This is a genomic window from Salmonella sp. SAL00653 (assembly GCF_046552515.1).
GTDB lineage: Bacteria > Pseudomonadota > Gammaproteobacteria > Enterobacterales > Enterobacteriaceae > Salmonella > Salmonella enterica.
In genome coordinates this window covers 1-57,671 of sequence record NZ_JBGDTY010000013.1, presented here as the reverse complement: position 1 = coordinate 57,671, position 57,671 = coordinate 1, and the positions used below count along the sequence as shown (strand labels likewise).

Here is a 57,671-nt window from a genome sequence, read left to right as displayed (position 1 = left end):
CGCTTCGGGATAACATTTACCGCTCATGGGCTCCTCTCTTTAAGTCATCTTAAATGACTCAGCGGTGCCTGTTAAACCTGTGGCGATTCCCTCCTCCGTTTTATCCAGACGAAATTATCCTGATAATGCGCTGTAGCGGCTGAATGACTTAATATCACATCAACCTAAACACTGAATAGTTTCTCAATTACCTGATTTTTCATTGTTATCTATTAGATACTGCAAGCATTTTATCTTTATACCCTTTCTCTCCCATACGTCCTGTTTATTCATAACCCCTCCCATTATTATATTTCAGCAGTAAAATATCCGTATACATTCTTATACCATGTGCTCATATTACTCCACATAATCGTGCTACTCACATTTAGAGATCACGTAATCGATCTGCTGACGAAGGAATCTCTATGCGTAAAGTCCGTCTTACTGAGCATCAGAACATCGCCGTAATTAAGTTGGTCGAAGCTGGGCGAGCGGTTAAAAATATCTGCCAGGAGGCGGATATTTCTGAAGTGACTGACTATATCTATGGACATTGGGTTTCACCACATCCTGTTTCTCACTAATGTGCTCCGGGAAAGAGTTTTCATCAGATGAGCGATTGAAAAGAGAAGCCAGAAGCTGAAGTTGCTTCGACCAATAAGTCTGTCACTTGCTCAGACTGTCACGATCAGAATTAAGTCAGATCAACTTATTGGCAAGGTATGACTCCCGGCGTTAAGTTACAAAATTTTCTCATGGCATTAGCATTACACCCTCTTAAAGTTTACATGCGTCTCTATAAAATAGTCTTAAATTTGTATATAAGAAGTTGATGAGAGCACAAATATCACCATTAAGTCATTGAATAACAATGCAATAAAAGAAAAAATCTTAAATTAGCTTTTAATAATAAGAATTCATTACAGGTTTACAGGAATTACTTTTATATTTCATCACATCACCCCGATAGTGACAAAGGCAGCAGACAGATGGTATTGAGAACCGTTATTTATCACTCTCATGATTTAGCAAATAGTGCTGTTTTAAGATTTTTTATGATACTGGAGATACTGTATAAAAATCTCAATGGGTGAAATACAAATCCGAAATGATGTATTACGACTGTCGGATCTGTCATGGTTCCTTAAAGCTGTATTTTAGGTCTTTCCAGGAGTTTATAACACTGACAATAATTCGCGACTTTTGACAGCCGTAGCACGGTATATTATCTGGATTGACACATTTATTTACCAATGAAATATTAATAGAAACATCGACGGGAGTCGTTCAGGATGATGAGAAAGCCTTCACAAATTGTCCATTGCATTAGTTGCGATTTATCCTGTCAATTATTTCCTGACAGCGCAGTACGGGTGCAATACTGCCATAATGCGGCATTTTCCATCTGGCCAGATGGTAATGCTTTCCTGAAAAAAGGGTTTATTGAAAAGTTATTGCTTGATAGACACAACCATTTATCCAGCGGTTTTATCTTTGTTGATTTTTCTTTCCCGAATCTTCGACGATTTACCGATTTGCAATGGGCTGACAGTCTGGCAGACAGTGGCATGCATATTGTCCTGATTTCTGACAGAAGTTTAACTCCGCTGGCCAATTACTGGACTTTGAAAAGCAATAAAATACAAGGAATTATTTATTCCGATGACGATGATATTGTGCAACAGCAAAAGATGCACCGCTTGTTTACCGGTCGGCTCGCCAACAGTAAACGTGGACGAACGCTTAACTATACGGAATTTATATTACTGAAGCGCTTTGTATCAGGAATAAGTATTCAGCAGATTGTAAATATTGACAATATTGATATTAAGAAACTTTATGTGCATAAGCTGCGGCTTGAAAATAAGCTAGGGCATAGCATTCACAAAATAATATCAAATATTTTATAGATCCGTTTCCATTTTTATTATTTCCATATTATTACGATGTGGAAGACGCTTTACGCCATAATGCAGGAGGCAGAATGCCAACTCCCCAAAATTACTCATTCATCGCCATAGCGGTATCAGCAGCGTTAGCCTCTATGGTATTTCCCTCCCAGGCGGCCTGGGTTGACGTTGATAGTCTGCCATCCAGTGGGCTGGTCAGCCAGTTGCCGCCGGAATTACAGGCTATTATTCCCGCTCAGGCCAGTACCGGTTTCACCAAAGTCGGTACTATGCCCAACTACGTTTATCAGTGGAACACCGGCACCATCCCGGTTTATGGCAATGGCCTCACGCTTAATGGGCCGGGTGCGGAGGCGTTTGAACACACTGTCACGGTTATTCAAAACAGCGGGACGGGAAGTCCGGGCGTGATTTTTGGCAACGACCTGACCATTCGGACGCAGTCGGCGAATGCCGCGAATAATGGTAGAGACGTCGATGGCATCCGTACTCACGGCGCGAATACTCCGGATAACCCGGTATTTATTATTACCGGTGACCGTACCCGCATCTACGTGGATGGTCAGGATGGTGACGGTATTAACGCCGGATATAACTCACTGGGCCAGGGTTGGACCGGATCGGCCAATATTTACGTCGGCGACGATCTGTATATCAAAACGACCGGTAGCCAGGGACGTGGAATTACAGCTAACGCCATGCGGGATGCGTCACGTGCCAAAAATACGATTGTCGTCGGCAATCGTGCACATATTGTTACTACCGGCGACAGTTCGGAGGGGCTGCGTACCGGACAAAGTGGTTCGTTGATTCGTCTGGGTGACGATGCAACCATCGAAACCTCCGGCGCATCCTCAACGGGGATTTACGCAGCATCCTCCTCCAGAACCGAGCTTGGCAACAACGCTACTATTACGGTGAACGGTGCCAGCGCACACGCGGTATATGCAACTAACGCTACCGTTAATTTGGGAGAGAATGCCACTATTAGCGTTAACAGCGCCAGTAAGGCTGCATCCTATAGTAAAGCCCCTGCCGGTTTATACGCCCTCTCCCGAGGCGCCATTAATCTGGCAGGCGGTGCGGCTATTACTATGGCGGGCGATAACAGTAGCGAAAGTTACGCCATCAGCACGGAAACTGGCGGCATTGTTGACGGTTCTTCAGGAGGACGTTTCGTCATCGACGGTGATATTCGTGCTGCTGGCGCCACCGCTGCCAGCGGTACGCTACCGCAGCAGAACAGTACGATTAAGCTCAATATGACGGACAACTCGCGATGGGACGGGGCGTCGTACATCACCAGCGCTACGGCGGGCACAGGCGTTATCTCTGTACAAATGAGCGATGCGACCTGGAATATGACCAGCAGCTCAACGCTCACTGACCTGACGCTGAATAGTGGCGCAACCATTAACTTCAGCCATGAAGATGGCGAACCATGGCAAACGCTCACCATCAATGAAGATTATGTAGGCAACGGCGGTAAGCTGGTCTTTAATACTGTGCTCAACGATGATGATTCCGAAACGGACAGGCTGCAGGTTCTCGGCAATACTTCAGGCAACACATTTGTTGCAGTAAATAATATTGGAGGAGCCGGGGCGCAAACCATTGAAGGTATTGAAATTGTTAACGTTGCTGGCAATTCGAACGGTACTTTCGAAAAAGCAAGCCGTATTGTTGCCGGAGCCTATGACTACAACGTGGTGCAGAAAGGTAAAAACTGGTATCTGACCAGCTACATTGAGCCGGACGAACCGATTATTCCCGATCCGGTGGACCCTGATCCAGTAGACCCTGAGCCAGTAGACCCGGTCATCCCTGATCCGGTCATTCCTGACATAGGACAATCTGACACACCGCCGATAACAGAACATCAGTTCCGTCCGGAAGTGGGCAGCTATCTTGCCAACAACTATGCGGCAAATACGCTGTTCATGACGCGTCTCCATGACCGTCTGGGTGAAACCCAGTACACCGACATGCTGACGGGTGAGAAGAAGGTCACCAGCCTGTGGATGCGTAACGTCGGCGCCCATACTCGCTTCAACGATGGCAGCGGGCAGCTAAAAACCCGCATCAACAGCTATGTGTTACAACTGGGAGGCGATCTGGCACAGTGGAGCACTGACGGTCTTGACCGTTGGCATATTGGTGCAATGGCAGGTTATGCCAACAGCCAGAACCGCACGCAGTCGTCCGTGAGTGACTATCATTCCCGTGGTCAAGTCACCGGTTACAGCGTCGGCCTTTACGGCACCTGGTATGCTAACAATATCGATCGGTCTGGGGCTTATGTGGATACCTGGATGCTGTACAACTGGTTTGATAACAAGGACATGGGTCAGGATCAGGCCGCTGAGAAATATAAATCCAAAGGAATTACCGCCTCGGTTGAAGCCGGTTACAGCTTCAGGTTAGGTGAAAGCGCGCATCAAAGCTACTGGTTGCAGCCCAAAGCGCAGGTGGTATGGATGGGCGTGCAGGCTGACGACAATCGCGAAGCCAATGGTACCCTCGTCAAGGATGATACCGCCGGTAATCTGCTAACCCGCATGGGCGTAAAAGCCTATATTAACGGCCACAATGCTATTGATAACGATAAATCTCGAGAGTTCCAGCCGTTCGTGGAGGCGAACTGGATCCATAATACGCAGCCTGCCAGCGTGAAGATGAACGATGTCAGCAGCGATATGCGTGGTACGAAGAATATTGGAGAGCTGAAAGTGGGTATTGAAGGACAAATTACCCCGCGCCTGAACGTATGGGGTAACGTGGCGCAACAGGTGGGTGACACAGGTTATAGTGATACCCGAGGAATGTTGGGGATGAAATACAGTTTCTGATTCAGGTAACAACAGAGCCGCTGATCTTCAGCGGCTTTTACCCGGAAGCGCTTTCATTTGGCTGATACGTTCCATGAACGGCTCCCAAAACAGCTTAATGTGTACAGAAAAATATCGGGCGTTTCCCGATAGTGAACATAAAACCACGATGGCCCTGAGTCAGGATGGTGTAACTGATACTTTTCCCTGGATAGACATAAAAATCGGGTAAAACCGTCTCGATAACCGCATCGGACAGTGTTTCGTCACGCGTGACTTTGTTGATATCCGTCGATATAAAATGGGTGCTGTCTTTATTTTCACTCCATACATAGGAAACATCACGGCGGATCACGCCGCTCATTTTATTATCGACGTAATATGTTCCGCTGATGGAAACCACCCCAGTGCGTTTTTTCAGCGAATACATAAAGTCCAGCGTCAGGTTAGCCTGAGTATTGTTATAAAACACAATCACAGGCGCCGTACATTTCTCTGGATCCCGGTTCTTTTCCGTATACAAATGAAAAAGATGCCCAAGCCCTACTCCCAGAAACAGTAGAGTCAGGCAGGCTAACATCAGTGCCTTTTTACCCATGTGTCACCCCGCGGAAAAAAAGCGTCACGCAACCTGTATCACCGCGCGTTTTATAAGGTTGCTGACAAATCAATGCCGTAACCGCTGGGGTGCGACTGCTGGAAGGGAAATAGACCCATGGGTATTTCTGACAATCCATACCGGTTTTTAGAATCATTGACTTATAGCTTGCAAAGCGGCTGCCGCTTTCGATATCTTCATTCCGCGAGAAAAAATGACAGCCCTGAGTTGTTTCAACCAGCGTGTAGCGATCGTAAAAATCCTTATCGGGAACGGTTTGCCAGCTGATAGTGCCAAGCAAAATACCGACAGCAAATGTCCCGGTCATCCAAAGTACAGGTACATAATGTTTAAACCAACGCCCTGACATACGCGGTGGCGTCTCACCCTTTTTTTCTATTGCCTGAGCGAAGTCTTTGCGGATGGTCATGATGCTCACACCAGGCTCAATCTGAAAGCCTCTACGCGGAACCGTGATTATCAGCGTATCTTCATTTTCGCCAACGGTACGTAATCCGCGGCGAATAATGGAGATATTCTGATAAAGCGTATTTGCCGACACCACCATGCCGTCTTCTTCCCACACTTTTTGAAAGAATGTTTGTTGTGAGACGACGGAGGGGGCGTTTTCCAGCAGAAGGCGCAAGCAGCGGCTGGCGGGCGTTGTCAGAATAATGTTGAGATCTGGCCTCGATAATGACGCCAGGCGATTCATTTCTGGATTAAATTCAATATTATCGTTAATTATCCATAACATCGCATTGTTACCATGCCAAAACATAACGTAGTTGGAGAGGGTTAATAGACACCACTGAGTATAGTCTGATGCTGTGGCTGCGTAGCAGGACATGGATTGTCCCCTGCACATACCGATCATATAGAAGAGCGAGAGGCATAAGACATTAACAGGTAAGCGTAGACACCGCTTTTCTCATTATAGCAGACTCAGGAGTGAAAGTACGTTTGGTTTTCTTGTTCGTTAAGTCTCCTGTTTTGTATTGAGGTGAGAATATCACCTTTAATCAGGTGGCCAAATTTACTGTGCCGCTACGCTTTAATATCTCATATATAAATCATGAGAAAATATATCCTGAAAATCTATATCATATGAAAGACAGGGTTTTATTGAACGTGTTCTCTATAATGGCTTGTAATATCCAAAAAAGCAGCACTCGTTATGTAGAGATAGTTTCCAATTTATTAAGAGTTACAGTAGCCATACTTAATAACAACACGATTCCCACTTAATATTTAAGCTGTGCTTTATGTTATTTAAATATAAATAAGTTAACTCTTAATTGATATATTTCAAACTTATACTAAATAAGTTTGAAACTATCTATCAGAAACAATTTGTAGGGATATAGCCTGTTTTTTCAATCAATAATCCTCTCCGACATGTAAAATAGAAACATTTATTCATAATATGAATATTGTTGTGGTAACAGATTCGCGTGAAAGTAAATCGACTGAAGGTGATGCCGATGAATATTCCTTCAGAAAGAACTCACCAGGGTAATCCAGGATCGGCAACGGATTACTGTCATCAGCTTAAAAACGGAAATCGCCCCGGCGATTAATGACTTTAACACTGATAGTGATTATCAGTGAAAGGCAACAACAAGGAATGAATTATGTCTACACCCGCGAATTTTAACGGTCAACGCCCTGCCATTGATGCTAACGACGCAGTAATGCTGCTGATTGACCACCAAAGTGGCCTGTTTCAGACCGTCGGCGACATGCCGATGCCGGAATTACGCGCGCGCGCCGCGGCGCTGGCTAAAATCGCTACCTTATGCAATATGCCGGTCATTACTACCGCATCCGTACCACAGGGACCAAATGGTCCGCTGATTCCGGAAATCCATGCGAATGCACCCCACGCGCAATATGTCGCGCGTAAAGGGGAAATTAATGCCTGGGATAATGCCGATTTTGTACAAGCGGTAAAAGCGGCAGGCCGTAAAACGCTGATCGTCGCCGGTACTATTACCAGTGTCTGCATGGCTTTTCCAGCCATCAGCGCCGTCGCGGAAGGGTACAAGGTATTTGCGGTAATTGATGCCTCCGGCACGTACAGTAAAATGGCGCAGGAAATTACGATGGCCCGCGTGGTGCAGGCGGGCGTAGTACCAATGGATACCGCGGCGGTAGCCTCTGAGCTGCAACGTACCTGGAATAGGGAAGATGCCGCAGAATGGGCGGATGTATATACCAAAATATTCCCGGCCTATCAGCTACTGATTGAAAGTTATACCAAAGCGCAGGAAGTAGTAAAAAATAATGAACTACTGGATTCTCAACGCGCATAAATAACGCCCTGAAGCGGCTAAATAGCCCCATTTAATGGGGCTATTTTACTTGCCATTTTGGACCTGGGCAGTGCTCGCCAAAACGCGTTAGCGTTTTGAACGCCGCTTGCGGCGGCCCGAAGGGCGAGCGTAGCGAGTCAAACCTCACGTACTACGTGTACGCTCCGGTTTTTGCGCGCTGTCCGTGTCCAAACTGGCTGCGCCAATAACGCCTGGTGGGATAGGCTCTTAATCAAATACGCCATTAATAATCGCCGTGACCACCGCGGTACTGAGCGCGATCAGCACCAGATTATCCCCAACGATTCTCCACTCATAGCCCGGATAATAAGGTAATTGTCCCAGCATAGACGCCGGCACCGTTTTTTTAGCGATTCCCGGTGGCAGCGGTTTTCCTCTCGCCAGATTTTTCGCAATCCCCGGAGGTAAAGACTGATAACCCGTCAGCCCTAAATTCACTGCCAGTTGCCTAGCGACAGCGTAGCTAATGTCCGACTCGACGTGATCCGGTTTACCGCCATTTTTACGGTGTTCCGTTCTTTGCCCGGCATTTCCTTTATGCCCGTTACCGTTATTACCTTGATTAGCCGCGTTATTACTATGTCCGCCGCCATTGCCATTTCCCGGATTCGCCAGCACGGGCGTAGCGCTCAGGGAAAACGTAATCAACGTCGCCAGGACGGCGGTTAAACCACGACGATTGTTCATGATATTGCCCTTCTGATGTGGGATACCATGAAAATAGCGCCCCGCCATAAAAAGAACAACTACATCGATTCTTATTTTAAGCGAGGCTCGCCAACAGCAGCTTATCGTATCCAGATAGTCAGTAAAATCAGGATGATTGCTATCAGGACAACCTGATAAAAAATTTTGTCCAACCCTCTTTTTTGCATGGCGTCACCTCGTTAGAAAACGATTTGCCAGAGGGCTAAACACAACACCAACAGGCTAATCAGTAAAAATATCAGCGCGATGATTTTATCGGGTGAGCGATTCATCTGGGCGATCCTCAAACATCATTAAAACCACTGGCCAAAGCGTTTGATATAAAAGCGCTTCATGCCTTGCGCCACCAGACAGTAGCTCAATAATGTCGCCACCAACCATGGGAAGTAGCTCAGTGGCAGCGGCTCCAGTCCAACCATCGCGCCCAGAGGTGAGAATGGAATATAAATGCCTATCGCCATAATCAAGCCGGTCGTCAATAATACCGGCAACGTCGCCCGACTTTGGATAAACGGTATTTTCTGCGTCCTTAGCATATGCACGACCAGTGTCTGCGAGAGCAGACCCTCAATAAACCAGCCGGACTGAAAGAGCGCCTGCGCCTCTACGTTATTAGCTGCAAAGACGTACCACATCAACGCAAAGGTTGTGATATCGAAAATAGAAGACGTTGGGCCAATCCATAGCATAAAACGGCCAATATTTTTCGCGTCCCATTTCCGCGGCTTACGCAGGAACTCTTTATCCATTTTGTCCCACGGCAACGACAACTGCGAAATATCGTACATCAAATTCTGGATCAACAGATGAATCGCCAGCATCGGCAGAAACGGAATAAACGCGCTGGCTACCAGTACCGAAAAAACATTGCCGAAATTAGAGCTGGCGGTCATATTCAGGTATTTAATGATATTGCCAAAGGTTTCCCGCCCTTTGATAACGCCTTCCTCAAGCACCATGAGATCTTTTTCCAGCAGAATAATATCTGATGACTCTTTAGCAATATCGGCGGCGCTATCGACGGAAATTCCCACATCCGCATCACGAAGCGCGGGCGCGTCGTTGATCCCATCTCCAAGAAAACCAACGGTATGACCATTTTTCTGTAGCGCTTGCAAAATACGCGTTTTTTGTAACGGCGTCAGCCGGGCGAATACTGCGCGTTTCTCCACCTCAGGCGCCAGTTCGGCATCTGACATCGCCTCAACCTGGGTTCCGGTCAGGATATCGTGCGTATCAATACCCACTTCCAGACAGATACGCGCCGTCACAACCGGATTATCGCCGGTGAGGACTTTGACCGCCACGCCGTTATCCCGCAACGCGGCAATAGCTTTTCCGGCGCTTTCTTTCGGCGGATCGAGAAAAGTGAGCATCCCTTCGATGGTAAGTTCGGTCTCATCCTCCACACTTAATGTCGGATTGTTCCCGGAACCATCCAGCTTACGTGTCGCTATCAGCAATACACGGAATCCCTGCGCATTGTAATCTTCGGTTTTCGCCAGCAGTAGCTCGCGGCGTGTTTCCGTCAGCGCCACCACACGATCGCCTTCGCGAAGATGGGTGGCTACCATCATCATCTCTTCAACGGCGCCTTTGCAGATCAGGCATCTGTCTCCATGCTGCGCATCCTCCACCAGGACCGATACCCGGCGACGTACAAAGTCGAATGGCAGTTCATCGCGTTTAATGAAGCGCGCTTTTGTCGATGGTGCGATTCGACCCTCGCCAAAACGCAGTATGGCGCGATCCATCACATTCCGGGCGCCGCTCTGGCTGCTACTATTCAGCCAGGCCAGCATCAATACCCGGCCGCTTTTTACACCGCTCACATCCAGATGATGCTCCAGAAAAATATTGTCCTGGGTTAAGGTACCGGTTTTATCTGTACACAGCACATCCATCGCGCCGAAGTTTTGAATAGCGTTCAGGCGTTTGACGATCACTTTGCGCCGCGACATCGCAATCGCGCCTTTTGCCAGGTTGGAACTGACAATCATGGGCAACATTTCCGGCGTCAACCCCACCGCAACTGCCAGCGCGAACAGCGAAGCCTCTACCCAGTCTCCCTTACTGAAACCATTGATCAGCAGGACAACCGGCACCATGATCAGCATAAAGCGTATCAACAGCCAGCTCACGCTGTTGACTCCGCGATCGAAAGCCGTCTGGGTACGCGTACCCACAATGGATTTCGCCAGCGAGCCGAACCAGGTACGGCTTCCCGTCGCGACCACGACCGCTTGCGCTCTGCCGCTGGTTACATTGGTTCCCATCAGACAGATATTGCCCAAATCTAGCAGGCTTTTATCTTTATCAGGCAATTGCTCGCTGTCTTTACCTGCCACATCAGCCATAACATCGTATTTTTCTACGGGTAATGATTCACCACTAAGAATTGACTGACTGATAAAGAGATCGCGCGACGCCAGCAGTCGAACGTCGGCGGGCACCAGATCGCCTGCGGCCAGAAAAACCACATCGCCCGGCACCAGTTCTTCAATGGGAATCTCTTCCTGCACCGCGCCTATATTGCCCGGCCCACGACGCAACACCGTGGCGGTGGTGCGAACCATCTTTTTCAGCGCCTGTGCTGCTCTGTTAGTGCGAAACTCCTGCCAGAAACGCAATAACCCGCTCAAACTGACCATCGTCAGAATAATCAGCACGCCAGTGAGATCGGTCTCTTCGCCACGGCGTAACGGGAGCCAGTAATCCGTGATGAAACTGACCCCTGCCAGTGCCATCAGAACGTAAATAAACGGGTTATTGAATGCCTGCAGAAGCTGAACCAGCACCGGAGGAACTTGCTCATGCGCCACTTCATTGCGCCCATACACTTTCAACCGTTCGCTGGCCTCTTCTATCGTGAGGCCCTGACGATGGCTGTTCAGCCGCGCCAGTGTCTCCTCCGGGCTATGAAAAGCTTCCGCTTCGATCGGAAATACTTTTTTATGCTGCTTATCATTTTCTGACGCCGGGCGATTGAGTTTCCGGTTTTCAATGTTCATGTCAGTCATGATGAATCCCCAAAATTAAGGTGTAGTGTTTCCTGCATATCACGCCCGGGGAATAGCAAACTCACGATTTCAAGGTGAATGCCCCGGGAGAATTATCTATGCATAAAAAAGGTTATTGCTTACTCACTATTTTGAGTGGGTTTTATTTTATCGACTCGGGAATATCCATCATTCCCTCCTTATACGCCTGGCGTAATGTTGCAATTGAATAAAAAACTATTATTGACTATCAATGCTCCAGTGAATTGCGGTGATATTATCGTTATCACCTATTCTGGATATAATCAGTTCTCGCGTTTTACGATAATCAGCATGACCCACGAGCTCGGCACGAATTTCTTTATAGCCCTGTTCCTGAGCGGGGACCGAACCTAACCCTTGTAAACAGATCGCGGCCTCTTTTACGATATTCAGTAACCACTGACGAACCTCGCTCTCATCTTCTTTATTACAGGTTACTTTCAGGATATAACGTTTTTCTCCCTCGGCGGATACCGGGAGTTGATTTATACGCTGCGCCGCTTCACGCAGTAAAATATTGGCGCAAAGAATAATGATCGTCGCCGCCAGCGCATTTTTGAACTGCCCTAAGCCGCATAACACGCCGATGCCCGCCGAACACCATAGCGTTGCCGCAGTGTTCAGCCCGCGCACATTCATCCCTTCGCGCATGATGACGCCCGCCCCCAGAAAGCCAATCCCAGAGACAATCTGCGCCGCAATTCGCCCGGGGCTGTCTGGCGATGTCGTCATGGAGCTCAGAATAAAAACGGCGGCGCCTGTCGCCACCAGCGCATTAGTGCGTAATCCCGCCATACGTTGACGCCATTGTCTTTCCGCGCCAATCAGCGCGCCCAACAGCATAGCGGCCAGTAAATTTAAAATATAAGGAAACATTAACATACGTTCCTCCATTTTTTCTGGAAGAATAAGTACGTGCTATATTTAGCACACGACAAATTTCTGCCCTGAGGCAATTAGCGTCGTGTTAACGGCGGAGGAAATAAAGCGTGTTTAAACATGAACATGACGATTACCTCGCGACAATGCACGTGTTGTAACATTATTGGGATGACAATCGTCACAAGGGGAGATTGCTGCCCACCGGTTCGGCAAGCAGCGCAGGAATAGCGTGCGTTAACTTGCCAGATGATTTACGTAAAAGTGACTGTCCAACATATTACTCCTGCATGAATTTGCGCTTATTATAGTCAGCCAATATGTTCCGTAAAGTGCAAAGGCGGGTTTAGTGACGTTCTGTTTAAGTTTGTTTGATATTTTTTCTTATGACAAAAAAATGACAATATTATGTCGATAACAAGCTCGTCTGAAATCATTAAACAATAAATTCCTGCTTAATACCGGCGATAGCTCTGTTATGATGCTTGCACGTAAAAAAATAAAACAACATGACGAGGAAAAAATGGGTTCCACCAGAAAAGGGATGCTAAACGTCCTGATTGCCGCCGTATTGTGGGGGAGTTCAGGCGTTTGCGCGCAGTACATCATGGAGCAAAGCCGTATGTCGTCACAGTTCCTGACGATGATACGTTTGTTATTCGCCGGGCTGATACTGGTGACATTCTCCTTTATGCACGGCGATAAGATATTTTCAATTCTTAAAAACCGCAAAGATGCCCTGAGTCTGCTGATTTTCTCCGTGGTGGGCGCGCTCACCGTTCAGCTAACCTTCCTGCTCACGATTGAAAAATCCAATGCCGCCACCGCGACAGTGCTGCAATTTTTATCGCCGACCATTATTGTAGCATGGTTTGCATTAGCGCGAAGAACACGACCAGGCATTCTGGTCTTAACCGCCATTCTTACATCGCTTATCGGCACCTTTTTACTGGTGACTCACGGCAATCCAACATCGCTGTCGATCTCTTCAGGCGCGCTGTTCTGGGGTATCGCCTCCGCATTTGCCGCCGCCTTTTATACGACCTGGCCTTCCAGGCTAATCGCCCAATACGGCACGCTGCCAGTGGTCGGCTGGAGTATGTCCTTTGGCGGCCTTATTCTGCTGCCCTTCTACGCTAAAGAAGGAACGCACTTTGCGGTGAGCGGCAGCCTGATTCTGGCCTTTTTCTACCTGGTGGTGATCGGTACGTCGCTGACGTTCAGCCTGTATTTGAAAGGCGCGCAACTGATTGGTGGCCCCAAAGCCAGCATTTTAAGCTGCGCGGAACCGTTAAGCAGCGCCCTGCTGTCGCTGCTGCTGTTGGGGATTAGTTTTACCTTGCCGGACTGGCTGGGCACGCTGCTCATTCTCTCGTCAGTGATTCTGATCTCCCTCGATTCCCGTCGACGCGCGCGGGCCGCTTAACGCCGTTGATAATCACGATGACCGGGCGGAAGAGGGAAAAGTTTAATGGCGCTTTGCCTTAATCTCTTCGTCAGAAAGCCCGGTAATCATCAGCACCATCTCTCGATTGATCCCCTGTTCCAGCATCGTATGCGCAATACGCAAGGCTTCCTCCTGCTTACCTTGATGTATACCTTGTTGCACGCCTTCACGCTTACCTTTTCTGCGCCCCGATTCACGTATTCTGTCTACGATCGTCATTAATCTCTCCTTGTGTTGGGGAACACGACGCGCCACCTCGCGGATAAACTTGCCAAAACGAGGCGTGCTGCCATGCTGTATTAGCAAATAATTAAACAGCGCTTTTAGCTGACTGTCATTAGCGTTTCCCGTAATCAGAAGTACCGCTAAACGCTCGACCAATCCCATCAGGTCGCGCTGACGTATATGCTTTTGTACCAGTTCCAGCATCGCGATACGTCGATGCTGCATAATCTCGTTATCCGGCACCACCGTAATGTCTACCAGTGGAAATGCCGTCGCATAAAGCTGACGCGCCAGTGCAGGATCGTCAAACTCATCCAGCCAGCAAAGCGAAAAGGGATACGGGCTTTTCGCGCCATGGTAAAACAGCATGGGAATCACCAGCGGTAACGTTTTATGGCCAGCATCCAGATGGCGCTGCATCGCGGCAGTGGCGTAACGCATTAACCGGAACGCCATATGCGCGTCCGGCGTACTCTGGTGCTCGATAACGACATAGATATAACCATCGCCTTCACACGTTTTTAGCGACCAAAGGACGTCGGAATAAAACGCGCGTAAATTTTTCTCGATAAAACTGTCCGGCGCCAGTTTCAACGTCGTCAGATCGCAACGTATTCTTAGCGAATGGGGAAGATGAATATTGAGAAAATCCCGTGCGGTATCCGGATGGCGTAAAAACGTTTTGAATACCGCATCATGAGGCGTGGACGTGGGGCTTTTTTTCATGGCGATCCGTCACCTGAGGAATAAGATGACGCCACTGTACTCGCCAAAAATACAGACAGCATTCAGGAAAATTTAACCCTGCGAGGGGGCTCGAAAGAGAATCACTGACGTCTGCAATACGTACATTTTTGCCCAGCCTGCTACGCATTATCGCCCGATAGCGTAACGCTAACCGGGCCTACAAATACACGTCATCTGTAGGCCAGGTAAACGCAGCGCTCTTCGGCGATAAATCTCACACCAGCGCTTTGACTATCTCCATCAACCGAATGACGTCTTCGGGGCGCGTATTGCCGGTTTGCGGATCGATAATCGAGCTGTAAACATGCGGCATGACGCGCGGCACGCCTGCTTCCAGGCAGGTTTGCAGGATAATACCGAAATTATCCAGTGAGATACCGCCGGTCGGCTCGATGAGCGTCATGCCGTGGCGGGCGGCGGTTGTCGCCAGCGCATAGAGTTCCGGTAACGACTTTTCGCCGCCCATCGGGAAAAACTTCGCCGCATGTGCGCCCATATCCTGCATCATGCGTACCGCCGCTTCACAGGAAACGCGGGCTGGCGTTCCCTGGCTGCTGCTGACGCCGGTAGAAATCACCACCTCGCCAGGCGTTCCCGTCGGGCTGACCAGGGCGTTGATATGCGTTTGCTCGCCGCCCGTCGCCGCCAGTGCGCCCGCTGCGAAGCCGCTGCCGGTAAAGGTCTGGTTGACGTGGGCCGGGTGAGTATGGGCGGCAATCATCGCCGCTTTGTAGTACTGCGCCGGGTCGCCTGCGCCCAGTCCCACCGAGATAGACGGCACCTCCGCCATCCAGCGTTTCACCTCCGGCACGCCCTCTTCTACCGTAGCGAACTGCGCGGAACGTACGCCAATGACCGCATGGCCTTCGGCGGCTTCATAGATAGCCTTCGCGTTGGCGATATCCTTTGCCAGTACGTTAATCGCTACCCGCTGACGATAAAAATTAATCTGCTGCATGTTCTGCAATCTCCCTGAGTCGCGCCACAATCAATGCCATTTCCCCTTCAGCTACCGTGCGTGGATCGAGGCTAAAAACCCCCTGATGAAGCTGATATTTGCGGGCGTAAATCGCTATCTCGCCGCCGCGCAACTGCGCTTCGACGTCCTGCGCATTCAGCCCCAATTCAGATGCGTTCACCCGCACACGAATACGCCAGATTGCACGACCGGCTGTAACTGTGCTGCGGTCACGGTCGTCTGGCCCTGGTGGTAATTCTCCAGCGCATACACCAGCCCAACCATGTTTTCCTTGCCGATTTTCATCGCCCTGGCAATCCCCTGGTGCTGCGCTTTGCAGGCGGCAATCCACGTTTTCTTGCCAGTAATAAAGCCGGAGGTTGGCGCATTAAAGGCTTTCGCGCCGCTATAGATAACCATATCCGCGCCGCTCGCCACCCAGCCGCGCAAATCCTCTTCCGCCGCGGCATCGACAATCAACGGCAGGTGGTTGGCCTGCGCCACCTGTACAAAATCGTCAATGCTCAACATGCCTTTCTGTACGCAATGGTGTGATTTCACATACAGTAGCGCGGCGGTCTTTTCGTTAATGGCGCTTTCCAGTTGCCAGCGGGCCGCCAGATTGCTCGCCCCCACTTCCACTATGCGCCCGCCGCCAAGACGAATGGCGCTGGTGACTGGCGCGCCGTAGTCAACGTTATGCCCGCGCAGCATCACTACCTCATTGGCCATACCGCTACTGTCCGGCATCAGGGCGACGCGCGCCCGCTCGCCGTGGGTGATGGCGGCAGCGACGGCAATGGCAATACCCGCCGAGGCGCACGAGGTGATATAGCTATCTTCAGCACCCGTATAGCGCGATACCAGTTCGCCGGTTTTTTCCACCAGCGCGTCAATCTCGACGAAAGCGGAAGCCGCGCGCGCGGTGGCCTGCATGACCTCCGGCGCGACGCTTGAGACGCCCAGAATGGTCATTTTGCCGCAGGCGTTAATGACCTTTTTCAACCCCAGTTGTTGATAGATATTCGGCGTCATGATTTACAGCACTCCCAACAACGAACAGACTATGCTCAGTGCGACAATCGACAGCAAAATGGTGGTGTAGCGCGGCCCTTTTTTTACCAGATAGAAGTAGATGGCGAATACCGCCGCCAGTGGCAGTAAGCCCGGCGCGATAGAGTCGAGGATCTGCTGAACCACCACTTCAGATCCTTTCAAAGCGCTAATTTTTAACGGCGTGGTGATTTTGACGTAGCTGGCGGAAAGCGCGCCCATCATGATCAAACCCAGCACGTTGGCCCCGTAGATCAGTTCTTTGATTCGCCCCCCTTGCAGCAGGCCGATAATCGAATCACGCCCCAGCGTATATCCTTTGTGGACCATGCCGTAGCTGATCGCCAGGGTGATCGCCGGGTAGAGAATCAGCGGAATAATACCGCCCATCGCGCTGCCATTTGCCGCGAACGGAATAAAGATCGCTATCAACAGCGGCATCACCGCCGCCCAGATAATCGAGTCGCCCATCCCGGCAAGCGGCCCCATCAGGCCCGTTTTAATGCCGGTGATAGACGAGTCGTTAATCGGCTCGCCGCGCGTTTTTTGTTCTTCCATGGCAATAGAGATGCCCTGAATCACCGCGCCGAAGGTCTGCTCGGAGTTAAAGAAGTTAAGGTGGCGTTTTAGCGCTTCTACCTGCTCCTCTTTTTTTGGGTAAAGTTTTTTGATGATCGGCGTCATCGAGGCGCAGAAAATCAGGCTTTGTAAGCGCTCATAGGAGCTGGAAACCTCGGCGCCCAGCCAGTAGATAAACCAGGCTTTGGTGATGTCTGCTTTGGTCAGCGCCCCGCTTTCCCGCGCGCGCTCAACCAGTTCATGTTGCATTACGTCACTGCTCATCATGCTGCTCCTTCATTTTTCGCCAGGCCTTTAATCAGGAAGGCGACACAGGTGCCGAAGATGGCCATCGCCATGATGTCGACCTTGAGGTACAACACCGCGAAGAACCCGCCGATAAACCACGGCAACAGGCTCTTTTTACCGATCACCATAATGGTGATGGCAAAGCCCAGCGCCGGCAGAATGCCGCCCATGATTTCAAAGGAGTGGGTTAACCAGTGCGGCATCAGTTTAAGGAAACTTTCCACCACATCCTGGCCAAAGTAGTTAGCGGCAAAGACCACCGGGAAGCGCAGCACCAGCCCCAGCAATGCCGGGTAAAGAAAGGCGCAACGCATGATGCCCGCCATGTTTGCCGTTTCCGCGTGTTTATCCGCCATATGCACCCAGGCGGCGTTCAGCGTGCGCCTAAGCTGATCGAGAAACACGCCAATCACGCCAAACGGGATTGCCAGCGCGATCGCCAGGTTTGGGTCCATACCGGCCTTCACCGCGATAGGAATGGAGATACAGGCCGCCAGCGCCGGGTCCGACGGCACGTTGCCGCCCGGCGTTGAGGTCACGCCCAAATAAACGAGCTGCATCCCTGCGCCGATGATCATCGCGGTCTGCATGTTGCCAAGCAAAAGCCCGACAAATACCGCGATCACCACCGGTTGTAACAGCATCGCGGAGAAGGTGTAGCCGAGGCGTAAACGGGCAAACCAGTAATACAACCCCATCAGGCTTGCAAAGAGTAAGGTATCCATAGTGTTATCCTATACACTTCATCCTTCAGGCTGCCTCTTTGTTGGCTGCCTTCGCTCACCCCAGTCACTTACTTTAGTAAGCTCCAGGGGATTCACTCAGTTGCCGCCTTGATGCATCCAGAATGATTTTGTGTCTATTAAAGGGTTAGAATTTTTTCAGGATATCGTCGAGCGGCTGCGGCTTATCTTCCGGAATGGTCTGGAAAAATACCTGAACGCCACGGTTTTTCAGGTCGTTAAGAATGCCGACGTCTTTTTCATCCAGCGTAATATTCTGAAAAACCGCCTTGCGGTTTGGCCCGCCGCCGAGACCGCCAACCTGAATGCGGGTAACGTCAAAGCCCAGTTGTATGGCGTCCTGCACCGCCGCCAGTGAGGGAAAAAGCACCAGCACGTTACCGTCGCCAAGCTGATTTTCTTTCCATGCGGCGGCAAAACTCTGGTTGCCGAAGCAATCCACTTTGATATTTGGCGGCGCGGCCATCAGGTAGATATTTTTCATAAACGGATCGGCATCCAGTTCATCACTCACAACGGCTATCCGGTTCGCCTGAGATTGTCCGACCCACTTCGTGACAACCTGCCCATGAATGAGACGGCTGTCGATGCGGCATAAAACGATATTAGCCATGATGTTTTCCTTAGAGTGATTGTTGTAGCTGACGTACATGGGCGACCACATCCAGGCAGCTACTGCGCCCGGCCTCAACTAACTCATCCACGCAGGCGGTTAGCATCCCTTGTTCGCGCCTGTCCAGCGCCTCCAGCAGTAGCGACGCATTCAATCCGGCAATCACCGCCACCGGATAATCGGCGCTTAGCCGCGCCGCGACGTTGGACGTCGTGCCGCCGACAAAATCCGTCAGGATCAGCGAGCCTTCCGGCAGCGTTTTCACCACGGCCTCGACGCGTTGATAAAACTCGCCCAGCGTATCGACAGGCATTAGCGCGATTTCCGTCACGCCTTTAATTTCGCCCGTGACCATACGCAGGCTGTTGCAAAGCGATTGTCCCCAGCCGCCATGCGTCAGCAGCAGGATGTGGGGCAACGGTTGTGTGGTAGTCAAAATAATGGCCTCCTGGCGCAATTACATGAGAACACCGGCATATATTGCCCGGTGGCACTGCGCTTACCGGGCCTACAGGACACTCCCGGTAGGCCGGATAAGGCGTTTACGCCGCTATCCGGCATAACGCATCATCAGAAGAGCAAAGGTTGTGCCAGAATTTGTGTCACGCGAGGAAGAAGAAAGGTTTGGCGAGGCGCGAAGCCCCGCCAGTAAAAGGATTAGCTATAGAGCAGTTCGTAGATATAAAAATATTCCGCATCTGATAAACGGATGGCGTAGGCATCTTCGATCGGCAGAAAAGCGGATTTGATGACACTAAACGCGCGCGCGTCCAGATTCGGCTGACTTTCCAACGCCATCTGTAACGGTTTTCGGTTAATCACGATACGCTCTACCATACAGCAGCAGTGGATCAGGAAGCGCAGTGTCACCTGGCGGCTTGGTTTCAGGGAAAGCGAAGACGTCAGATGGTTAAAAACGCCCTCCATCTCTTTCAGAATACGCTGCGGGTTAAGCACGGAAATATGATTGATGATGCTCTCCATCGTTAGCGCGCTGATAAAGCGCATGGCGCTGCGCTCCATCTCCAGACGGCGTTCAGCGTTGGACAGAGCGGGCGTTAACAGGCTCAACACCAGTTCCGGCCCTTGTTCGGAGAAAAGCTCTTCCAGCGAAATAAACGGAATATCCGGCAGCCCCGGCTGGAAAGTACCGACAATCCCCGCCAGCCGCTCGCTGGCATTCAATGCCTGCTGAACGCGCTCCAGACTACGTACCTCGTTATAATCAAGGATCACCATCCTGGTGTCCTGCGACATCAGTTCGCCAAAGCTCTCCTCCAGCACCTTTTTGATTTTTTCCGCCGTTCCCATGCCAGTAATACAGGAGATGACCAGCACTTTGCCGCCGTTCTCCTGCTGCGGCGTACAAAGCTGGCAGGGGATATTTTTACTCTGCAGGAGCGCCGTCAACTGTGGTAAGTCGCTGGTTTCATAGCTTAAATCCAGCCCGACTTCCAGCAGACTGGTCAGCGTGATGTTCGGCATGAGCAAAACATCTATCTGGAATAATTTACTGATCGTACTGCCGAAATGGATTAATGAACCGATGTCCACCAACAGGATAAGCCGCCGATATTGTCGGGTTTGAATCATTTGGGTCAGCGTTTCCAGCGTGTCATGCACCGACTGTTCAAACGGCATGTCGATGGCGCTGAACAGCTCGCGCTCCAGCACGCGGTTGACATATTGCGCCTGGCTGGTGGCGGTGGTCGCGCCGTGGGCGATCAAAATGACCCCACAGCCGGGGCTGGCATCGATACGCTGACGATAATGGCGGCACTCTTTCAGGAACAGGCATAGCCAGACCACTTCCGTCGCCGGACACTGAATATGCAGCAGTTCGTTGATTTTCCGACACAGCAGCGTGGCGTTGTCATATTCGTCTTTGCAGCGATCCAGGATCAAACTGGAAGAGTAAAGCTGCGGGATCAGGCCGCGCTGCACGTAGCCTATCAGCGCCAGGAAGTGTTTACGCAGTGGGTTAACCAGATTTTCCGGCAGCGAAAAACCCAACACCTGCTCTACGCAGCCAATCAGCAGCGTCACGCGCTCTTCAATCTGGTCGCCATAGCGCGGCGGATGCGCCACGCTGTCGCGGCTGTAGAGACCGTATTCAAAAATCGAGCTGAGTTTATTTTTCAGGATCGCCAGCGTCTCCGCCGGGGGGACGTTACTGTTGCGCAAATTAACATATTCGCGCGTCAGGAAACTGTAAAAGAGGTCGCTCTCTTCAATTTCCGCCCCGGTCGCCAGCGACGTCTTCAATGCGGGCAGCGTGCGCGCGTCTATATTTAGCCGCGCTTTACCGTCAAACAGAGTATCCACCAATAGACGCTGTTCCGGCGTCGGGTTAACCGACATCTCCGCCAGCCGCTTATCCAGCTGTAGCGTGTCGTTATGCTCGGTCATTCCCGATGCCCACGCCTGAGCGCAGAGAAACTGAATATCGCTTTTTAGCTGACCGATATTGCCTTCCAGGGGTTTATTCAGCAACCAGAGCAACAACGGTTTATCAATGCTGACCGTGCGTTCTATTTTGCGGCTTTCCCGCTGTAAGAACCCCACGATCAGTTCGATCTGTTCTTCAACGGAGCGCTGGCGAATACCCGGCAAATCAATGCATACCTGAATACGCCGCTGGAAAGTACGTAACAGCGCCGACCCGACCGGTTCGGTAGTGGCGCAAATCAGGCGTACCGAAATTGATCGCGGCTGGCTGCTCACGCCGAGCGGACGGTACTCGCCTTTATCCAGAATAGAGAACAGCTTTTCCTGCCCTTCATAAGACAGACGGTGCACCTCGTCCAACAGCAGATAACCACCGTCCGCCTGCTCCACGAGGCCTGTTTTATGTTCATTCGCGCCGGTAAACGCCCCCTGCCGATGACCAAACAGATGCGAGGAGAGCAGTTCCGGGTTATGGGCGTATTCCGCGCAGTTAAAGTAGACCAGCGGCGGGATAGCGCCGCTCGCCTGTTCACAGGCGAAACGGTGCATCAGTTCCACAAAAAAGGTTTTACCGACGCCGGACGGCCCGGTAAGCAGAACGTGTAAACCGTGCGGATAGAGCACCGCCGCACGGCCTTTTTCTACCGCATCGCGCAGGCTGCGATCGTAACCAATCAGGCTGGTAAACGGATCGTCGGGCGCGTAATGCTCTTCATGCGGCAGCACATCCGCCACCGACCGCACTTCGCGTCCAGGCTCTTCCAGCTGTCGTCCCAGCAACGTTTCCAGCGCCTGGCGATGCAGAAAATAGACCGGGCGGCCACGGCTTTTGATTGCCAGGCCGTCATTCCATAACTGATTGAGATCTTTGCTGACGGAGTTACGCGCCAGCCCAAGATTGAAACCTATCGCCTCCGCCGTAAACGCCGTCTCCTGCGCCAAATCGGCAAGGCATAGCCCGCGCGTCAGCCGTTCCAGCTCTCCCAGTACGATCTCAATACGTCTCATTACACTACCGCTTACGAAATAAAAGAGTAGTCAGAACATACACTATTCTGCCACGCAAGAAAGTGAAGGCGCAGCGAGAAACCGCCTTCCCACTTTTGCCTGACTTCAACGCCAACGGATAGCACGCCCCGATGAGTGAACGTCGCACGGTCTACACTTACTCTTGAAAAAGTGCAAACCGATAAGGATACCGTTTATGAAACGAAAAACGCTTCTGCTTATTGCCGCGCTTGTCGCGCTACCGGGCGTCACGTATGCCGACTCTCCGTTTAGCTCACTCCAGTCGGCGCATGAAAAAAATACGATTTTAAAGGATTTGCGCAAAATGTGTACGCCCAAAGGCGCGCTAACCGATGAAGCCTGGGAGAAAAAAATCATGGCAAGCGAGGGGAACCAGCAGCATATTCGGGAGGCGATGATCGCGATAGAGCGCAACAATCAGCATAACTACTGGCAGGCTCTCGGCAAGGTGGAATGCCCGGAGATGTAGCACAGCTTTTCCGCTTTTTGGTCGCGAAAATGCGGACTGTAACCGGTTTCTGTTCGCTAAAACCGCGTATTCTGGAGCGAATTTACGCGATCAAGGAGTACGACAATGCGATACCGTTTTCCCGATAACTTCTGGTGGGGCAGCGCCTGCTCAGCGTTGCAAACCGAAGGGGATAGTCTGAATGGCGGTAAAAGCCAGACCACGTGGGATGTGTGGTTCGAGCGCCAGCCTGATCGTTTTCACCAAGGCGTCGGTCCAGCGGAAACCTCAACGTTCTATCGCCACTGGAAGCAAGACATCGCGCTACTGAAACAGTTAAAACATAACAGTTTTCGCACCTCGCTAAGCTGGGCGCGGCTCATTCCAGACGGCGTAGGCGAGGTGAATCCACAAGCGGTGAGCTTCTACAATCACGTCATCGACGAGCTACTGGCGCAGGGCATCACGCCGTTTATTACGCTGTTCCATTTTGATATGCCGATGGTCATGCAGGAGAAAGGCGGCTGGGAAAATCGCGACGTCGTAGAGGCGTTTGGTCGGTACGCGCAAACGTGTTTTACCTTGTTTGGCGACCGCGTGAAGCACTGGTTTACCTTTAACGAGCCGATTGTGCCGGTGGAAGGCGGCTATTTGTACGACTTCCACTATCCCAATGTGGTGGATTTTAAACGTGCAGCCACCGTGGCGTACCATACCGTGCTGGCGCACTCGACCGCCGTGCGCGCCTGGCGCGCCGGACGCTACGACGGTGAAATCGGCGTGGTGCTGAATCTGACGCCGTCCTACCCACGCTCGCAGCATCCCGCCGATGTGCAAGCCGCGCATCATGCGGATCTGTTATTCAACCGCAGTTTTCTTGACCCGGTATTAAAGGGAGAATACCCGACGGACTTGGTGGCGCTGCTGAAAACCTATGACCAGTTGCCTGCCTGTCAGCCAGGCGACCGTCAGCTTATTGCCGACGGCAAAATCGATTTACTGGGGATTAACTATTATCAGCCGCGCCGCGTGAAATGCCGTGATACGGCGGTGAATCCGCAAGCGCCGTTTATGCCGGAATGGTTATTTGACTATTACGACATGCCGGGGCGCAAGATGAACCCTTACCGCGGCTGGGAAATTTACGCGCCAGGAATTTACGACATCATCACCAACCTGCGGGATAATTACGGCAATCCGCGCTGTTTTATCTCCGAAAACGGGATGGGCGTTGAGAACGAGCAGCGTTTTGTGCAAGCGGGACAGATTCACGATGATTACCGGATTGACTTTATCTCTGAGCATCTTAAATGGCTGCATAAAGGCATTAGCGAGGGCTGTCACTGTCTTGGCTACCACATGTGGACCTTTATCGATAACTGGTCATGGCTGAACGGCTATAAAAATCGCTATGGTTTTGTACAACTGGATTTAGCCACCCAAACGCGCACGGTGAAAAAAAGCGGAGAATGGTTTGCCGCCACCGCAGAGCATAACGGTTTTGATTAAGCGTTTATTATTGCCGGATAACGACTAACGTCGTATCCGGCCTACAAATGGCAGCAATATCAACTCATTGGCGTAATACGGACTTTCGCCGCCACGACTAACGCCGTCAACAGCATCAGACCACCGGAAAGCGCCAGCGGCGAAAGCAGCCCGAAATTGTCGAGCGCATAACCGCCCACCGCCGCGCCACAGGTATTTGCCAGTTGAATCACCGCGACCTGGATGGAACCGGCTTTTTCCGCCTGATCGGCAAGGGAACGAGTGATCCACGTTGACCATCCCACCGGCACCAGCGCAAACGCCAGTCCCCAGATAATCGCTATTGCCGCCGCCACGGTTTTGTCGCTTCCCCACACAATGAGCGTCAGCGCGCTCAGCGCCAGTAGCAGCGGCGCACCGGCCAGCGCCAGTTTTACCGAACGTTTCAGGACGTAAGAGGAGAAAGAAGTGCCAACGAAGCTGGCAATACCAAAACTGAGCAACACCAGCGTCAGACCATCAACGTCAAAGCCCGCCAGATTCATATAGACCGGGCGAATATAGGTAAAGAAAGCGAACTGCCCGGCAAAAGACATAAAGATGGCGATCATCCCGGCCATCACGCCAGGGCGTTGCAACAGGCTAAACATATTCTGTTTTTGGTGAGAAGGTTCGCCCGGCAGCGACGGCAGTGATTTCACCACCCAGATGACGCACAGTACGCCCATCACCGCAGCGGCGTTAAAGACATTACGCCAGCCAATAATTCCGCCCAAAAAACTGCCCAGCGGTGCGGCGATCACTAACGCGATGGAAACCGCGCCAAAAATCACCGACAGCGCTTTCGGCACGGTACGCGCGGGAACCAGTCGCATGGTCAGCGACGCCGACATCGCCCAGAATCCGCCCAGCGCCAACCCAAGACAGGCGCGGCCCAGCAACAGCAGCGTAAAGCTGTTGGCAAAGGAGACCATCAGACAAGAAGCCGTCAGCAAAACGGCGAACAGAATAACGATATAACGCCTGTCGGTCGCCTGAATAATCTGGGTAATGAACAGACTGGAAAACATCGCGACAAACGCCGTAACGGTGACCGACTGACCGGCGACGCCCTCGGAGATCCCCAGATCCTGCGCCATCGGCGTCAACAGACTAACGGGCAAAAACTCAACGGTAATCAGGCAGGCGACACAAAACGCCACGGCAAAAACGGCTGACCAGTTAGGCCTGGCAACCCCATCAGCGCGGAATTTTTCTGCGATATTTTCATTCATTGTGGTTACCTGCGTCGTTTTAGTGCGGAAAATTCATGCAGTGTAACATTACAAAATGTGATCTGATTAACGTTTTAGCAACTGACATTGTTGCGCTGCATTTTGCGAGGCTGGTCGAGCGTTGAGAATTATCTTCTCTCGCTGCGTGCAAAACCAAAAGGTAAGACATAGTGTATCACCTGGTGCTATACTTTAGATTACAGGATGTCAACCTGATGCGAATCTTCAAAACCAGGTGGTTTAACAGAGAAGCGAAGTCCCACACGATAAAAGATGACGAGTTAAGCGAGGCCATCAACACCGTACTGCAAGGAAAAGCAGATAATCTTGGCGGCGGAGTTTATAAAAAACGCCTCAATCAAAACCGCGATCGCGCAATCGTGTTGGCAAAGGGAGGCGAACATTGGTTTTACACCTTCCTGTATGCCAAACAGGATATGGCCAACATTAGCTATCGCGAACTTGCGGGTTTCCGTGAGTTAGCAAAACACTATGCTTGCCTGACCGAAGATCAGATAACGGCACTCATTAATAACAAAGAACTGGTAGAGGTGCGCCATGTCAGCAAAAACTAAATTCAAAAGCCCTGCCTTTGAAGCGATTCATAGCGCGGCATCTGGATTATTTAGCGTGGATGCCATTCCCCAGGAGACAATGCGCAGTTTTGACACGGCCTGCTTAAGCAGCATCAAAGACCTGCAGCCACTTGAAATAAAAGCGTTACGAGAAGAACTCAACGTTAGCCAGCCGGTTTTCGCTCGGTACCTGAATACCAGCGTATCAACGGTTCAAAAGTGGGAAAGCGGCGCCAAGCGTCCCAGCGGGATGTCACTGAAACTACTTAATGTTGTCCAAAAACACGGGCTAAAGGTGCTGGTATGAGGGTTTTACCGATGGTCTGTTAAGGCTAAGTCGGATGTCTGAGGGTGGGCAAAGTTAAAATGTCCGCTAAGCGCCAACAGCAGACGCTGCTCACTTTATCAATCATCGGGAAAGATTAATGAGTACTATAAGTTGTTAATCGACAGTATCATGGTTTTATGAATCAATTGATGGGCGTTATGACATGGATATTAATGAGTTTCCACCGGGAGTAATTGAACACCTTGGCTGGTATGTGTATCGATTAATTGATCCAAGGGACGGAAGTACCTTCTACGTGGGGAAGGGAAAAGGCAATCGTGTATTTGCTCATATGCGCGGTGAGGTCGCAGCAGTGGATGATGATGAGTTACTTAGTAACAAGCTCAAGCAACTTCGAGAGATAAGATTAGCTGGTCTTGAGGTCATTCATGTTATTCACCGACACGGTATAGCTGATGAAAAGACCGCTTACGAGGTTGAAGCCGCCCTTATAGACGCCTACCCCGGTTTAACTAATATCATGAACGGTGCTGGCAGTAATGAATATGGTGCTGCACACATCAAAGAGTTAATCGCCACATACCAACCTGAAACAATTGTATTCCAACATAAAGCCCTGATGATCTCTGTTAACAGAAGTTCAAAAGATGTGGACCTTTATGATGCCGTACGTTTTAGCTGGCGGGTCAGCGTTGAGCGTGCCCGTAAGGCTGAAGTTATATTGGCTACAGTGAAGGGAATCGTAAGGGGTGTATATGTCGCTGATGAGTGGCTCAAATCTACCCGTGAGAATTTCCCAGAGATATCCTCATGGGATGAAGACGAGGAGTTTGAAGCTACTCAAAATTCCCGCTTTGGATTTCGAGGAAAAGTAGCGCCACCTGCGATAGCACAGCTTTATCTCGGTAAAAAGATTCCAGAGGATCTTAGAAAGAAAGGTGCGATGTCTCCTGTGAGATATTCTCCTGGTTTCGATTTCTAAAGAGTCTGTCAGTAATTCTGTATAACTTTAAAGGTGATCGCTCAGGTGGTCACCTAACTTGAGAATAAAACGACTCACCGCCAGTTTTGGATCGGCATACTCCATTTTTTCGAACGTAGCGACAATTTCGCGCGGGGTCATCCCTTTAGTCAGTTCCGCCGCAAGAGCTTTGAGTTTCTTTTCATCTATAATTTGCCTGTCCCGTTGTTGAAATGAGCACTTCAACAACGGGTAATTAAACAAATTTAATAACAGTCTCAGACGGGATTGTTTTCCGGGTGGAGACGATTCATACGATAATGGGTGCAGGAAGCCTCTACAACTTCCTGCGCCGTTTGACGGGAATTGCACTATACTGACTCACCAAAGCCATCAGCAAATGCAGATTTTAATTCATCCATAAAAGCCAGTTCATCCTGTCCATCACAAATTAAATCAATCATTGTGTTTCCCTTTACGCCAGCCCCCAAAATACTCATCATTCCTTTAATGGGAATTTCTTTGTCATTATTAACTAGCGTTAATGAAGACTGGTATTTTTTGACAATTTTCGCAAGCGTAGCGGCTGGCCGCGCATGAAGCCCCGTACTGTTCATAACGCGTACTTTTTGTCTAATCATATATTTTCCTTAAGAGACTTTGCGGAATGCTGAGTGATTTTTATTCATCATCTTAATTTTAGAATAAACATCATCCTCAACTGCCTGTTTTGCGTTCGCCATGACACGCGCCAGATTAGCCTCGTTGTTATTATTTACCCAAGCCTTACCAACAGTAGTAATAAAGGCTTTGCGCAAATCACTCGCAATATTCACTTTGGCTACTTTGTAATTAACAAAGCTGCGAAGAATATCCGCGTCAATACCAGAACCTCCATGAATAACCAAAGGTACCGGACTGACAGACGCGATGCGTTGTAATAGCGGGATATCAATGCGTGGGATATCTTCAAGACCATGTACATTACCAATTGACACTGCCAGCATGTCGCACCCTGTCTCCTCAACAAAGCGCTGAACCTTCTCAGGTTCAGTTTTGCAGTCAGCCTCGCTGACATGATCATCTTCCTTACCCAGAATAGCGCCTAATTCCGCTTCGACGGGAACACCAAATGATTTACAGAAATCGACAGCTTCTCGGGTAAATGCAATATTTTCTTCGAACGGTAGCGCCGCGCCATCAATCATTACTGAGGTAAATCCGGCCCGGACAGCCTGCTTAACATCTTCCAGAGTTTTCCCATGATCCAGATGCAGGCTGACAGGAATATCCATTTTATCGGCATGTCGCTTAACTATTTCATAAATGTAATCGTAACCTGAAAGCTGTGCATTAGTAGGAGCAATTTGAATAAAATTGGGCAATCCGGAACGTTCTATTGCATTAAGAATGGAAATTGTTGTCTCCAGGTTCGTTGTATTAAATGCCCCCGCAAGGACATGTTTTTCCTGAATACAATTGAGCAGGATCCTACCATTGACTAAAGGCATATTAACTCCAGATATTTATGTGAGCAGTGTAAGTAAATTATCGAACTATTGAGTTATCACAGTTATTCACCAATAAGCGCCCCTTCTTGCCGCAGTTTAAATTGGTAAAATGACAGCCATTGCTGCTGATATATTTTCAACTTTGCAGAACGAACCGCGTCAGGAAAATATCGCTCAGCCACAGGAACAGTCGGGGGGACAACATTCGGACAGGCTATCAACAATGCTCCAAGGGAGACGGTTTCATCAAAAGCAATGGCCTCAATTGGACACTGGAGGATGTCAGCCTTCAACTGAAGCCAGTATGGGTTTTTCACCGCAGGGCCAATGACTTTTACTGTCCTGCCCGCCGGGATATTAAAACCCCCGTGACAGTGTGCAAACTCCATCGCCAGGCCAATAAAGACACTCTCAAGCAGAGACTCCGGAGGAAGTGAATCCGTCAGACCAAAAAGCAGGCCACGAGTGTGCCGATTTTTATTTGGCGAACCCGAGCCCCGCAAATGAGGAATAAATACCGGCACATGCTCGACAGACCAGGAAGGTTTGAGGTATTGCTCCATGACTTTTTCCAGGCCTGTGCTTATTTCCTTATCAGTTAAACGAAAGGTTTTTTTCACCCATTCAAGCGCATAACCGCCGACAGGCAGACAGGCAGAGAAGCGAAAAGCGTGAAAAATTCACCATCGGAGTAACAACCATTTGCCAGCTTATTCCTGCGAGCCTGCACATCAAGCGTTGGCTGTGTATTCAGCAGTAAAATACCCTCTGTCGTGCCGGTAGAATTCAGCACATCGCCCGGTTGCATCTGTAATGCGCGGGCACCGACCATATGATCGTGTCCGGCCAGGGTGACTTTTACCTCATGTGGTAATCCCAACTCCTGCCTGAGTGTTGCCGTCACCCATCCGGCCACTTCACCTGGCTTTATCAACGGAGCCAGTACACCGAACGGTATGCCGAGAATCCCAGCAGCATTACGAGACCAGGTACGGCGAGCAATGTCCAGACACAACGTTCTACTGGCCAGGGATATTTCCGTCTTTTTCGCACCTGTCATTCGCCACAACAACACTTCTGGTGCATGTAACCAGCAGATATCTTTTCTTTCATGCAAGGAGTAGTTATCAAGCAACCATCTCATTTTAAATGCTGAGTAATTACTGTGAGGTGGCAATCCCGTTATAGAATACAGTTCTTCAGCCTCTGCCTTGCTTAATGACGAGAGATAAGATTCACCACGTCGATCATACCAGGCCAGCATCGGGGTAAGAATGACGCCCTCCTTATCCACAAAGACGCCAGACTCACCGAAACTCGCAATACTGATATTTTTTACCGGAAACGGTACTGAAGCCACCAGTTCAGCCATTACCAGTCGCAGTGCCTGCCACAGCGCTTCGATATCGAAATCTACCTCGCCTTTGTCCGACGATATTGTTGGCGTCGGAAACTTGCGGACTTCCAGAACTGACACGTCATGACAGGAATAACAGCTGACTTTGCAGTTAGTTGTGCCAATGTCAATGACAAGCGCTGCGTGGTAATCAGGCATAAACCGTTCCTTTTGTCAGGCGAAAAACACCATAAATAACCAGCGCAAGCACAGGAATCAGCCCGATAGCAATAATATTTCCGTTGAATATTTCAAGCAGCCAGAAACGGAAGGGGTTACCGCCATCAAGGAAGCTTGATACCTGACCACTTGACCCCTCAGCCATTTTGAAATTGACATCCTTAGCCATACCGGTAATAAATGGCGCAATTTTGGTCGCAATCCACAAGTCGGCGACAATAACAGGAATTGCGGTTATCACAGCCCGGAAAATATTGCCACGACATGCCAGTACAATCATGGAAGCCATGACTGCCAGGTTCGCAAGGTCTCCGAGTGGCAGGACTTTATTGCCAGGAAGAAGGAATGCAATAAAGACAGAGATGGGTGTCAGAATCAGTGCTGTAGATATAATGGCTGGGTTACCTACTGCTACCGCGATATCCAGTCCGATAAAGAGATCATCACGGCCAGGATATTTGGCATTCAAATATTTCTTAATGGCTTCAGACAGAGGTAATAAACCTTCCATCAAAATTCGTACCATACGCGGAAGAATGAACATGACACCGCCAATGCTGATCCCCAGCAACAGGATATATTTAAAGTCATACCCGGAAATGATGCCCAACAAGACCCCCAGAATAGTACCCACCATCATAGGCTCGCCGAAGATTCCCATTTTTTTCTGAACGTTTTCCGGATCAATATGAATACGGTTAACACCCGGGATCTTGTCGATAATTTTGTCGAACAGCAATCCAATTGGAAAGAAGACGACAGATGACAGGGTCGGAAGTGAAATACCTTCCAGACCGAAGTACTTTGCCACTAATGGCGCTGACCAGTCCGCCAGTTTGAGAACCACGATCGCGGCAATAGCGGCTGCGGACAGACCCAAAACAAAACTCCCTGTGCTGTAGTAAACCAGCGTTCCAGCCAGGGCAAAGTGCCAGTAGTTCCACATGTCGACATCAACAGTACGTGTCTTATTCAGGGCCAGCATGGCGACATTAATCAGCATCGTCAGCGGAATGACAAAGGGTGCGATTGGTGAGCCCCAGGTAATTGCGGCCAATGGTGGCCAGCCTAAATCGACAACAGGAAGGCTAATACCAGTTCGCTCAACCATTGCCTGTGCAGCCGGGCCTACGTTGCTGGTAAGTATGTCAAAGATGGCATAAATTCCGACAAACCCTATTCCGACAATTAACGATGAGCGAAGTGCTTTAGCGGGTTTTACTTTGAAGAACAATGCCAGGAAAAAAAGGACCAGCGGCAATAAAACCGTTGGGCCAAACCCCAGGACATATTGCACAACGGTATAGAGAGTATGTGCTATATCATTCATATCCGACCTCTTATTCAGATGTGACCAGACCTCGCGTTAGCGCCTGGATAATTTATCTGTTTTTTATTTATGAAATCAGGCTTGGCCTTTAAGGATTGAAACTATTTTTTCAAGAACTTTATCTTCACCTACTCCGGTAATGATTGGCAGGCCACTAACAACCGGAATATCCAGTTCATAAGGAACTTTCGTTGTTGATACAACCAAAGCTGCACCATCGGTATTGTTTGGCAATGAGGCTACATTAGTTTGTGAATAATTAACATCAAGCCCATTATCTTTACAATATTCCATTACTTTTTCTGCCACAGCCGTGGAAGTAGCAACACCCGTTGCGCAAACAAATAGTATCATTTTACTCATACTTCACCTCTTTCAGATATGCGTGTGTAAATTGACTGATAAATTTCATCATCATTCATGACCAGTAACTGCTGCATAAAATCCTCATCCTGGATCACATCCATAATCCAACCCAGTACGTTGAGCTGCTTATTGCTTTCACCTAAAGCAAGCATAAACACCACCCTGACAGGTACGGGATCTGGTTCCCCGCCCATATCTTCGAAATTGACGGGCTCTGCCAGTATTCCAACGCTAATGGCGTTTTGGCGAACATACCTGTGATCAGTATGTGGAATAGCGACACCTACAGGCTCAACCGGTAGACCCGTTGGAAAATTCTGTTCTCGCGTAATGACGTGATCGGCAAAATCAGATACAACCATACCATCGTTAATTAACGGACTGGCAAGAGCCTTGATTATGTCATTCTGACTCACCTCTTTAGGGAGGTGGCGAACATAATGACGGCGAAAATGAATATCCTGCATAGATTCCTCTTTGCTAGTTAGGCATCCAGGCGCTGTAAAATAGTGCCAAGATAATATTTATTACCTTTTAACCAGACGTTACCAAAATCAATGGCCAATCCTCTAGAGAAAAATACCAACTGTTCCAAATGCAAAACAGGTGCGTCTTCACCAATATCAAGATAATGGCCTCGCTCATTACCAATTAATTTAGCTGCGTAACGGCTTTCAGAAAAACTTATTTTCTTATCAGATAATCTTTCTATTGCTGAAAATAAATTCTCCCTGGTAAAATCTACATCAATAATACCGGGGCAGAGATCAATGTTGATACGATTTTCAATCAACATGACTTTTTCATCGCCAATACAACGAAGGCGTTTAAGAAATAAAACATCTTGTCCCGGTTTGATACTCAGTTTCTCTGCTACAAAGCGGTTAGCGGGCTCCAGTCGGGAGGTTATAACACTGGTTGTGAAGTTTATCTTCTGGCTGGCTAAGGCTTCAGCAAAGGAGAGCAAACCTTCACCCAGTGGGTAAGCAACATTTTCCTTCTTTACGAAAGTTCCTTTACCCTGCACTTGCACAAGAACACCTTCCCGGACAAGTTGGTCAACCGCTTTTTTAACGGTACCGCGACTCACCTCCAGCATATCCATGATTTGAAACTCTGAAGGTATCCGGTCATCCTCAACCAATTCTCCGCTATAAATACTTTCCCTTATCCACTCCACAATCTGTTGATACAGTGGGATGTGTGAACTTTTACTCAATGTTTTCATGGTGCGCGCCTAAACATTTAGAGTTGTCTATAGACAATCATGTACAACTTCGAGTTTATGATAAGAAATTTTGAGACAGGAGGTATGGCAAGGAGTCACAGTTTTAGTGTTCAAAACAAGATCACATTTCCGTGATATATGTCACGGAAATGATGAGCTACAAGTCTCTGACGTTTTGGCGTCGTTAGCGGTTATTCGGTGCGTTACTTCTGTGGTTCACCCTTAGCAAATACGATGGCGGCTACGCTTTATTTGGCTAACGATGAATCGCGCCATCTGGCCGTTAATCGTGGCTCTCCGCCCTTGCCAGCCTCATTCATCTCGTCTTTTGTTAACGAGATAGTGAAGAGTATCAATGCAGCCAGTGGACACCCTCTTCCGGCTGAAAAAAGGCGTTATAGCGCAGTTGAAACGCGTTGATCTCCTGCATATCGGGTTCCATTTCGCGCAAAAAGCCCAGCGCCAGCCGTACCTGTGTGTCGGTGATCGGCGCGGCTAAACGCGCTTTTTGCAGCAAGCGATGCCACCGCTGCAAATTCTGATCGCCGCCATCGACAATCACCATTTGCCAGATCAGTAACACCTGAGCGGCATTTTGCAAATGCGACTCATCAGGGCGATGCAGATACTGTAAAAATTCACCGCCCGCCGTTTTACCCATCTGATCAATCATCGATTCTATCGGCACTACATCAATATTCAGACGTTCGCTCAGGCGGCGAATCGCCCGGCGGGTATCCGATGTCAGTACCCGAAACCCCACAATAAACACCACCACAAACGTGGCCAGAATCAACCAAATCATGCGCACATCCGTCACCAAACAGGATGCCCATCATAACGGTAAATTTATAACTGTCGACGTTCTGGCCTGTCAGGATGTGATTTATTAACGCCTGTCTTCATTTACGCCAGACGCCGGATGTCCTGTCTGACGAACGCAAGGCATAAAAAAGCCCGGCGTTAAGCCGGGCAAAACGTTACCAAATGCACACATTTAAGCGATATTAACTTGCTGAATTTTTTTCTCACGGCGGATTTTGCGCTCTTCCATCACGGCGACCATCGCCATCAGGCAGATACAGCCGATCGCGGCGGCGTCCAGCGCGGCGAAGGTGCCCGCCCAGCCGGTCAGACCAAAAACGGGGGTGCCGTCGGCAATCATGCCCAGACCCAGCTTGGCAAAGCTATCGCCGATAAGATAAGCGAAGGTTCCTTTGATACCGTCCGCAGCGCCGATGGCTTTTTTCGGTACGAAACCGACTGCCGCCACGCCAATTAATAGCTGCGGCCCAAACACCAGGAAACCGAGCGCGAACAGCGAGGCCAGATAGACATACTGGTTGCTGGCGTGCTGGTAGACGCCGAGGGTGGCGATGATTAACGCCAGCGCCACACAGGCTACCAGCGCACGACGACCGTTCGCCAGGTCAGAGAGCCAGCCCCACAGCAACGTGCCGACCAGCGCGCCCACTTCAAACAAGGTAAAGCCCTGAATCGCCACCTCTTTAGAAAGTTTCAGTTCCTGGAAGGCGTAGACGGTTGACCACTGGTCGATACCAATACGTACCACATACAGGAAGATATTGGAGAAGCACAGCAGCCAGATCACTTTGTTTTTCAACACATATTCAACAAAGATCTGCCACTTGGTCATTTCGTTTTCTTCAGTCTCTTTATCCTCTTCGCTGATCTCTTCGCCGAACAGTTCTTCAGCTTTACCCAGACCGTAAGACTCCGGGGAGTCGCTGCCAAAACGCAGACCGATAAAGCCAACAATCAGCGCGATAATCGACGGGAAGATAAACATGCCGATGACGTGACCGTCGAACAGGTAGTTGGCGCCGAACAGCGCCACGCCTGCCGCGCCCGCGCCGCCGAGGTTGTGGGAGATATTCCAGAAGCCGAGAAAGGTGCCGCGTTTACGACGCGGAGTCCATTTGGTGATGGTCGAGTAGCTGCACGATCCGCCGGTACTCTGGAAGAAACCGCTCAGGGCATAGAAAGCGATCATCAGAAACAGACTGGTTGACCCCGCGCCCATGCTGGCGCTGAAGCCGAGCATACAGATAGCGGAGAGGATCAACATAAATGGTAGAAACTGCTTGGTATTTTTACCGTCAGCGTAGTAGGAAACCAGCGTTTTCCCCACGCCGTAGGTGATCGAGAAGCCCAAGCCAATCATCCCCAGCTCGGTCATGCTCAACCCGTAGGTAGAGATCATGTCGTTCTGCGCGATGTTAAAGTTTTTGCGGATCAGGTACATGGTCAGGTAGCCGATAAAAACCACCAGATAGGACTGCATGAACGGCTTGAACCACATTTTACGCCGCACATCGAGCGGCAGATCCAGGGTCGGCTTGCGCACCTGGTTTAAGAAGGCCAGCATGGATTACTCCTGAGCTAATTTTTATACCTGCGAATGGCAGGCATTGTAAAAATCCACAGGAAAAGAGGCCTGCGACAGCGTCCAGGCAAAACCGGGAAAATTTCTTAGTTTTGCCCCATTCAGCGCAAAAAGGTGAGGTGCATCACGCTTCGCTGGTCTCGCGTGGGGCCTGAGCGTTCAGAAATGGCAGCAGCAATAGCGCGGAGATCCCCGCCGCGATGGCGATGACCGCAAAAAAACCGGTCCAGTGCCAGATCTCCAGCACTTTCGCTAACGGCCAGCCGGAAAGCGACGCGCCGAGATAGGCGAACAGGCCGACAAAGCCGGTGGCCGCGCCCGCCGCCTCTTTATGCGAGCACTCCGCCGCCGCCATGCCAATGAGCATCTGCGGGCCGAAGACAAAGAAACCGGTGGTGAAGAAACAGGCCGCCTGCATCACGTAGCTGGCGAACGGCATCAGCCACAGCGAACCCACAGAGAGCAGAATCCCGGCGGCGAAGATTAAATTCATCGGTCCGCGGTTACCGTTGAAGAGTTTGTCCGAGCCCCAGCCCGCCACCAGCGCGCCGATAAATCCCCCCAGCTCAAACATCGATACTGCCGTATTGGCCGTGACCAAATCCACGCCCAGCGTCTCGGACATATACAGGTTGCCCCAGTCGTTGATCGCCGCGCGCACCACGTACACTAAGACATAACACAGCGAAAGCAGCCAGATATAGGGATTCAACAGCACATATTTAGCGAGGATTTCTTTGCGACTTAGCCCCGCGCCCTCTTGCTGTTGGGCGACCTCCAGCGCATCGTGCCGCCAGTCGCCTACCGGCGGTAAACCAATCGCCTGCGGACGGTCGCGCAGCCGCCAGCAGAGGACCATGCCCACCCCGATGGCAAGCAATCCGGCCACCATCATCCCGACGCGCCAGCCATAATGCAGGGCGACAGCGGCCATAACGAGAGGGATCAGCGCCCCGCCGACATTGTGCGCGGTGTTCCATAACGCCCACCAGCCGCCGCGCTCGGTACGCGAGTACCAGGCGGTCAGCAAACGGGCGCAAACCGGCGATCCAAACCCCTGGAAAAAGGCGTTCAATGCCCATAGCAGCGCAAAGGCCCACAGCGAGGTCGAGAAGCCGAACAGAATATTCACTACGCCGGTCGCAATCAGCCCGATGCCCATAAAATAGCGAGCGTTAGAGCGATCGCTAACGATGCCGGAGACAAATTTCGACACCCCGTAGGTGATGTAAAACAGCGTCGCCAGCAGGCCGATATCGCTGCGACTCAGTATGCCGCTGGCAAGGATTTCCGGCGCGGCGGCGTTAAAGCTTTTACGGGTGAAATAGAACAGCGCGTAACCCAACCAAATGGTGATCAGGATATGCCGCCGCCAGTAGCGATAGCGGGCGTCAACCTCGTGCTTATCGGTGATGAGCGGCGCGTTGGCCGGGGCTTTTAAAAACGAAAGCATTATCCTTCCTTAAACGTAACGCTGGGGCAACGAGACGCTCACCCGCGTACCGTGGGTACAAGAGATGGTTAGCGTCCCGCCGAGCGCCGACACGCGTTCGCGCATTCCGGTCAGGCCGAAGCCCTGCTGGTGAGAGCCCGGCGGCAGGCCGCTGCCGTCATCCTCAATCACCAGCATCAGCCGCTCATCCTGCTGCCAGCCCTGGAGCGTCACCGCGCTGGCATTGGCATGTTTTACGATGTTATTCAGCCCTTCCTGACAGACGCGAAACAGCGTCACGCGCTGACTTTCACTCAGCGCCGTTTCGTCAATTCGCCAGTCGAGGTGACTGACAATACCGCGGCTTTCCAGCTCCATTTCGCGCAGCAGCGAACGGATGGCCTGCGCCAGCGTTAAGTCGTCTAGCTGGCGCGGGCGCAAGCGCCCCAGCAGGCGACGCACGGCGTCATACACGCCCAGCGAAAGCTGCTCGATAAGTTGCCCGCTCTGCTTCACGCCGCCGTTATCCGCCGCCAGTCGTTGCACAATGCCCGCCTGGGTTCGAATCGCGGTGATGGTCTGTCCGATGTCATCGTGCAGCTCACGCGCAACATCGCGCCGTACGCTCTCTTCGGTCTCCAGAAGACGCTCCGCCAGCCGATGGTTGCGCGCCAGCTCCTTTTGCAACGACTGGTTCAGCTCGCGCAGACGCTGAATGCCAGCGCCAAGCAGTAGCCCGGTCAGGCTTTGCGCCAATAGCGAAAGCAATAAATCGACGGGATGATCGTGCCAGGTCTGGCTGGCGATCAGCGCGATAGCATTCATCAGTGTGGCAATGAGCGCGCCCTGCCAGCCATAATGCCAGGCGAGCGCGATAATCGGCAACGCCAGGCAGAACGGCGTGAAGCGCGAAAGTTCAGCAGGTAAACCCAGTTGCAGCCACAGACTGACGATAAACAGCAGCAGATACCAGATCAGATGCCGCCCGCGCCAGTTTACCGGCTGCGATACCAGCGATGGTCCCAGCGGCAGCCAGGTAGTGCTGGTGAGATAGTGCCAGAAAACCAGGCAGATGGGGGCCAGCGTCAGACCACCCGTGAGGGTCAGCAGTAGAGCGTTCCATGCCGCTTCCCCCTGCCCCAGCCAGGGCAGGGATTGCAGTAGCGCCGCGGCGGTGAGGGCCGCGCCCTGAAGCAATAACGTTCGCCAGTCGCGCTGATGGCGGTAACGCGAAGTCAGCGCCACGGGCAGTAGCGTCAACACACTACCGATCATCAAAAGCGGCAGATGGGTCAGCGCAACTTCCTGCGCCAACCAGTACACCAGCAGCCACTCCGCGCCCAGCAATACTGGCCAGTATCCACGCGGGCATTGCAGCATAAGTCCCAGGCGCAGGCCGAAGGGAAAGAGTAGCGCCGCCAGCTCCGGGCGTTCTACCAGATGTAGGCTGATGCTCCACAGGCAGAACCACGCGGCGGAGAAAATAAAAAAGCAGGCAACAACGGTGATTAAACGGGAAAAAAAGGTGTTCATTACCAACCGTCAAACATGCGATGCGCCAGTTCAACGTCATTGCTGACGCCTAATTTTTCCAGCAGATTCGCGCGATGGACATGCACCGTTTTTGGCGACAGCCCCAGCTCGGCGGCAATCTCTTTTACCGCCATACCCTGGGCGAGTTTTTCCGCCACCTGACGCTCGCGTTTGGTTAGCGGATCTTGCCGACCCGCCGCCAGTTTCACGGCAATATCGGGGGTCAAATAGCAGCCGCCCGTCGCCACCGTATGCACCGCGGCGATCAGTTCATCCGGACTACAGCGTTTAGAGAGAAAACCGCGCGCGCCGGCGTTCAACGCCTGTTCCACCAGCGCCGGGCTATCGTGAACCGAGAGCATGATCGTCGCCATCCCTTTTGGCAGTTGGCTTAGCAGCTCCAGTCCGGAAATATCCGGCATCGAAATATCGCAGATACACACCTGTACGCCGCGCCCCGGTAAACCTGCCAACGCTTCGCGCCCGGAACCAAACTCAGCGACCACCTGCAAATCAGGTTCCAGCCCCAGTAGCTGTGCAAAGCCGGAGCGGACGATAAGGTGGTCGTCGATAAGGGCAACGGTGATCATGGGTTCTGTCCTGATGGATAAAAAAAACGCGCTTACCTTAACGATAAGCGCGCGGCTGTTCAAGCCTTGAGCGGTCAGACAATGCCTGTCGTGACGGTGAACGTCCGGGTTTGCTGCGGTTCCAGTTGAAGCAAGGTTCCATTTCGCTGCGCCGCGAGAAAACCTTCAGGCCGACAGGTCGCGGGCAGGGCAAAGGCGGCAACCTGCTGATCGCCGTTATAAAGAATCCAGCGGGTCACGTAATTCAGCTCCGCGCTGGCGAAACGTGTCACGAACGTGGTGCCATCCGGGGCGATCATACTGAATTCTGGGGTATCCGTGTACCTGTCCAGTTCATCGGCGAAGAACACGATTTCCGGGTCGTAAAAGCCAGGCTCGTTGAGCGTTGCCAGCGAGGCTTCACCCTGCAAAAGCCGTTGATTAAACGCCAGCCACTGCGCTGTGGGTTTGACATGCGCCGGCACCGACTCGCGTAGCTTCAGCGCGGTATCCGGGATATTCTGGCGGAACGTGGCGTTCGGCACATAGGCATAGTTCATGTGGCACATGTACTGTAGCGGCATGGCGACTGAAGCCAGGTTAGTCACGGTCATCTGAATATCAAACAGCGCGCTTGCTTTACGCATTACCACCGCAGGTTGCGCCTGATAATGATGACCGAACCCCATCACATACTCGTAGCGCCCGGTCACGCGCAGACTGTCGCCCTCTAACTCCAGCCAGGCGTCGTCCATGGCAGCGCAGGGCATCTCGCCGTGCAGCGGATGTGTATCTTCCGGCGACGGGCAGCCATTCGCCAATAGTCCGGAATGGAAAGCAAAGCAACCATACGTTGCCACCACTTCCGCAGCCGGCTTCGGCTGGCGGAACATGTTGCGCATAGTCAGGTCATGACCGTCAAACTGCGCGTCCCAAATCATCTGCCCCATCCAGGGCAGAATCACCAGATGACCGCGGCTGTTTTGTATTTTCAGTCCTTCCACGCCGCTGGCGTAACGAAACGCCGTAACCGTAAAATCATCATTTTCCAGCAAGATACGCGGCTGCTCGTTAAAAAGCTCCCGCCATAATGTAATACGTGTTGTCATGGTTGATCTCCTCAGGACGCGGCGACTTCAGCCAGGTTGCCGCGCACTTTGCTTTCGCGCCAGAAGTAAACGCCAACGTAAACAAAGCACAGCATGGAAACCAGGAATGAGAGCTGTAGCGAGTGGAACATGTCCGCCACATAACCCTGAATCGCAGGAACCACCGCCGCGCCGACAATCGCCATCACGATGACCGCCCCCGCCATTTCGGTATGTTCGTTATCGACGGTATCGAGCGTTCCGGCATAAATGGTCGCCCAGCAGGGGCCAAACAGAACACTGACCAGCACCGCCACGTATACCGCGCTAAAGCTGGGCGCCAGCGCTACATAGGCCAGGAACAGCGCGCCGATCACAGAGTAAAGGATCAGGACTTTTTCCGGGTTAAAGCGTGTCATCAGAATGTTGGCGATAAACTTGCCGATAAAAAAGCAGGCGAAGCTGTAGACCATAAAGGTTGAGGCATCGCGCTCATTGATATCGCCTAACTCCAGCGCCAGACGGATAGTGAACGACCAGACCGCCACCTGCATTCCCACATACAGGAACTGCGCCACAATACCGCGACGGAAGCGGGCGTTGCTGGCGAGATAGCGTAGCGTATCCAGCGCCGAGGGACGTTTATGACTCGCGGTTTGCGCGACTTTACAGGTCGGGAAACGCGTCAGCAGGAACAGTACCATCACCACTACCAGAACCATAATCATGTACTTATAGGGTTCCAGAGTGTTTTCCAGCATCAGCACCTTGAAGTTGTGGACTTGCTCGGCATTCATGCTCGCCATCTGTTTTTCCAGGCTTTCCCCTTCGGAAAAGACCAGATATTTACCCAATAAAATGCCTGCCGCCGCGCCGATCGGATAAAAGGTCTGGCTGATATTCAGCCGCAGCGTGGCGTAGGCTTTCGGCCCGATCATCGAACTGTAGGTATTCGCCGCCGTTTCCAGGAAACTCAGGCCAATCGCAATGGCGAAAATCGCCGCGAGGAACATGGTGTAGGTCGCCATGTGCGACGCCGGGAAAAAGAGCGTACAGCCGACAATGTATAGCGTCAGGCCGATAAGTATCGCCACTTTATAACTGGTTTTTTTAATGACCAGCGAGGCCGGAATAGCAATTAAAAAATAACCGCCATAAAAGGCGCTTTGTACTAATGCCGAAGCAAAGTTGCTCAGCGAAAATACACTTTTAAATTGCGTAATCAGAATATCATTTAACGCGGCTGCGCATCCCCATAATGGGAATAAACAGGATAACAAAATAAACTGGAACAGAGGTGTCTTATTCAGATACCCGTCGGGCATCTGAACGATGTTTTTATCGTTCATAGTGCTACCTTTAACAGTGCAGGGTGATTGTTATTCGTTCAACGAAAGATACTCATTAAATTGCTCAATGCTTGGATAAGAGGATTGGGTGCCTTTCCCGGTGACGCTGAAAGCGGCAAAGAGGCCGGCTTTTTTCATGGCGGCTTCCACATCCCCGCTCTGGACGTAGTAATGCGCGAAACAGCCGATAAAGGCATCGCCCGCGCCACTGGTATCAACAGCGTTCACTCTAAACGCCGGAACATGGACTTCCTGGTCACGCGTCATCCACAGCGCGCCTTTCTCACCCATGGTGACGATAATATTATTCAGCCCTTTATCCACCAGCGAACGTGCCGCTGCGCGAATATGGTCATAGGTATCCACTGGCATACCGGTTAATATTTCCAGCTCGGTTTCATTGGGTACAAAGAAATCGCATTTACAGGCATAAGACATATCTAATTCCCGTAATGCTGGCGCAGGGTTTAATAACACTTCAATCCCATGTTTCTTGCCAAATTCTATTGCGTGATAAACCGTTTCAAGCTGAACTTCCAGTTGCAGAACAATAAGCTGGCATTTTTTTAAATCTTCCGCCGCGCGATCGATATCTTCCGGCGAGAGAAACTTGTTAGCGCCTTTGATGATCAGAATGCTGTTGCTGGAGTTGGCGTTGACGAAAATCGGCGCTACGCCGCTGCTGGTACACGGTACTTTTTCTACATACGTCGTATTGATCCCCCAGGATTCGAGATTACGAATGGTGTTGTCGGCAAAAATATCGTCGCCCACCTTGGTCAACATCAATACTTTTGAATTGAGCTTAGCGGCCGCCACGGCCTGGTTCGCCCCTTTTCCGCCGCAGCCGATTTTAAACGCCGGCGCTTCCAGAGTTTCCCCTTCTTTAGGCATCTGGTTGGTGTAGGTGATAAGGTCCACCATGTTAGAGCCAATAACCGCGATATCCATTTTACTCCCTCTCAGAAATCGTCACACGACAATGATATTAAAATAACATTACCATGTTACTTCCGTATCATTTGTGACTATGATCGCGATTAGAGGATCATTTTGCCATTTACTGCGTGAACAATCCCTGGCGGAACAAATCATTTTTAGGGTTACAATTTACTGAAAATTAACTATTCATTGTTATAAAACGCGAATAAACCCACTTTTATTTCCTGACGGCCGGACGTATAGTAGTGCCACACTGTAATGTTCTCAGAAACACATAAATGTTACTGATGGAACATAACAACATGATTTGCGGAGAGGGTGAATGGAGACCAAGCAAAAAGAACGTATCCGACGCTTGATGGAGTTACTGAAAAAGACCGATCGAATCCATCTGAAAGACGCCGCGCGGATGCTGGAAGTTTCGGTGATGACCATTCGCCGCGATCTCAGCCAGGATGATGACCCTTTACCGCTGACGCTGCTCGGCGGCTATATCGTCATGGTAAATAAGCCTACGTCTTCAACCAATATGCCGCTGCCGGCGAAAAAGACGCATCATCGGGACGACCTTCCCGTTGCGATCCTGGCCGCTGGCCTGGTGCGTGAAAACGATCTGGTTTTTTTTGATAACGGTCCGGAAATGCCATTAGTTATCAGCATGATACCGGATGATATTACCTTTACCGGGATTTGCTACTCGCATCGGGTATTTATCGCGCTGAATGAAAAGCCTAATGCCACGGCGATTTTGTGCGGCGGCACCTATCGGGCCAAGAGCGATGCCTTTTATGATGCCAATAATCCTTCGGCGCTGGATTCGCTCAATCCGCGCAAAGTGTTTATTTCCGCCAGCGGCGTACATGAACATTTTGGCGTGAGCTGGTTTAACCCGGATGATCTTGCCGCCAAACGTAAAGCGATGGAGCGCGGTCTGCGCAAAATTTTGCTGGCGCGTCACGCCCTGTTTGATGAGGTCGCGCCTGCCAGCATTGGTCCGCTTTCTGCCTTTGATGTCCTGATTAGCGATCGCCCATTACCGACAGATTATGCCGCTCACTGTCGGAATGGTTCCGTCAAAGTCATCACGCCTGATTCGGAAAGTGAATAACTTACTCAAAAAAGACGGCAATTTTATTGAACATGGTGGGATCGGACTGGTTTCGTACCACCTTCGCCACGTCTTCCAGTTTATCGATCTGACTGATCATCTGTTCAAGCCGCTGATCGTCATTGACCAGAAGCCAGATGCGGCTCTGATCGCTGCCCTGAATCGGTAAACAGAGAATACCCTCAACGTTGAAAGCGCGTCGGGCGAACAGCCCGCAGACGTGGGTCATCACGCCAGGATGGTTGCGAACGGTCAGCTCCAGAATAACGTTATCATGTGATTGTTTCTGCATGGCTTATTCCCCCACCATCTCTGTATTTGCCGCGCCCGGCGGCACCATCGGATACACTTTTTCTTCTGCATCAATGCGCACATGGATCAACGCCGGTCCAGGACGACGAATGATAGCCTGCAACGCCGCCTGCGGATCGGCTTCGTTATTCAAATCACAGGTATCCAGACCAAACCCGGCGGCAATCTGCATAAAGTTGATGCTCCCCGGATAGGTCGCCGCAAAAACGCCCTGTTTATAGAACAGACTCTGTTGCTGATGTACCAGTCCCAGCGCGTCGTTATTCATCAGGATAATTTTCACATCCAACTGGTTTTCACTGGCGGTAGCCATCTCCTGAATATTCATCATCAAACTACCGTCGCCGGAAAAACACAGCACCTTGTTGCCCGGATTCGCCAGCGCCGCGCCAATCGCCGCGGGCAGACCAAACCCCATGGTGCCCAGCCCGCCGGAAGTCAGCCACTGACGCGGACGGTTGAGCGGATAAGCCTGCGCGGTCCACATCTGATGCTGACCTACGTCAGTGGTAATAATCGCGTTGTCGTCCACACAGGCGGCGACCGCATTAATCAGCCCATAGTGACTAAGCGGGTTATTTTCCTGGGGAATACTGCAAGGGAATTCTTGCTGCAAGTCCGCCACCAACTGATGCCATGCTTCCCGCGGCTGTGCCTCGATATGGGGAATTAACTGTGCCAGTACATCATCGACATCCGCCTGAATAGCCACATGCGGCTGCTTAATTTTGCCTAACTCGGCGCGATCGATATCCACATGGATGATTTTGGCGTTCGGACAAAACTGCTCCGTTTTGCCAATCGCCCGGTCATCAAAACGCGCGCCCAGAACAATCAGTAAATCGGCCTCTTGCAGAATAAAATTGGTACTGCGCGCGCCGTGCATCCCCAGCATTCCTAACGACAGCGGATGCGCCTTAGGCAGCATTCCCAGCGCCATTAAGGTCATTGTCGTCGGCAGTTGCGCTTTTTCCGCCAGTTCGCGCACGCGTGTCGGCGCATTGATCACGCCGCCGCCCAGATACAGCACCGGACGCTTCGCCGCGTTAATCATTGCGGCGGCCTCGCGGATACTCTCCGCGCTCAACTCCGGCGGGGGTGATTTTTCCGCCGGCGACGGCAACGCATCCAGCTCAATTGTCGCCGTCTGCACATCTTTAGGAACGTCTATCCACACCGGGCCGGGACGCCCCGACTGCGCCAGACGAAAAGCATCGCTCATCACCTGAGGCAGCTCGTTGATATTTCTGACCAGATAGTTGTGCTTGGTGATGGGGATAGAGATACCGTAGGTATCCACTTCCTGAAACGCGTCAGTACCGATCATGGACGCCGGAACTTGCCCGGTAATGCAGATTAACGGAATGGAATCCAGGCGCGCATCGGCAATGGCCGTGACCAGATTGGTCGCGCCCGGCCCGCTACAGGCCATACAAACAGCAGGTTTACCCTCCGTTCGCGCCATCCCCTGCGCAATAAACCCCGCGCCTTGTTCATGGCGCGCCAGAATATGACGGATTTGCGTGCTTTGGCTTAACGCGTCGTAAACGGGGAGGATCGAACCACCGGGAATGCCGGTGACGATACGAATCCCCTGGCGCTCCAGAAAATGAACTATAAATTCCGCGCCCGTAAAGCGCTGAGGTGTAGATGTTGTGCCCGAACTTGCCATGCTCCATTCCTTTTATTCTGAGCCGACGTTCCGGGAAGGTGTCTTAAACAAAAAACCCCGCCCGGTTTGCGCCGGCGGGGTTTTGGAATCGTGTGTGTTCCGGACCCTACGGCGCATTGCCGACGACCACCACCACACGCACGACGACCACTGCGCGAGATGGCGCAGTTGTTAGTAGGGTCGCGTTCAGCATGGAAGGGTTCATTAGGGGCCTTGTCTGTTTGTTATTAACACGTTTTATACAAGCACAGCGCTTTCAGCATGACAACGGAAAAATTTTCATCTGCACAAAAATGCGTCAGCGATCACATTTTTCTACGAATTTACACGTTTTGAGTATAGGCGTAATAAGCGTAGCGCCCTCCGGTAATCGCCGGGATTGATGATCACGCGTTTCACAATGCCTGAAAACAAAAAACCTCGCCGAAGCGAGGTTCTTACAGCGTAATGCGGGTGGTAGCCGCGAAGCACACTGTGTTATGTCAACAGCAGAAGTATACGCGTTCTGTGCAGAACGCGCAATTTCGGCGCGAATTTTGATGAATTTGAGTATGGATCAGAAGCTCCGTTCTGTCTATAAATTACTGTTCATTTATACAGCACTTAACTATAATGTCTTTGACACAATGTGTTATGCGGGGGCCGCATTGTAAACCGGCGCAACGAAGTCCTGGCTGAAACGGGTGGTGCCGTCAGCGCCTTAACCCCCTCGTGAGCACACTGTGTTATGTCAACACGCACACTATTCCTCGCAAAAGGGATCGCGTGCGCAACAGCTGGCAACAGGCAGCGGAAAGGTACGTCGGCTGGCAGTGCTCCTTAACCACAGGAGACGCGTATGAGCGTAGTGGATATCACCATTCTTATCCTGAAACTCATTGTTGCAGCACTGCAACTGCTTGATGCTGTTCTGAAATACCTTAAGTAATTCAGATTCAAGCCGCACCGAAGGGGAGCGGGCAACCGCTCCCCTTTCACCTTATCCGCTGGTCTTTCGCTTCCCGGGTATGTTACGTTTTTATGACACCCTCAACGACGCCTGACGCTATGACCCTTTCCGTTTTCTGCATTTTGCTGTTCGCCGCGCTGCTACATGCCAGCTGGAACGCCATTGTCAAAGCGGGAAACGATAAGCTCTACGCCGCGATCGGCGTCAGCGGTTCCGCGGCGGTCATGGCATTGATCCTTTTGCCCTTCTCGCCGCAGCCAGCTCACGCCAGTATCCCTTTTTTAGCGGCCTCTACCGCGCTCCAGGTGGTGTATACCGTCCTGGTGGCGAAAACCTATCAGGTCTCGGACATGAGCCAGACCTATCCTCTTATGCGCGGCACCGCGCCGCTGCTGGTGGCACTCATTAGCGTTCTGTTTCTTGGCGACAGCCTGTCGTCGATGGCCTGGGTCGGCATCGCAGTGATCTGCATGGCGATACTTGGGATGGCCTGTAATGGCCGCGCCAGCTCTCAACGTGGTGTCGTGCTGGCATTAACTAACGCCTGTTTTATTGCCGGATATACGCTGGTGGACGGGACCGGCGTAAGACTCTCAGAAACGGCGCTGGGCTATACGCTATGGTCATTTTTTCTCAACGGCGCCTGCCTGTTAACCTGGGCGATGATTGCGCGGCGGCGGGAAGCGTCGCGTTATCTGGCGCAACAGTGGAAAAAAGGCATTTTTGGCGGGATTGGCACTATGGGATCTTATGGGCTGGCGCTATGGGCCATGACCCAGGCGCCGCTGGCGGTGGTCGCCGCGCTGCGTGAGACGTCGATTTTATTCGGCGCGCTGATAGCCTGGCTGTTGCTTAAAGAGAAAGTGGCCGGGCTACGTCTGGTGGCGGCAGGCGGGATTGCCCTCGGGGCGATTTTACTCCGTCTGTCATAATTGCCCAATAACAGCCACAGACGTAACACATTCTCGGCAACATTTGTTGCCGCTTTTGTTTACATATCCTGCCGTTCCTTCGTCTGCCATTGCTGGTTGCTGTCTGGCCTTCTTTTTCTGGTGTGATAGATTCCTCTCGCATTTATGGGAATGCGCAGCAAGTTATTCTTATTTTTTCTTTTTTTGAAAAGTAATCAGCGAAATGAAAAGGCAGAGAAACGTCAATTTGTTGTTGATGTTGGTGTTACTGGTGGCCGTAGGGCAGATGGCGCAAACCATTTATATTCCCGCCATCGCCGATATGGCACAAGCGCTAAACGTCCGGGAAGGCGCCGTCCAGAGCGTAATGGCTGCTTACCTCCTGACCTACGGCGTCTCGCAACTGTTTTACGGCCCGCTTTCCGACCGGGTTGGGCGCCGCCCGGTAATCCTCGTCGGCATGTCTATTTTTATGGTAGCGACTCTGATCGCCATGACCACGCATAGTTTGACGGTGTTGATTGCCGCCAGCGCCATGCAAGGGATGGGAACCGGCGTTGGCGGAGTAATGGCGAGAACGCTCCCGCGCGATCTGTATGAAGGAACGCAACTTCGTCACGCCAATAGTCTGTTAAATATGGGGATTCTGGTCAGCCCGCTGTTAGCGCCGCTGATTGGCGGTCTGCTGGACACCCTGTGGAACTGGCGCGCGTGTTACGCTTTCCTGCTGGTGCTTTGCGCTGGCGTCACCTTCAGCATGGCGCGCTGGATGCCGGAAACCCGCCCCGCCGGCGCGCCGCGCACACGGCTGATCGCCAGCTATAAAACGCTGTTTGGTAACGGCGCATTTAACTGTTACCTGCTGATGCTAATCGGCGGGCTGGCTGGCATTGCGGTCTTTGAAGCCTGTTCCGGCGTGCTGATGGGGGCAGTATTAGGTCTCAGCAGTATGGTGGTAAGCATTCTGTTTATTCTGCCGATTCCGGCGGCGTTCTTCGGCGCCTGGTTTGCCGGACGCCCGAATAAACGCTTCTCAACCCTGATGTGGCAGTCAGTTATCTGCTGTCTGCTGGCAGGCCTTATGATGTGGATTCCCGGCTGGTTTGGCGTGATGAACGTCTGGACGCTACTCATCCCCGCTGCGCTGTTTTTCTTCGGCGCCGGGATGTTATTTCCACTGGCCACCAGCGGCGCGATGGAGCCGTTTCCGTTCCTCGCAGGCACCGCTGGCGCGCTGGTCGGCGGGCTGCAAAATATTGGTTCCGGCGTACTGGCGTGGCTTTCGGCAATGTTGCCGCAAAACGGTCAGGGCAGTCTGGGACTGTTGATGACCCTTATGGGATTGCTGATCCTGGCGTGCTGGCTGCCGCTGGCGTCACGGATATCGCATCAGGGACAGACGGTTTAACGTTCCCCTCGCCCGGCTTTTTGCCGGGCGTTTCACATTCCGGCGCGATCATCGCATTGAGCAGGGGCTCCTGCGCCGGACGCCACGCTCCTTCTTCGCCGTCATAAAACTGAGTATCCGCGTTTATCGCATACGGGATATGCGCTTTTTTCAGCTCGCAGGCCATAAAACGGGCAAACGCGAACTGTGAAGCGACCGGCGTCATTTTTATCGACTCTCCCGGCGCCCATCCTCCCACCCAGCTTGCATGGCCGGTCTTATGCTGCCAGCGAACCGCAGCGTTAATCCGTGCCCGAATCGCCGCTTTTTCCGCCGCCGTGCCTGACGTCCACGGATATTTACCGCCGCTTTTCAGGGGTCCCCACGGGAAGATGTGCCACTCCGCCAGTACATAGTTCTGGCTTTGCGCCGGCAGTTTAAGCGCCGACAAATCCTCCGGCGCGGCGCGCATGCGGGGGGCAACGAAAATCATCCGCTGTGGGTCAATGGCGTGAATCAGGCGGATGGTTTTGTCATATACGCGATTCAGCGACGCCATATTATGATTAAGTTTGTCGGCAGGCTCATAAATGAGATCGAACCCCAGAAGCGGGGATGTCTGACCAAAATAGCGCGCGACCACGCTCCACCAGTTGATCAGCTCCTTTTCATGGCTGGCGCTGGGATCGGTTTTATACGCATCCGCCTGATAGGCAATAATGGGTATGACGCCATAGTATTCGCAGGCCTCTACCAGCTTACGCAAATGGATGAGGCGCGCTTCCGTCGGCGCGCCTGCCACACGGATACGGACATGCGTTAACCCTTTTGCCTTAAAATCCCGCACGACCAGCGGATCAAACTCGCGGATACCCCGTTCCGTTCGCGCCCAGTCAACATCCATCCCAACGCCAAGCTGCTGCGCATAGCGCGCCGCCGTCAAAGGCATCGGTTTCGCATAGACGACCGCGCTGGTCAGCATGAGAGAGGCAATAAGCGGTTTAAACACGACGCCCCCTAAAATTTTTACCACGGTGATAGCACGTATTTAGCATATTCACTCCCGGCAGGTGTAGCGACAAAGCGTAATAAATCTTCACACCTGTTCCTGCAACCAGCGAATAAATGCCTCGATTTTCGGCCACTGCCTGCCAGGCAGAGTGGTGACATAATAATGCTGATGACATTTCAGCCTCATGTCACCAAAAGGCGCAATCAGTTCTCCGCTGTCGAGACGCTTTTGCACCAGCCGTTTACGCCCCATCGCCACGCCAATGTGGTTCATCGCGGCAATCACCGCTAAATCAGAACGATCGAAGCCAATGCCGGATTGAATCCGGCAAATTTACTGCAAAATGCTGCGCCCAACTGTGCCACTCATCGGTGCCCGAATCGTTACTCCACGCCTGTCTGTCGTGTAAGAGCGTACAGTGCCGCAGGTTATTCAGGTTGTCCTGCAAGGCGAAACGATGGGCGTAATCCGGGCTGCAAACGGGCAAAATCGCCTCATCCATTAAAAAATGGTGCGTGAGCTGCGCCGACGGCGCATCGTCAAAATAGATAGCCAGGTCAATGCCGGCACGCTGTAGGTTAACGTTATCGTTGCCGGTCAGCATAGTGAGAGAAATTGACGGATAGCGACGGGTAAAGTCCCCCAGCGCAGGCACCAGCCAGCACTGGGCGATAGAGGGACGTGAATACACGGTCAGCGTGCCGGACAGTTCCTGATTTTTGATATCGAGGATTTCCTGATTCAACGTATCCAGCGACGATTTCAGCGCCCAGAATACCCGTTTGCCTTCATGGGTAAGCTCCACCTTACGGTGAGAGCGGACAAATAGCTGGATTCCCAACTCGGCTTCCAGTTGATTGATACGATGGCTTACCGCACTTGGGCTTAACGACAGCTCATCTGCCGCCAGAGCAAAGGACTGGTGTCTGGCCGCGACTTCAAAAGTATAGAGTTTGGATAACTGCCAACCGTTGAGTAAGCGGTTTCGGGTATCGCGAAGGGGTTCCATGGCAACCTCAGTCATCTTTTAATTTCCCGAAGTGTAAAAAAACACGCTGAAAAAATCCGCACATAGATGAAGCAAAATGAACCATATCGCAAAATAAAGGCAATATTAGATGGAAATCACATAGTTGATTCAATTTACATCATGTGAATGGCAAATTATATCGTTTGTCAGGAGGTGCTGTTTTTCTGTCCAATAAGAACAGATTAATCACAGGGTAGGTGAGATATGCACGCTCAAATCTGGGTAGTGAGCACGCTGCTGATCAGCATCGTGTTAATCGTATTGACCATCGTGAAGTTTAAATTCCACCCCTTCCTGGCGTTACTGCTCGCCAGTTTCTTTGTCGGCGCGATGATGGGCATGGGGCCGCTGGAGATGGTCACGGCGATAGAAAACGGAATAGGCGGTACGCTCGGTTTTCTGGCCGCCGTTATCGGTCTTGGCACCATCCTCGGCAAAATGATGGAGGTTTCCGGCGCGGCGGAACGCATCGGGCTTACGCTCCAGCGCTGCCGCTGGCTCTCTGCTGACGTGATCATGGTACTGGTGGGGCTGATTTGCGGTATCACGTTGTTCGTGGAAGTGGGCGTCGTGTTGCTCATCCCACTGGCGTTTTCTATCGCTAAAAAAACCCATACCTCGCTGCTGAAGCTGGCCATTCCGCTGTGTACCGCGCTGATGGCCGTCCATTGCGTGGTACCGCCGCATCCGGCTGCGCTGTTTGTCGCAAATAAACTGGGGGCGGATATCGGCTCGGTGATTGTCTACGGTCTGCTGGTCGGACTGATGGCATCATTGGTCGGCGGCCCGCTGTTCTTAAAGTTTCTGGGTAATCGTCTGCCGTTCAAGCCCGTACCGACAGAGTTTGCGGATCTTGAAGTGCGCGCCGAAAACACCCTGCCGTCGCTGGGCGCAACGCTGTTTACCGTTCTGCTGCCGATTGGCCTGATGCTGGTGAAAACCGTCGCTGAACTGAATATGGCGAAAGACGGCACGTTGTATACGCTGCTGGAGTTTATCGGTAATCCGATCACCGCAATGTTTATCGCTGTCTTTGTGGCGTATTACATACTCGGTCTGCGCCAGCATATGGGTATGAGCGCGCTACTTACCCACACCGAAAACGGCTTTGGCGCCATTGCGAACATCCTGCTGATTATCGGCGCGGGCGGCGCGTTCAACGCCATTCTCAAAAAAAGTAGCGGGCTGGCGGACACGCTGGCGGTGATCCTCTCAAATATGCATATGCACCCGATTCTGCTGGCGTGGCTGGTAGCGCTGATTCTGCACGCGGCGGTCGGCTCTGCGACGGTGGCGATGATGGGCGCCACCGCGATTGTTGCGCCAATGCTGCCGCTCTATCCTGACGTCAGCCCGGAGATCATCGCTATTGCCATCGGTTCCGGCGCCATTGGCTGCACGATCGTGACCGATTCCCTGTTCTGGCTGGTCAAGCAGTATTGCGGCGCTACGCTGAATGAAACGTTTAAATACTATACGACGGCCACGTTTATCGCATCTGTCGTTGCACTGGCTGGCACATTCCTGCTTTCCTTTATCATCTGATCGTAAAGAGACGTACTATGGAAAACATACAAAAGCTCATCGCCCGGTATCCTTTGGTCGAGGATCTGGTCGCCCTCAAAGAAACCACCTGGTTTAACCCGGGCGCCACCTCTCTTGCACAAGGTCTACCGTATGTCGGCCTGACGGAGCAGGACGTAAACGCCGCCCATGACCGTCTGGCGCGCTTTGCGCCGTATCTGGCGAAAGCGTTTCCGCAAACCGCTGCCGCTGGCGGCATGATCGAATCTGACGTGGTCGCTATTCCGGCCATGCAAAAGCGGCTGGAAAAAGAGTATGGGCAAACGATCGACGGTGAAATGCTGTTAAAAAAAGACAGTCACCTGGCAATCTCTGGTTCCATTAAAGCGCGCGGCGGCATCTACGAGGTGCTAACGCACGCGGAAAAACTGGCGCTGGAGGCGGGTCTGTTAACTACCGACGATGACTATAGCGTGTTGCTTTCGCCGGAATTTAAACAATTCTTCAGCCAGTACAGTATCGCCGTCGGTTCAACCGGCAATCTGGGGCTATCGATCGGTATCATGAGCGCCTGCATCGGTTTTAAAGTGACGGTACATATGTCTGCCGACGCCCGCGCCTGGAAAAAAGCGAAGCTGCGTAGCCACGGCGTGACGGTCGTGGAATACGAAGATGATTACGGCGTGGCGGTTGAGCAGGGCCGTAAAGCAGCGCAATCCGATCCAAACTGTTTCTTTATCGACGATGAAAACTCCCGCACGCTATTTCTGGGCTATGCGGTAGCGGGTCAGCGTCTGAAAGCGCAATTCGCGCAGCAGGGACGCGTCGTTGACGCCAGTCACCCACTGTTTGTTTATCTACCGTGCGGCGTTGGCGGCGGCCCTGGCGGCGTCGCCTTTGGCCTGAAACTGGCGTTTGGCGACAACGTCCACTGTTTCTTTGCCGAACCGACCCATTCACCCTGCATGTTACTCGGCGTTTATACCGGTCTGCACGATGCCATCTCAGTACAAGATATCGGTATTGATAACCTGACGGCGGCTGACGGCCTGGCGGTAGGTCGCGCTTCGGGCTTTGTTGGTCGGGCAATGGAGCGCCTGCTTGACGGCCTCTATACCTTAGACGATCAAACAATGTACGACATGCTGGGCTGGCTGGCGCAGGAGGAAGGAATTCGACTGGAGCCATCAGCTCTGGCGGGGATGGCCGGGCCACAGCGCATTTGCGCCGCCGTCGCGTATCAGCAAAGGCATGGATTCAGTCAGACGCAGCTCGGCAACGCGACGCATCTGGTATGGGCAACCGGGGGCGGCATGGTGCCGGAGGATGAAATGGAACAATACCTGGCGAAAGGACGCTAATACTCGCTCAGTGCCGGAAAGACGGCAGCGCCATCCGGCACGCCATCGCCTGATGGCGCTACGCTTATCAGGCCTGTGACGTTAACACAGCATCGCCATCAACTCCTCCGGCGAGCGATGCTGCTTCAGTAAATCCCGCATCACCCGCATATGCGGCGAGGAGTAGTTAAAAAAGGTCTGGTAGCCCTCGCAAAGCTGATTTTTCCCCTGGCTATCCCGATGCTCAGGGCATCCGCCGCCGCAAAATCGTAATAAAGAACACTTCTGACATTCAGCGCTTAGCGGCGCCTTGTCCGGCGCTTCAGCGCCATTCCTGCCGCCGCACCACTGCTGTAGCGTCTCATCAAAAAGGCGAACCGAGATACGCTGAATATCTTCACGTACCCAAATATCAAATACGCTATTTAAAAACCGCCCCCAGTCTGCTGAACACAATGAATCCTCGGTCAACATTCCGTTCCGGTCATGTTCCAACAATGGGATAAAATGGACATTGCGAATGCCGAGCCGTTGTAAGTTACGGTACAGTTGCTGGGGGCGCTGGCTATTCTGGCGATTTACGACGACCTGAATCTGGTCATCACTCACGACAATGTCCTGACGTCCTGTCATATAAAATTCCCGATAAATGCAATAAGTTGGCGAATATGGGTAACAGCAAACAGGATTGCGAGCGACAACACCGCGAGGGAGATCAAAAATTTGTCACGCACGACATGAGTTTCGGAAAAATCGCTATGCGCGACATCCATCAAATTACGACTCAGGGTATAACGCCAAAGAATCACCGCCACTATCGCCAGAACGCTGATTGACACCCAGAACAAGAACCCCGCCTGATGCCAGTGGTGCCTGACGGCTAACGCCATTAACGCCCCGTATCCCAGCAGCGTGCGAAACCAGGCCAGCGACGTACGCTCCGGTTGCAGTCCCGGATCGTTCTGCCGACGGGCTTTACGACTATCCGGCATACAGTACCAGCCCCATCACTATCACCGCGACAATCATCAAAATAACGCTGATGATCAACAGGCTATGGGTATAAGGCAAATCCTCTTTCAGGCGCATCGCTTTTTCATTACGTAACCAGCGTAGATAGCCATAAATCGCCAGGCCGCCCGCAAACAGACACAACAGTAGCGCCAGCAGTTCACGGATCACCGGCGTGGCAAAATCCGGGGCGAGCTGATCAAGACCGACGCCTGCCGCCAGAAATCCCAGCGAGGTGCGAATCCACGCCAGAAAGGTGCGCTCATTTGCCAGTGAGAAGCGATAATCCGGCGCTTCTCCGAGGCGAGAAATCTTCATGACGACTCCTTTTACGTTCTTATGTATTCCCGTTCGTTTTCAGAATACCACTCACGTTGTTGCTGATATGCTTCACATTATCCCGCAGCAAGGGAATCTTATTGCAAAATAACTGTAGTTCACTGGTGATGCGTTTTGGCGCAACCACGCTCATTGCCGCTATTTTTCATTTCAGTTACGACCTTTTTCAACGCCACCGCCAGGAAAGGCATTATTGCCGAATTAAAAGCTGAAAAACCACCCGTCGCGACGAAAAAAAAGCGAAGAAGATTGATAACTAACTGAAAAAAATTGGAATTATGCTCGTTGGCATTACGCTGATTAGCGCGTTCATTGAGGAAAGAGATAAGAAGAAGAGCAGAAGTGTGGCCGGTGCGGCGCGCGTTATCCAGCCTGGATTTAACACAGTGCGTAGGCCGGATAAGCAACGCGCCATCAGGCGCTAACCCATTCCCCAAAAAATCACCGCCAGCAGTTGTGGCGTGATAATACGCAGGAACATCACTAACGGATAGACGGTCGCGTAAGAGAGCGCCGCCGCGCCGCTGGTGGCATGAAGATTGTTGGCAAATGCCAGCGCTGGCGGATCGGTCATCGAACCGGCCAGCATCCCGCACAGCGTCAGATAGTTCATTTTGGCAAAAATCCGCGCCAGCAAACCGACGGTAATCAGCGGAATAGCGATGATGAAAATACCATAGCCAATCCAGCTTAATCCTTCGCCCTGCGTCAGCGTATCGACAAAATCGCCGCCGGATTTCAGCCCAACGACCGCCAGAAACAAAACGATGCCTAACTCACGCAGCGCGAGGTTGGCGCTCGGCGGCATAAACCAGTACAGCTTACCGATGCTGCCGATACGCCCCAAAATTAGCGCCATGATCAGCGGCCCGCCGGCCAGCCCCAGTTTTAACGCGACCGGGAATCCCGGCACAAACAACGGGATTGACCCAAGCAGAACCCCTAATCCGATGCCGATAAACACCGGCAGCATCTGCACCTGCTGGAGTTTTTGCTGCGCGTTGCCGACCACATTGGCTACCGCATCAATCGAGGCTGGACGCCCCACCAGATTGAGAATGTCGCCAAACTGCAGGCTAGCGTCACTACTGGCGACCAGCTCAACGCCCGCGCGGTTAAGGCGGGAGATAACCACGTCATAACGCTCTTTAAAGTGCAAATCGCGGATACGTTTGCCGAGCACTTTTTCGTTGGTGACGACCACACGCTCGACGCGTAAATCCGTGCCACGCGTCGACAACGAGGTGTCCACTTCCTTGCCGATCACCAGTTGCGCGTTATGCAGGTCGGTAGATTGGCCGACGAGGTGCAGCAGGTCGCCTGCCTGGATAATCGTCCCCGGCGACGGCACCATCAGCGTGTCGTCGCGTTTCAGGCGTGAGCAAATGATTTTATCGCTGTTCAGGATCGGCACATCCTGGATAGCCATATTATTGAGGTTCGGATTCTCGACACGGATATTCATTGTCTGAATTAATGAATGGCCGTTAGCGAGAGAGGATTCGTGCTTCTGCGCCTCCGCCTCGACGTTAACGCGAAAAATCAGCCGCATCAGCCACATGGTGAGCAAAATACCGCAGATGCCAAACGGATACGCCATCGCATAGCTCATCCCCATCTGATCCACCAGATCCACTGGCGTTCCCAGATCGCGCAGGATTTGCTGACCCGCCCCTAACGCAGGCGTATTGGTGACTGCGCCGGAGAAAATCCCCAGCACCACCGGCAGCGGAATAGCGAAAATTTTATGCAGAATCGCGGTGACCAACCCGCCCATAATCACAATCAGAACAGCAAACAGATTGAGACGCAGCCCGGAAACGCGCAGCGAGGCGAAAAACCCCGGCCCCACCTGTATGCCGATGGTATAAACAAAAAGGATCAGGCCGAATTCCTGGATAAAGTGCAGCATATCGCCACTCAGCGTCACCCCAGCCTGATCGACGAAGTGGCCGACGATAATACCGCCGAACAGAACGCCGCCAATACCAAAGCCGACACCGCGCACTTTAATGTTGCCGATCCATAAACCGACAACCGCCACCAACGCCAGAACGCTGACCGTCAATGCGATATCACTCATCTTTTCTTCCCTGTGAGTAACATTTCAATTTATAGGGATTATGACTGAACCGTTAAGGCATATATACAGCATGGCGCACATTCTCATGTTACAAAACCGCCCAGACGTCCTGACTTCGGCAGCGTCTTACCCTTTTTCGTTGACTAGTCCTGATATAGGTTGACAGTTTTTTGTCTGTAAAACGCCTGATGAACATCATCGGGCGTTTTGTATTT

Annotated in this window: 52 protein-coding genes and 6 pseudogenes (1 of these 58 running past the window's edge); 17 read left to right on the top strand and 41 right to left on the bottom strand. The window is 51.6% G+C overall.

Going from position 1 to position 57,671, the window contains the following annotated elements; translation table 11 throughout:
* Window positions 1-27 (bottom strand): annotated as a pseudogene (locus tag ACLJRU_RS15530) (transposase) (its annotated part extends 313 nt beyond the left edge of the window); the annotation flags it as partial.
* A 380-nt stretch (window positions 28-407) separates the two neighbouring features.
* On the opposite strand from ACLJRU_RS15530, the pseudogene ACLJRU_RS15525 reads away from it, so the two are divergent.
* The 3 genes and pseudogenes from ACLJRU_RS15525 to misL all read left to right on the top strand — a co-directional run.
* Window positions 408-551 (top strand): annotated as a pseudogene (locus ACLJRU_RS15525) (transposase); the annotation flags it as partial.
* Window positions 552-1,274: 723 nt separating this feature from the next.
* Window positions 1,275-1,892, top strand: a complete 618-nt coding sequence (locus tag ACLJRU_RS15520; RefSeq protein ID WP_001541133.1) for a helix-turn-helix transcriptional regulator — start codon at window positions 1,275-1,277, stop codon at window positions 1,890-1,892.
* 74 nt (window positions 1,893-1,966) lie between these two features.
* Window positions 1,967-4,741 carry an intestinal colonization autotransporter adhesin MisL gene (gene misL, locus ACLJRU_RS15515; protein ID WP_038394062.1) on the top strand — a complete coding sequence of 925 codons (2,775 nt, stop codon included), beginning with the start codon at window positions 1,967-1,969 and terminating at the stop codon, window positions 4,739-4,741.
* 94 nt (window positions 4,742-4,835) lie between these two features.
* Here misL and ACLJRU_RS15510 read toward each other — a convergent pair whose 3' ends face one another.
* Together ACLJRU_RS15510 and ACLJRU_RS15505 are read right to left on the bottom strand one after the other, a co-directional pair.
* Window positions 4,836-5,300, bottom strand: a complete 465-nt coding sequence (locus tag ACLJRU_RS15510) for a hypothetical protein (RefSeq protein ID WP_001521985.1) — start codon at window positions 5,298-5,300, stop codon at window positions 4,836-4,838.
* Window positions 5,301-5,310: 10 nt separating this feature from the next.
* Window positions 5,311-6,168, bottom strand: a complete 858-nt coding sequence (locus ACLJRU_RS15505; protein ID WP_001278060.1) for a transcriptional regulator — start codon at window positions 6,166-6,168, stop codon at window positions 5,311-5,313.
* A gap of 784 nt (window positions 6,169-6,952) precedes the next feature.
* Between ACLJRU_RS15505 and ACLJRU_RS15500 the strand changes: the two genes are divergently transcribed.
* Window positions 6,953-7,633 carry an isochorismatase family protein gene (locus tag ACLJRU_RS15500; protein ID WP_001541136.1) on the top strand — a complete coding sequence of 227 codons (681 nt, stop codon included), beginning with the start codon at window positions 6,953-6,955 and terminating at the stop codon, window positions 7,631-7,633.
* 228 nt (window positions 7,634-7,861) lie between these two features.
* Here ACLJRU_RS15500 and cigR read toward each other — a convergent pair whose 3' ends face one another.
* From cigR to ACLJRU_RS15475, 5 genes are all read right to left on the bottom strand, one after another.
* On the bottom strand, window positions 7,862-8,341 hold the full coding sequence (gene cigR / locus ACLJRU_RS15495) for an anti-virulence regulatory inner membrane protein CigR (protein WP_001065328.1): 480 nt from the start codon (window positions 8,339-8,341) through the stop codon (window positions 7,862-7,864).
* A 101-nt stretch (window positions 8,342-8,442) separates the two neighbouring features.
* Complete coding sequence (gene mgtU, locus ACLJRU_RS15490; RefSeq protein WP_252515021.1) at window positions 8,443-8,529, bottom strand: magnesium transporter protection protein MgtU; 87 nt, start codon at window positions 8,527-8,529, stop codon at window positions 8,443-8,445.
* A 12-nt stretch (window positions 8,530-8,541) separates the two neighbouring features.
* A complete protein-coding gene (gene mgtR / locus ACLJRU_RS15485; RefSeq protein ID WP_001082117.1) occupies window positions 8,542-8,634 on the bottom strand; it encodes a protein MgtR in 93 nt (30 codons plus the stop codon).
* A 21-nt stretch (window positions 8,635-8,655) separates the two neighbouring features.
* Window positions 8,656-11,382 (bottom strand): magnesium-translocating P-type ATPase, encoded by a 2,727-nt coding sequence (gene mgtA, locus ACLJRU_RS15480; RefSeq protein WP_000131298.1) that lies wholly within the window; start codon window positions 11,380-11,382, stop codon window positions 8,656-8,658.
* Window positions 11,383-11,601: 219 nt separating this feature from the next.
* A complete protein-coding gene (locus tag ACLJRU_RS15475) occupies window positions 11,602-12,297 on the bottom strand; it encodes an MgtC family protein (RefSeq protein WP_000392700.1) in 696 nt (231 codons plus the stop codon).
* A 508-nt stretch (window positions 12,298-12,805) separates the two neighbouring features.
* Here ACLJRU_RS15475 and ACLJRU_RS15470 point away from each other — a divergent pair.
* The gene (locus tag ACLJRU_RS15470) at window positions 12,806-13,708 is read left to right on the top strand and encodes an EamA family transporter (protein ID WP_000535970.1); all 903 of its coding nucleotides are present in this window, start codon (window positions 12,806-12,808) and stop codon (window positions 13,706-13,708) included.
* A gap of 42 nt (window positions 13,709-13,750) precedes the next feature.
* Here ACLJRU_RS15470 and ACLJRU_RS15465 read toward each other — a convergent pair whose 3' ends face one another.
* The 8 genes and pseudogenes from ACLJRU_RS15465 to dagR form a co-directional block, all read right to left on the bottom strand.
* The gene (locus ACLJRU_RS15465; protein WP_000749537.1) at window positions 13,751-14,680 is read right to left on the bottom strand and encodes an Rpn family recombination-promoting nuclease/putative transposase; all 930 of its coding nucleotides are present in this window, start codon (window positions 14,678-14,680) and stop codon (window positions 13,751-13,753) included.
* A 235-nt stretch (window positions 14,681-14,915) separates the two neighbouring features.
* Window positions 14,916-15,659: a 2-dehydro-3-deoxy-phosphogluconate aldolase gene (gene dagF, locus ACLJRU_RS15460; RefSeq protein ID WP_001186155.1), complete on the bottom strand. Its 744-nt coding sequence runs from the start codon at window positions 15,657-15,659 to the stop codon at window positions 14,916-14,918.
* Window positions 15,646-16,694 (bottom strand): annotated as a pseudogene (locus tag ACLJRU_RS15455) (DgaE family pyridoxal phosphate-dependent ammonia lyase). The gene dagF and the pseudogene ACLJRU_RS15455 overlap by 14 nt, the downstream one beginning before the upstream one ends.
* Window positions 16,695-16,697: 3 nt before the next feature.
* Entirely contained in the window at window positions 16,698-17,558 is an 861-nt protein-coding gene (locus tag ACLJRU_RS15450) for a PTS system mannose/fructose/sorbose family transporter subunit IID (RefSeq protein ID WP_001541140.1), read from the bottom strand.
* Window positions 17,555-18,304, bottom strand: coding sequence for a PTS mannose/fructose/sorbose/N-acetylgalactosamine transporter subunit IIC (locus ACLJRU_RS15445; RefSeq protein WP_000380259.1), 750 nt, complete (start codon window positions 18,302-18,304; stop codon window positions 17,555-17,557). Before ACLJRU_RS15445 ends, ACLJRU_RS15450 begins: the two co-directional genes overlap by 4 nt.
* Before the next feature lie 145 nt (window positions 18,305-18,449).
* On the bottom strand, window positions 18,450-18,935 hold the full coding sequence (locus ACLJRU_RS15440; RefSeq protein WP_001284295.1) for a PTS system mannose/fructose/N-acetylgalactosamine-transporter subunit IIB: 486 nt from the start codon (window positions 18,933-18,935) through the stop codon (window positions 18,450-18,452).
* A 10-nt stretch (window positions 18,936-18,945) separates the two neighbouring features.
* Window positions 18,946-19,371: a PTS sugar transporter subunit IIA gene (locus ACLJRU_RS15435; protein WP_000214111.1), complete on the bottom strand. Its 426-nt coding sequence runs from the start codon at window positions 19,369-19,371 to the stop codon at window positions 18,946-18,948.
* Between the two features lie 221 nt (window positions 19,372-19,592).
* Entirely contained in the window at window positions 19,593-22,391 is a 2,799-nt protein-coding gene (gene dagR, locus ACLJRU_RS15430; RefSeq protein WP_023235388.1) for a transcriptional regulator DagR, read from the bottom strand.
* A 196-nt stretch (window positions 22,392-22,587) separates the two neighbouring features.
* On the opposite strand from dagR, the gene ACLJRU_RS15425 reads away from it, so the two are divergent.
* On the top strand, window positions 22,588-22,881 hold the full coding sequence (locus tag ACLJRU_RS15425) for a YicS family protein (protein ID WP_000824212.1): 294 nt from the start codon (window positions 22,588-22,590) through the stop codon (window positions 22,879-22,881).
* A 105-nt stretch (window positions 22,882-22,986) separates the two neighbouring features.
* The gene (locus tag ACLJRU_RS15420) at window positions 22,987-24,369 is read left to right on the top strand and encodes a glycoside hydrolase family 1 protein (RefSeq protein ID WP_001270473.1); all 1,383 of its coding nucleotides are present in this window, start codon (window positions 22,987-22,989) and stop codon (window positions 24,367-24,369) included.
* Between the two features lie 59 nt (window positions 24,370-24,428).
* On the opposite strand, the gene nepI is transcribed toward ACLJRU_RS15420, so the two are convergent.
* The gene (nepI, locus tag ACLJRU_RS15415) at window positions 24,429-25,622 is read right to left on the bottom strand and encodes a purine ribonucleoside efflux pump NepI (protein ID WP_001004798.1); all 1,194 of its coding nucleotides are present in this window, start codon (window positions 25,620-25,622) and stop codon (window positions 24,429-24,431) included.
* Window positions 25,623-25,837: 215 nt separating this feature from the next.
* On the opposite strand from nepI, the gene ACLJRU_RS15410 reads away from it, so the two are divergent.
* The 3 genes from ACLJRU_RS15410 to ACLJRU_RS15400 all read left to right on the top strand — a co-directional run bounded on the left by ACLJRU_RS15410 (window position 25,838) and on the right by ACLJRU_RS15400 (window position 27,468).
* Window positions 25,838-26,197: a type II toxin-antitoxin system RelE/ParE family toxin gene (locus ACLJRU_RS15410; protein ID WP_001217955.1), complete on the top strand. Its 360-nt coding sequence runs from the start codon at window positions 25,838-25,840 to the stop codon at window positions 26,195-26,197.
* Window positions 26,181-26,504, top strand: a complete 324-nt coding sequence (locus ACLJRU_RS15405) for a helix-turn-helix domain-containing protein (RefSeq protein ID WP_001274841.1) — start codon at window positions 26,181-26,183, stop codon at window positions 26,502-26,504. The genes ACLJRU_RS15410 and ACLJRU_RS15405 overlap by 17 nt, the downstream gene beginning before the upstream one ends.
* Before the next feature lie 184 nt (window positions 26,505-26,688).
* Window positions 26,689-27,468, top strand: a complete 780-nt coding sequence (locus ACLJRU_RS15400) for an LEM-3-like GIY-YIG domain-containing protein (RefSeq protein ID WP_000353908.1) — start codon at window positions 26,689-26,691, stop codon at window positions 27,466-27,468.
* 350 nt (window positions 27,469-27,818) lie between these two features.
* On the opposite strand, the gene ACLJRU_RS15395 is transcribed toward ACLJRU_RS15400, so the two are convergent.
* The 15 genes and pseudogenes from ACLJRU_RS15395 to rbsK form a co-directional block, all read right to left on the bottom strand.
* The gene (locus ACLJRU_RS15395; protein ID WP_000621026.1) at window positions 27,819-28,088 is read right to left on the bottom strand and encodes an HPr family phosphocarrier protein; all 270 of its coding nucleotides are present in this window, start codon (window positions 28,086-28,088) and stop codon (window positions 27,819-27,821) included.
* 9 nt (window positions 28,089-28,097) lie between these two features.
* On the bottom strand, window positions 28,098-28,958 hold the full coding sequence (locus ACLJRU_RS15390; RefSeq protein WP_001131798.1) for a class II aldolase: 861 nt from the start codon (window positions 28,956-28,958) through the stop codon (window positions 28,098-28,100).
* Window positions 28,959-29,020: 62 nt separating this feature from the next.
* A pseudogene (locus ACLJRU_RS15385) lies at window positions 29,021-30,513 on the bottom strand (FGGY-family carbohydrate kinase).
* Window positions 30,506-31,864, bottom strand: a complete 1,359-nt coding sequence (locus tag ACLJRU_RS15380) for a PTS galactitol transporter subunit IIC (protein WP_001541146.1) — start codon at window positions 31,862-31,864, stop codon at window positions 30,506-30,508. Before ACLJRU_RS15380 ends, ACLJRU_RS15385 begins: the two are co-directional and overlap by 8 nt.
* 75 nt (window positions 31,865-31,939) lie before the next feature.
* Window positions 31,940-32,227, bottom strand: a complete 288-nt coding sequence (locus ACLJRU_RS15375) for a PTS sugar transporter subunit IIB (protein ID WP_000041396.1) — start codon at window positions 32,225-32,227, stop codon at window positions 31,940-31,942.
* Window positions 32,224-32,697 carry a PTS sugar transporter subunit IIA gene (locus tag ACLJRU_RS15370; protein ID WP_001152237.1) on the bottom strand — a complete coding sequence of 158 codons (474 nt, stop codon included), beginning with the start codon at window positions 32,695-32,697 and terminating at the stop codon, window positions 32,224-32,226. Before ACLJRU_RS15370 ends, ACLJRU_RS15375 begins: the two co-directional genes overlap by 4 nt.
* A gap of 17 nt (window positions 32,698-32,714) precedes the next feature.
* On the bottom strand, window positions 32,715-33,458 hold the full coding sequence (locus ACLJRU_RS15365) for a GntR family transcriptional regulator (RefSeq protein WP_001541147.1): 744 nt from the start codon (window positions 33,456-33,458) through the stop codon (window positions 32,715-32,717).
* 352 nt (window positions 33,459-33,810) lie between these two features.
* Window positions 33,811-34,263, bottom strand: a complete 453-nt coding sequence (locus tag ACLJRU_RS15360; RefSeq protein WP_001519640.1) for a DUF1198 domain-containing protein — start codon at window positions 34,261-34,263, stop codon at window positions 33,811-33,813.
* A gap of 192 nt (window positions 34,264-34,455) precedes the next feature.
* Window positions 34,456-35,847 (bottom strand): hexose-6-phosphate:phosphate antiporter, encoded by a 1,392-nt coding sequence (gene uhpT / locus ACLJRU_RS15355; protein WP_000879181.1) that lies wholly within the window; start codon window positions 35,845-35,847, stop codon window positions 34,456-34,458.
* 142 nt (window positions 35,848-35,989) lie between these two features.
* Window positions 35,990-37,318 (bottom strand): MFS transporter, encoded by a 1,329-nt coding sequence (locus ACLJRU_RS15350; protein WP_000948164.1) that lies wholly within the window; start codon window positions 37,316-37,318, stop codon window positions 35,990-35,992.
* A gap of 9 nt (window positions 37,319-37,327) precedes the next feature.
* Window positions 37,328-38,830 (bottom strand): signal transduction histidine-protein kinase/phosphatase UhpB, encoded by a 1,503-nt coding sequence (gene uhpB / locus ACLJRU_RS15345; RefSeq protein ID WP_001091267.1) that lies wholly within the window; start codon window positions 38,828-38,830, stop codon window positions 37,328-37,330.
* Entirely contained in the window at window positions 38,830-39,420 is a 591-nt protein-coding gene (gene uhpA, locus ACLJRU_RS15340) for a transcriptional regulator UhpA (RefSeq protein ID WP_000633672.1), read from the bottom strand. Before uhpA ends, uhpB begins: the two co-directional genes overlap by 1 nt.
* Before the next feature lie 74 nt (window positions 39,421-39,494).
* Window positions 39,495-40,508, bottom strand: coding sequence for an aldose 1-epimerase family protein (locus ACLJRU_RS15335; RefSeq protein ID WP_001541149.1), 1,014 nt, complete (start codon window positions 40,506-40,508; stop codon window positions 39,495-39,497).
* An 11-nt stretch (window positions 40,509-40,519) separates the two neighbouring features.
* Window positions 40,520-41,836, bottom strand: a complete 1,317-nt coding sequence (fucP, locus tag ACLJRU_RS15330) for an L-fucose:H+ symporter permease (protein ID WP_000998363.1) — start codon at window positions 41,834-41,836, stop codon at window positions 40,520-40,522.
* 30 nt (window positions 41,837-41,866) lie between these two features.
* Window positions 41,867-42,787, bottom strand: coding sequence for a ribokinase (rbsK, locus tag ACLJRU_RS15325; protein WP_001541150.1), 921 nt, complete (start codon window positions 42,785-42,787; stop codon window positions 41,867-41,869).
* Between the two features lie 313 nt (window positions 42,788-43,100).
* Here rbsK and ACLJRU_RS15320 point away from each other — a divergent pair, with 313 nt between their 5' ends.
* Complete coding sequence (locus ACLJRU_RS15320) at window positions 43,101-43,886, top strand: DeoR family transcriptional regulator (protein ID WP_000448641.1); 786 nt, start codon at window positions 43,101-43,103, stop codon at window positions 43,884-43,886.
* 1 nt (window position 43,887) lies between these two features.
* On the opposite strand, the gene ilvN is transcribed toward ACLJRU_RS15320, so the two are convergent.
* The 3 genes from ilvN to ivbL all read right to left on the bottom strand — a co-directional run bounded on the left by ilvN (window position 43,888) and on the right by ivbL (window position 46,075).
* Complete coding sequence (gene ilvN / locus ACLJRU_RS15315; protein ID WP_001171826.1) at window positions 43,888-44,178, bottom strand: acetolactate synthase small subunit; 291 nt, start codon at window positions 44,176-44,178, stop codon at window positions 43,888-43,890.
* 3 nt (window positions 44,179-44,181) lie between these two features.
* Window positions 44,182-45,870 carry an acetolactate synthase large subunit gene (gene ilvB, locus ACLJRU_RS15310; RefSeq protein ID WP_001541151.1) on the bottom strand — a complete coding sequence of 563 codons (1,689 nt, stop codon included), beginning with the start codon at window positions 45,868-45,870 and terminating at the stop codon, window positions 44,182-44,184.
* Window positions 45,871-45,976: 106 nt separating this feature from the next.
* Window positions 45,977-46,075, bottom strand: coding sequence for an ilvB operon leader peptide IvbL (gene ivbL, locus ACLJRU_RS15305; RefSeq protein WP_001541152.1), 99 nt, complete (start codon window positions 46,073-46,075; stop codon window positions 45,977-45,979).
* A 522-nt stretch (window positions 46,076-46,597) separates the two neighbouring features.
* Here ivbL and ACLJRU_RS15300 point away from each other — a divergent pair.
* The 4 genes and pseudogenes from ACLJRU_RS15300 (at window position 46,598) to emrD (ending at window position 49,138) form a co-directional block, all read left to right on the top strand.
* Window positions 46,598-46,712, top strand: a pseudogene (locus tag ACLJRU_RS15300) (hypothetical protein).
* Window positions 46,709-46,798 (top strand): type I toxin-antitoxin system toxin TisB, encoded by a 90-nt coding sequence (tisB, locus tag ACLJRU_RS15295; protein WP_000117642.1) that lies wholly within the window; start codon window positions 46,709-46,711, stop codon window positions 46,796-46,798. The pseudogene ACLJRU_RS15300 and the gene tisB overlap by 4 nt, the downstream one beginning before the upstream one ends.
* 92 nt (window positions 46,799-46,890) lie before the next feature.
* Entirely contained in the window at window positions 46,891-47,751 is an 861-nt protein-coding gene (locus ACLJRU_RS15290; protein WP_001531658.1) for a DMT family transporter, read from the top strand.
* A 202-nt stretch (window positions 47,752-47,953) separates the two neighbouring features.
* On the top strand, window positions 47,954-49,138 hold the full coding sequence (gene emrD / locus ACLJRU_RS15285; RefSeq protein ID WP_000828743.1) for a multidrug efflux MFS transporter EmrD: 1,185 nt from the start codon (window positions 47,954-47,956) through the stop codon (window positions 49,136-49,138).
* Here the strand turns inward: emrD and ACLJRU_RS15280 are convergent.
* A complete protein-coding gene (locus ACLJRU_RS15280) occupies window positions 49,065-50,150 on the bottom strand; it encodes a cellulase family glycosylhydrolase (RefSeq protein ID WP_000238925.1) in 1,086 nt (361 codons plus the stop codon). The genes emrD and ACLJRU_RS15280 overlap by 74 nt on opposite strands.
* Window positions 50,151-50,213: 63 nt before the next feature.
* A pseudogene (gene dsdC / locus ACLJRU_RS15275) lies at window positions 50,214-51,138 on the bottom strand (DNA-binding transcriptional regulator DsdC).
* Between the two features lie 225 nt (window positions 51,139-51,363).
* Here dsdC and dsdX point away from each other — a divergent pair.
* Window positions 51,364-52,704 carry a D-serine transporter DsdX gene (gene dsdX, locus ACLJRU_RS15270; protein ID WP_023235391.1) on the top strand — a complete coding sequence of 447 codons (1,341 nt, stop codon included), beginning with the start codon at window positions 51,364-51,366 and terminating at the stop codon, window positions 52,702-52,704.
* A 17-nt stretch (window positions 52,705-52,721) separates the two neighbouring features.
* Window positions 52,722-54,044 (top strand): D-serine ammonia-lyase, encoded by a 1,323-nt coding sequence (gene dsdA / locus ACLJRU_RS15265; RefSeq protein ID WP_000427990.1) that lies wholly within the window; start codon window positions 52,722-52,724, stop codon window positions 54,042-54,044.
* Window positions 54,045-54,125: 81 nt separating this feature from the next.
* On the opposite strand, the gene ACLJRU_RS15260 is transcribed toward dsdA, so the two are convergent.
* The 4 genes from ACLJRU_RS15260 to ACLJRU_RS15245 form a co-directional block, all read right to left on the bottom strand.
* Window positions 54,126-54,656: a radical SAM protein gene (locus tag ACLJRU_RS15260; RefSeq protein WP_000147829.1), complete on the bottom strand. Its 531-nt coding sequence runs from the start codon at window positions 54,654-54,656 to the stop codon at window positions 54,126-54,128.
* On the bottom strand, window positions 54,653-55,015 hold the full coding sequence (locus ACLJRU_RS15255; protein WP_001113454.1) for a DUF202 domain-containing protein: 363 nt from the start codon (window positions 55,013-55,015) through the stop codon (window positions 54,653-54,655). The genes ACLJRU_RS15260 and ACLJRU_RS15255 overlap by 4 nt, the downstream gene beginning before the upstream one ends.
* Window positions 55,005-55,352 (bottom strand): YidH family protein, encoded by a 348-nt coding sequence (locus ACLJRU_RS15250; protein ID WP_000703964.1) that lies wholly within the window; start codon window positions 55,350-55,352, stop codon window positions 55,005-55,007. The genes ACLJRU_RS15255 and ACLJRU_RS15250 overlap by 11 nt, the downstream gene beginning before the upstream one ends.
* 442 nt (window positions 55,353-55,794) lie before the next feature.
* Complete coding sequence (locus ACLJRU_RS15245; protein WP_187790656.1) at window positions 55,795-57,456, bottom strand: putative transporter; 1,662 nt, start codon at window positions 57,454-57,456, stop codon at window positions 55,795-55,797.
* Window positions 57,457-57,671 lie beyond the last annotated feature (215 nt).

Coding starts and splice junctions, on each gene's coding strand:
- nepI (WP_001004798.1), bottom strand. CDS start 25,622: ATGAATGAAAATATCGCAGAAAAATTCCGCGCTGATGGGGTTGCCAGG.
- ACLJRU_RS15260 (WP_000147829.1), bottom strand. CDS start 54,656: ATGACAGGACGTCAGGACATTGTCGTGAGTGATGACCAGATTCAGGTC.
- ACLJRU_RS15390 (WP_001131798.1), bottom strand. CDS start 28,958: ATGCCTTTAGTCAATGGTAGGATCCTGCTCAATTGTATTCAGGAAAAA.
- ivbL (WP_001541152.1), bottom strand. CDS start 46,075: ATGAACCCTTCCATGCTGAACGCGACCCTACTAACAACTGCGCCATCT.
- ACLJRU_RS15445 (WP_000380259.1), bottom strand. CDS start 18,304: ATGGATACCTTACTCTTTGCAAGCCTGATGGGGTTGTATTACTGGTTT.
- ACLJRU_RS15380 (WP_001541146.1), bottom strand. CDS start 31,864: ATGAATGATATAGCACATACTCTCTATACCGTTGTGCAATATGTCCTG.
- mgtR (WP_001082117.1), bottom strand. CDS start 8,634: ATGAATCGCTCACCCGATAAAATCATCGCGCTGATATTTTTACTGATT.
- ACLJRU_RS15510 (WP_001521985.1), bottom strand. CDS start 5,300: ATGTTAGCCTGCCTGACTCTACTGTTTCTGGGAGTAGGGCTTGGGCAT.
- ACLJRU_RS15250 (WP_000703964.1), bottom strand. CDS start 55,352: ATGAAGATTTCTCGCCTCGGAGAAGCGCCGGATTATCGCTTCTCACTG.
- ACLJRU_RS15505 (WP_001278060.1), bottom strand. CDS start 6,168: ATGTCCTGCTACGCAGCCACAGCATCAGACTATACTCAGTGGTGTCTA.
- ACLJRU_RS15440 (WP_001284295.1), bottom strand. CDS start 18,935: ATGGCTAATATCGTTTTATGCCGCATCGACAGCCGTCTCATTCATGGG.
- dsdX (WP_023235391.1), top strand. CDS start 51,364: ATGCACGCTCAAATCTGGGTAGTGAGCACGCTGCTGATCAGCATCGTG.
- ACLJRU_RS15375 (WP_000041396.1), bottom strand. CDS start 32,227: ATGAGTAAAATGATACTATTTGTTTGCGCAACGGGTGTTGCTACTTCC.
- ACLJRU_RS15350 (WP_000948164.1), bottom strand. CDS start 37,318: ATGCTTTCGTTTTTAAAAGCCCCGGCCAACGCGCCGCTCATCACCGAT.
- mgtA (WP_000131298.1), bottom strand. CDS start 11,382: ATGACTGACATGAACATTGAAAACCGGAAACTCAATCGCCCGGCGTCA.
- emrD (WP_000828743.1), top strand. CDS start 47,954: ATGAAAAGGCAGAGAAACGTCAATTTGTTGTTGATGTTGGTGTTACTG.
- fucP (WP_000998363.1), bottom strand. CDS start 41,836: ATGAACGATAAAAACATCGTTCAGATGCCCGACGGGTATCTGAATAAG.
- tisB (WP_000117642.1), top strand. CDS start 46,709: ATGAGCGTAGTGGATATCACCATTCTTATCCTGAAACTCATTGTTGCA.
- uhpA (WP_000633672.1), bottom strand. CDS start 39,420: ATGATCACCGTTGCCCTTATCGACGACCACCTTATCGTCCGCTCCGGC.
- ACLJRU_RS15425 (WP_000824212.1), top strand. CDS start 22,588: ATGAAACGAAAAACGCTTCTGCTTATTGCCGCGCTTGTCGCGCTACCG.
- ACLJRU_RS15365 (WP_001541147.1), bottom strand. CDS start 33,458: ATGAAAACATTGAGTAAAAGTTCACACATCCCACTGTATCAACAGATT.
- ACLJRU_RS15500 (WP_001541136.1), top strand. CDS start 6,953: ATGTCTACACCCGCGAATTTTAACGGTCAACGCCCTGCCATTGATGCT.
- ACLJRU_RS15290 (WP_001531658.1), top strand. CDS start 46,891: ATGACACCCTCAACGACGCCTGACGCTATGACCCTTTCCGTTTTCTGC.
- ACLJRU_RS15520 (WP_001541133.1), top strand. CDS start 1,275: ATGATGAGAAAGCCTTCACAAATTGTCCATTGCATTAGTTGCGATTTA.
- ACLJRU_RS15465 (WP_000749537.1), bottom strand. CDS start 14,680: ATGAAAAAAAGCCCCACGTCCACGCCTCATGATGCGGTATTCAAAACG.
- dsdA (WP_000427990.1), top strand. CDS start 52,722: ATGGAAAACATACAAAAGCTCATCGCCCGGTATCCTTTGGTCGAGGAT.
- ACLJRU_RS15395 (WP_000621026.1), bottom strand. CDS start 28,088: ATGATTAGACAAAAAGTACGCGTTATGAACAGTACGGGGCTTCATGCG.
- cigR (WP_001065328.1), bottom strand. CDS start 8,341: ATGAACAATCGTCGTGGTTTAACCGCCGTCCTGGCGACGTTGATTACG.
- ACLJRU_RS15370 (WP_001152237.1), bottom strand. CDS start 32,697: ATGCAGGATATTCATTTTCGCCGTCATTATGTTCGCCACCTCCCTAAA.
- ilvB (WP_001541151.1), bottom strand. CDS start 45,870: ATGGCAAGTTCGGGCACAACATCTACACCTCAGCGCTTTACGGGCGCG.
- ACLJRU_RS15420 (WP_001270473.1), top strand. CDS start 22,987: ATGCGATACCGTTTTCCCGATAACTTCTGGTGGGGCAGCGCCTGCTCA.
- ilvN (WP_001171826.1), bottom strand. CDS start 44,178: ATGCAGAAACAATCACATGATAACGTTATTCTGGAGCTGACCGTTCGC.
- uhpB (WP_001091267.1), bottom strand. CDS start 38,830: ATGAACACCTTTTTTTCCCGTTTAATCACCGTTGTTGCCTGCTTTTTT.
- dagF (WP_001186155.1), bottom strand. CDS start 15,659: ATGCAGCAGATTAATTTTTATCGTCAGCGGGTAGCGATTAACGTACTG.
- ACLJRU_RS15245 (WP_187790656.1), bottom strand. CDS start 57,456: ATGAGTGATATCGCATTGACGGTCAGCGTTCTGGCGTTGGTGGCGGTT.
- ACLJRU_RS15405 (WP_001274841.1), top strand. CDS start 26,181: ATGTCAGCAAAAACTAAATTCAAAAGCCCTGCCTTTGAAGCGATTCAT.
- ACLJRU_RS15410 (WP_001217955.1), top strand. CDS start 25,838: ATGCGAATCTTCAAAACCAGGTGGTTTAACAGAGAAGCGAAGTCCCAC.
- ACLJRU_RS15255 (WP_001113454.1), bottom strand. CDS start 55,015: ATGCCGGATAGTCGTAAAGCCCGTCGGCAGAACGATCCGGGACTGCAA.
- ACLJRU_RS15320 (WP_000448641.1), top strand. CDS start 43,101: ATGGAGACCAAGCAAAAAGAACGTATCCGACGCTTGATGGAGTTACTG.
- mgtU (WP_252515021.1), bottom strand. CDS start 8,529: ATGCAAAAAAGAGGGTTGGACAAAATTTTTTATCAGGTTGTCCTGATA.
- ACLJRU_RS15335 (WP_001541149.1), bottom strand. CDS start 40,508: ATGACAACACGTATTACATTATGGCGGGAGCTTTTTAACGAGCAGCCG.
- ACLJRU_RS15400 (WP_000353908.1), top strand. CDS start 26,689: ATGGATATTAATGAGTTTCCACCGGGAGTAATTGAACACCTTGGCTGG.
- ACLJRU_RS15475 (WP_000392700.1), bottom strand. CDS start 12,297: ATGGAGGAACGTATGTTAATGTTTCCTTATATTTTAAATTTACTGGCC.
- dagR (WP_023235388.1), bottom strand. CDS start 22,391: ATGAGACGTATTGAGATCGTACTGGGAGAGCTGGAACGGCTGACGCGC.
- rbsK (WP_001541150.1), bottom strand. CDS start 42,787: ATGGATATCGCGGTTATTGGCTCTAACATGGTGGACCTTATCACCTAC.
- ACLJRU_RS15360 (WP_001519640.1), bottom strand. CDS start 34,263: ATGATTTGGTTGATTCTGGCCACGTTTGTGGTGGTGTTTATTGTGGGG.
- ACLJRU_RS15470 (WP_000535970.1), top strand. CDS start 12,806: ATGGGTTCCACCAGAAAAGGGATGCTAAACGTCCTGATTGCCGCCGTA.
- uhpT (WP_000879181.1), bottom strand. CDS start 35,847: ATGCTGGCCTTCTTAAACCAGGTGCGCAAGCCGACCCTGGATCTGCCG.
- misL (WP_038394062.1), top strand. CDS start 1,967: ATGCCAACTCCCCAAAATTACTCATTCATCGCCATAGCGGTATCAGCA.
- ACLJRU_RS15450 (WP_001541140.1), bottom strand. CDS start 17,558: ATGATGAGCAGTGACGTAATGCAACATGAACTGGTTGAGCGCGCGCGG.